Below are 55,965 nucleotides of genomic sequence, written 5' to 3'. Positions count from 1 at the left end.
GATCGCTGCCGCTGGATCTGGAATGAGTGCGTCGCGAAGTCCCAGCAGGTGCACGCGCAGAGCCGGGCGAGTGGCGAGAAGCTGACCTGCGGCCCCGGGCAGTTGGACAAGATGCTGACCGAGGCACGCGGGGTGACGCCCTGGCTGGCTGAGGGCGCGTCGGTGCCTCAGCAGCAGGTGATACGCGACTTTGCCGGGTCGAGGGCGAAAGCCCTGAAGGACATCGAGGACCGGTTGCCGCAGCAGCGCCGGGCCGGGATGCCCCGCTGGAAGAAGAAGCGGGAGGCGCGGCCCAGCCTCAACTACACCCGGCGGGGTTTCCGCCTCAGGGACGGACGGCTGCACCTGGCCGGCGGGATCGTGCTGAGGGTGGTGTGGTCGCGGGATCTTCCGGCCGACCCGTCGAGTGTGCGGGTGTACCAGGACAGCCTCGGACATTGGTATGCGTCCTTCGTCGTCCCGGCTCAGGTTGAGCCGCTCTGTGAGACCGGCCGCGTCCTGGGCGTGGACTGGGGTGTGAAGGAGACCGCCACCACCACCGACGACGCCTACGATCTCCCCCATGCCGAGCACGGCAGGCGGGCCGCGCAGCGGCTGGCGAGGTACCAGCGGATGATGGCCCGGCGCCGGCGTCCGAAGGGACAGCCCGCATCCGCCGGCTACCGCAAGGCGCAAGCCCAGGCGGCGAAGCTGCACAAGAAGGTGGCGAGGCAGCGGGAGGACACCGCCCGCAAGTGGGCCAAGTCCGTGATGCGCGGCCATGACGGGGTTGCGGTGGAGGACTTCAGGCCGAGGTTCCTGGCGAAGACCACCATGGCCCGCAAGGCGGCCGATGCCGCCATCGCCACCACGAAGCGCGCCCTGTGCGAGATGGGCCGCAAGCACGGGCGGGAGGTCCGTCTCGTGCACCCGGCGCACACCACGAGGGACTGTGCCACGTGCGGAGCGAGAACCAAGCACGCACTGCCTCTGTCGATGAGAACGTATACCTGCACCGCGTGTGGAGCCGTGTCCCCCAGGGACAAGAACTCCGCCCGCGTGATGCTGGTCCGGGCAGGTTGGAACCCGGACGGTGCCGAGGGCGTAAGACCACCGGGGCCGCCGGCTCCGGTGGCGGCCTGAGCCGTAAATCCCCGCTCAGCCCTGGAGGGCGACGCATCCCCTCCCTTCAGGGAGGGGAGCCTTCAAAACGTTGCCGATCAGCATCTCGACGTCCCGCGGGCCGCGGAAGGTGTCGCTGTAGCGGGTGACGTCCTTCTCGACGTGCCATTCGATGCCATCGGGCGAGGGCTCCGGGGTGGAGGTACGCAGGATCTCGACCCCACCGACGTGCAGATAGCCGAGACGGTCGTACTGGCGGCCCTTCACCTTGCCGTCGAGCCGCAGGACCACCTTGCTCCAGTGGTCGCCGCAGCCCTGGGGCGGGGTGTACGCGCCCCGGTACGGCGTGAAGTCGCGGAACTGGGCGTCGGCGAGCGTGACCTGGCACGACTTGGTGTGCGGCCGCTCGACGGGCGGCGCCGCGGTGACCGGGTCGTGCCAGTCGGTGCCGAACTCGGCCGGGATGTCGGCCGCTTGGGCGGCAGCGGCGCCGGTGCCGAAGAACGCGCTCGCCAGGAGGGTCGCTCCGGCAAGCATGGACATGACTATCCGTCTTCTCATGGCCGGTGTTCTACGGCCAGTCGGGGCCGGCCCGCAATGACGCCTCAGAGGACGGCGCGATCTGACGCCGGGCGCACCGGCGCCGGGCCGCACTTCTCGCATACGGCGGCCCGGATCGCGCTTGGACTCTCCTCCATGCCGGTCGGCGTCCGCGCCGGTCCGTCAGGCGCGCAGCGCCGCCCGGTCGCCCATCACCATGACCGGATGCTGTGTCGGGTCGAGCGTGCGCAGCAGGAATTCCATGGCGTCCTTGGACACACTGACGCATGCGGACGTGCCGTCGCCGTGGTCGAGATGCAGCCAGATGCCGCCGCCCTTGTCGTCGCCCTCGGGGCGCGTGCCGTCGTGCGGCGGGGTGCCCGGGAGACGGTTGTAGTCGATGGCGATGACGTAGTCGAAGTCGTGCTGGTGCGCCTCACCCCAGTCGTCCGGCGGCGCGTAGGCGACCGCGTCCTGGTCGTACGACAGGAGGGTGCCCGGGTCGTCGAGCACACCTCCCGCGTCGGAGAGACCGAACACGCCGACGGGGCTGCGCTCGTCGTCCATGTGGTGGTCCGTGGTCCAGCCGTTCCGGCCGTTGTGCGCCGGCCAGTCGGCCACCGGCCGCCACTCCGGGCCCTCCCGTGTGTAGAGCACGACCGTGGAGTCGGGGGAGTTCTCGCCCTCGCCGTACACGGCGACGACCTGGTTGGAGTCAGGGGGGATCTGCCGGCCCAGCCGGTCACCGACGCCAGGGATCCGGGTCGGGTCGGCCGTGGGGGCGGCCGACACCGCGCTCGACGCCGCGCTCGACACAGTCGGGCTCGGCCCGGCCTGACCGCGAAAGCCCGTCGCCCCGCCGGCGCGGGCCGGGCCGGAGGCGTCGGTGCCGCACGCCGACACAGTCGCCAGGAGAGTCCCAAAAGCCGTCACCGCGACCGTCATTCGCCGCACACTGTGGATCCGCACGTGACCATCGTGGCACCACGTAACGGTTCATTGTGCGCTCTTCTGGACATTCGGGTGACGGCCGAACGCACGCGTTCGACCGGCCGACCACCTGCCCGGTGAACGCCGTCGACCACGACCCCGGACGCGTCCGGTTCCGCCGTCAGTGGCCGGAAGCCGGTGGACTTCGCTGCTCCACCGGGAAAACCGTTTGAAATTCACCACCGAGCGACGCGAACCTTTCACGGCTTGTCACCGCTCTTCGCCGCCTCCCCACTTCACCCCGTCCCCTCGTCCCCCTTGTCATCCCTTCCCTCCTGACACGAGCCACTGGATCGTCATGCAGATTCAAGACCTTCCGTACTCCGATCCGGGCGTCCCGGACGCACGTTCGGGCCCCCGATTCCTGTGGTGGCTCGGGCGGAACCAGCTGGGCGGGCAGCTGAAGGCGCTCGCCTGGGGCCTGCTGCACTTCGTCTCCGTCTCTGCCCTGCCCTTCTGCGTCGGCCTGGCCGTCCAGGCGGTCGTCGACCGCTCCGGCGCCCGGCTCGCCCTGACGGGCGGTCTGATGCTGCTGTGCGGCACGGGCATCGCCCTCGGCGACACCTTCCTGCACCGGACCGCCGTCACCAACTGGATCACGGCCGCCGCCCGCGTCCAGCAACTGCTGGCGCGCAAGGCGGCCCAGCTCGGCTCCGCCCTGACCCGGCGGGTCGCCGCCGGCGAGGTGGTGGCGGTCTCCACCGGCGACGTCGAGAAGATCGGCTGGTTCGTCGAGGCGGTCTCCCGGTTCACCGCTGCCGCCCTGACGGTCGTGGTGGTCTGTGTCGGCCTCCTCGTCTACCAGCCTGCCCTGGGCGTGATCGTCGCCGTCGGACTACCGGTCGTGGCGCTCGCGGTGCTGCCGCTGCTGCCCCGGGCGACGCGCCGCGCCGACGTGCAGCGCGAGAAGGCGGGCCGGGCCACCGAGCTCGCCTCGGACACGGTCGCCGGGCTGCGGGTGCTGCGCGGCATCGGCGGTGAGGAGCTCTTCCTCGACCGCTACCGCCGGGCCTCGCAGGAGGTACGGCACGCCGCGGTGCGCAGCGCCCGGATGTGGTCGCTGATCTCCTCCGTCCAGGTGCTGCTGCCCGGCCTGCTGCTCATCGCCGTCGTCTGGCACGGCATCCACCTGGCCCGCCAGGGCAGGATCACCGTCGGCGAACTCGTCACCGTCTACAGCGCGGTGATGATCCTGAACTATCCGCTGCGCCATTTCGAAGAGATCGCGATGGCCTACTCCTTCTCCCGCCCCTCGGCCAAACGGGCGGCCCGCGTGCTGTCGCTGGAGCGGTCCACGGCCACCGAGGGCACCCGAGAGGCGGAGGTGCCGGGCGGCGACCTGTACGACCCCGGCACCGGTCTGCTCGCTCCCGCCGGTCGTCTCACCGCCGTGGTCTGCGGTGATCCGGACGCGGCGGGCAGGCTCGCGGAGCGGCTGGGCGGCCACCCGACCGAGCCGGCCCGCTCGGTGCTGCTCGGCGGGGTCGCCCTGGACGACCTCCCCCTGGACAGCGCGCGCACCGCCGTCCTCGTGCAGGACAAGGATCCGGTGCTGCTGTCCGGCACGCTGCGCGAGCTGCTCGACGTGCCCGCCTCGGGAGCCGTACGGGCCGCGGACGCGCTGGCCGCGGCGCAGTGCGACGACGTCCTGGACGCGCTCGTCCAGGGATCCCTGGACGCAGCCGACCCGATGGACGCCCGCATCACCGAGCGCGGACGGTCCCTGTCCGGCGGCCAGCGCCAGCGGCTCGCCCTGGCCCGGTCGCTGATCACCGACCCCGAGGTGCTGGTGCTCGACGAGCCGACCTCCGCGGTCGACTCACACACCGAGGCACGGATCGCGGACGGACTGCGCCGGCTGCGCTCGGGACGCACGACCGTGGTGTTCACCTCCTCGCCGCTGCTGCTGGACCGCGCGGACCGGGTCGTCCTGGTCCACGACGGCGAGGTCGCGGCGGTCGGCGTGCACCGCGAACTGGTCGAGAGCGAGCCGCGATACCGGGCCGTGGTCACCCGGGAGACGGACGACGAACTGGCCGCAACCGACGAGGCCGCCCTGGTGGGCGCCCGCCCGGAGCTGGAAGAGATCGAGGAGAGCGCATGATCGGCGTTGCGCCACCGGCGTACGACCCGGCGGCCCCGACGACCGCCACCACCCTGCCCGTCGGCGCGGCCGCGACCGTGCGCGCCTATGTCGCCGAGCTGTTCCGCCGGCACCGCCGGGCGTTCCTGCTGCTCGTCGGCGTCAACATGGTGGCCGTGATCGCCTCCATGGTGGGTCCCTACCTGCTCGGTGGCCTGGTCGAGCGGGTGTCCGACCGGTCCCGGGAGCTTCATCTGGGCCTGACCGCCGGGCTGTTCGTGCTCGCGCTGGTGGTGCAGGCCGTGTTCACCCGGCAGGTGCGGCTGCGGGGGGCGATGCTCGGCGAGCGGATGCTGGCCGACCTGCGCGAGGACTTCCTCGTCCGGTCGGTCGGGCTGCCGCCTGGCGTGCTGGAACGGGCGGGAACGGGCGATCTGCTCTCCCGCATCACCACCGACATCGACCGCCTGGCCAACGCGATGCGCGAGGCCGTGCCGCAGCTCGCGATCGGTGTCGTGTGGGCTCTGCTGCTGCTCGGCGGGCTCGTCGTGACGGCTCCGCCGCTGGCCGCCGCGGTGCTGCTCGCCGTGCCGGTGCTGGTGGCCGGGTGCCGCTGGTACTTCAGACGGGCACCCTCTGGCTACCGCTCCGAGGCCGCCGGATACGCGGCCGTCGCCGCCGCCCTCGCCGAGACGGTGGACGCGGGCCACACCATCGAGGCGCACCGGCTCGGCGCCCGCCGCGTCGCCCTGTCGGAGCGGCGGATCAAGGAGTGGACCGCCTGGGAGCGGTACACGCTGTGGCTGCGGTCCGTGCTCTTCCCGGTCATCAACGCCGTGCACGTCATCGTGCTCGGCTCGGTGCTGATGGTCGGCGGCGCCTTCGTCCTGAACGGCTGGATCGGGGTGGGACAGCTGACCACGGGCGCCCTCATCGCGCAGATGCTCGTCGACCCGGTGAACCTGATCCTGCGCTGGTACGACGAGGTGCAGGTCGCCCAGGTGTCGCTGGGCCGCCTGGTCGGTGTGCGGGACATCGAGCCGGACGCCGGGGACGCCTCGCTGGCGCCGGACGGGCGGGACGTGCGGGCCGACCGGGTGCACTTCGGCTACCGCGAGGGCGTCGACGTGCTGCGCCAGGTGTCCCTGGAGGTCGCCCCGGGCACCCGGCTGGCCCTGGTGGGCCCCTCGGGCGCGGGCAAGTCCACCCTGGGCAGGCTGCTCGCCGGGATCTACGCACCCCGCGACGGCCGGATCACCCTGGGCGACGCGGAGCTGTCCCGGATGCCCGCGGAACGCGTCCGGTCGCATGTCGCCCTGGTCAACCAGGAACACCACGTCTTCGTCGGCTCGCTGCGCGACAACCTCCTGCTGGCCCGCACCGACGCGACAGACGCCGAGCTGTGGGAGGCGCTGGGCGCGGTCGACGCGGACGGCTGGGCACGGGCACTGGACGACGGCCTGGACACCGAGGTCGGCTCCGGCGGTCTTGCGCTGACCCCGGCGCAGGCCCAGCAGATCGCGCTGGCCCGGCTGGTGCTCGCCGATCCGCACACGCTGGTCCTGGATGAGGCGACCTCGCTGCTGGACCCGCGCGCGGCCCGGCATCTGGAACGCTCCCTGGCCCGGGTGCTGGACGGCCGCACCGTGGTCGCCATCGCCCACCGCCTGCACACCGCCCATGACGCCGACGTGATCGCTGTGGTGGAGGACGGCCGCATCAGCGAGCTGGGCAGCCATTACGAGCTGGTCGAGGCGGACGGCGCGTACGCGGCGCTGTGGCGGTCCTGGCACGGCTGACGCTCCGGCGAGCACGCGGGCGACCGGTACCGAGGCGCCGCAACTGCGCTCAAGGCCGATCCCCGCGATCGCGGAGCCGCTCCCGGCGGTGACCGGTTGCGCACCGCCGGGTGCGGCGACCACGACTGCCGGATCTTGGGACGACCTGTGCGCGGCTGGCGGGCGCGCGGCGAGGGCCACCGCCGGCGCTCGGCCCCGCCGGGTCAGGCAGGACAGGTCGGCAGCCGCGCCTTCCGGCACTTCGGGCAGCCGGTCCATCGCGAGCGGGCGCCCGGTAGGACCTGCCGGCACTACACCGAGCCAGGTCACGGCGGGCAGGTGCGCAGCCGCCCCGGCCGGTACCTCGGGCAGCCGGGCCACGGCGAGCGGGCGCGCTGTGGGATGTGACCGGTGCTGGTTCCCGGGTGTGGGCACTGACCGGCGCCCGTGCCGTTGCGCGGTCCCGAGCAGGGGTGGAAGTCTGGAGAACGGCACCGGTGTGGGGAACGCCCCGGAACCATCCGGTTCGCGACGCGTGAACCTCGCGCCACGCGTGCCGGCGGCCCGCTGCCCGTAGCGGTGGCACATGGCCGTCCTCACCACCTGGAGGTACTCGTGGACAGCGTCGACGGCTGGGGGGACGACGTCTACCAGCCCGATCCCTCGGAGATCCGGGAGGACTCGGGGGTGCTCGACGTCGAGGACACACTGGATTTCGACGGCGTCTCGGACCCGCTCGACCGTGGCTGGTCCCCGCCCGAGCGACCTTGGGCGGTGGAGCACACAGGGGTGACGGCGGCCGAACGCCAGGCGGGCGAGACCCTCGACCAGCGGCTCGCCGAGGAGCAGCCCGACCTCGTCGCCCGCGACGGCGACGACATCGGTGACCGCGACACCGACGGGGAACTCCTCGACAACGAGGTCGGCAACCTCCGCTCCGGCCGGCTGGTGGCCCCGGACGAGGGGGCGCACGAGGACGAGGAGGCCGCCCTCGTCGCCAATGACGTCGGCATCGACGGCGCCGCCGCCTCCGCCGAGGAGGCCGCGATGCACATCGTCGACGAGGACTCCCTGCCCGGCTGACCCGCGGGCTCCGGTCGACCCGCCCGCGCCCTGCCCGACCGCCCCGCACGAGGAGCCGCCATGCAGCAGGACAAGCACCCCGACTACCACCCCGTGGTCTTCCGCGACCGGGCCGCCGGCTACGCGTTCCTGACCCGCTCGACCGCACAGAGCGAGCAGACCATCGAGTGGGACGACGGCCAGACCTACCCGGTGATCGACGTGGAGATCTCCTCGGAGAGCCACCCCTTCTACACGGGCAAGGCCCGCACGGTCGACACCGAGGGTCGTGTCGCCCGCTTCGAGCGCCGGTACGGCGGGGCGGAGGCCGGCGAGGCGACCTGACGCCGAGGGGTACCTCGGGCCGGGTGCCGGGCGCCTCGGACGCAAGGCGTGCCTCGCATCCGAGGGGTGCTTCAGATGACGTTGAGGGCCGCCGCGCAGCCCACGCCGCCGAGGAGCATGAACACGGGCATCAGCACCTTCAGCTCCACCCAGCTCCCGGCCCGGAACCGCATCACCTTCGGCGGCCCCACGGGGTACCAGCGCTTTCGGCCCAGGGGGATCGGCCACAGGATCGGGCAGCCGGACACCGTCAGCGCGTCCCCGATGTCGTGCACCAGCGCGCCGAGCACGATCGGCAGCCCCAGCCACAGGTACTGCTGGCCCGGTGCCGTGAACAGCCAGTCGGAGCCGTTGCCCGGCTTGTCCAAGACGCCTGCGAGAATCCACGCGGTGGTCGCCGCCAGCAGCCAGACCAGGACATCGCTGCTGGAGCCGCGTGCCGCCCGCCACAGCAGCCCCTCGATCGCCAGCACCATGTGCACGAACAGGATCGCCAGCACGGCCCAGCGGCCCCCCGCGATCGCCGCCGCCGAGCAGCCGGCGCCGATCAGGACCGCCCACAGCCAGGTGTGCGTCAGCGTACGGTGACCTCCGGAGCGGCGCGGGTCGCCCTTCATCCGGGTCGCCTTGTAGACGGCGTACGACAGCTTGTCCACGATCTCGCAGATCCAGCGTGAGATCGGCCCGAAGGCCCGGGAGATCGTGGCCGCCTTGTGGTCGAGGTCCGGGGCGAGCGCGGCGCCGGCGCAGATCAGCGCGCCGCAGAGGAGGACCGGCCAGGGCATCGGGTGACCTGCCGCGGCGGCTGCCGCTCCGACGCCGAGCCAGGCCGCGGCCCCCGACAGTGAGTGTGCTGGTCCCATCATGGCCGCTTCCCGCCCCATTCCTCGTGTGCCGCTGTCCAGTTGACCTGGTGCGCTGACCTGTCGTCGGCGCCACAGCGTAGCGGCCGTGATCTTCCCGCCCGCAGCCGATTCCCCTCTCGGGGTCGAGGCCAGGCAAGATGGGTGCGTGACCCTCATCGATCAGCTGCCGCCGACCGCCGACCCCGACGCCCTGTATGAAGCCTTCGAGTCGTGGGCGCAGGAGCGCGGCCTCACCCTCTACCCCCACCAGGAGGAGGCGCTGATCGAGGTGGTCTCCGGGGCGAACGTGATCGTCTCGACGCCCACCGGCTCGGGCAAGAGCATGATCGCCGCGGGCGCCCACTTCGCCGCGCTGGCCAGGGACGAGGTCACCTTCTACACGGCCCCGATCAAGGCCCTGGTGTCGGAGAAGTTCTTCGAACTGTGCAAGCTGTTCGGCACCGAGAACGTCGGCATGCTGACCGGCGACGCCTCCGTGAACGCCGATGCCCCCGTGATCTGCTGCACCGCCGAGGTGCTGGCGTCGATCGCGCTGCGCGACGGCAAGGACGCGGACGTCGGCCAGGTCGTCATGGACGAGTTCCACTTCTACGCCGAGGGCGACCGCGGCTGGGCCTGGCAGATTCCGCTGCTCGAGCTCCCACAGGCGCAGTTCATCCTGATGTCGGCCACTTTGGGTGATGTGTCGTTTTTCGAGAAGGACCTCACCCGCCGCACCGGCCGCCCCACCTCGGTGGTCCGCTCGGCGACCCGCCCGGTGCCGCTCTCCTACGAGTACAAGCTCACCCCGCTCACCGAGACGCTCACCGACCTGCTGGAGTCCAAGCAGGCCCCGGTTTACATCGTGCACTTCACCCAAGCGCAGGCCGTGGAGCGGGCCCAGGCGCTGATGAGCATCAACATGTGCTCGCGCGAGGAGAAGGACCAGATCGCCGAGTTGATCGGCAACTTCCGCTTCACCACCAAGTTCGGCCGCAACCTCTCCCGTTACGTACGGCACGGGATCGGCGTCCACCACGCCGGCATGCTGCCCAAGTACCGCCGCCTGGTGGAGAAGCTCGCCCAGGCGGGCCTGCTGAAGGTCATCTGCGGCACGGACACGCTCGGTGTGGGCGTCAACGTGCCCATCCGCACGGTGCTGTTCACCGCCCTCACCAAGTACGACGGCAGCCGCGTACGCACGCTGCGCGCCCGGGAGTTCCACCAGATCGCGGGCCGGGCCGGCCGGGCCGGGTTCGACACGGCGGGGCTCGTCGTGGCGCAGGCGCCGGAGCACGTCATCGAGAACGAGAAGGCACTGGCGAAGGCGGGCGACGATCCGAAGAAGCGGCGCAAGGTGGTGCGCAAGAAGGCGCCGGAGGGCTTTGTCGGCTGGACGGAGAACACCTTCCAGAAGCTGATCGAATCGGAACCGGAACCGCTGACCTCGCGTTTCCGGGTGACGCACACGATGCTGCTGTCGGTGATCGCCCGCCCGGGCAACGCGTTCGAGGCGATGCGCCACCTCCTGGAGGACAACCACGAGCCGCGCAGGCAGCAGCTCAGGCACATCCGCCGGGCCATCGCGATCTACCGGTCGCTGCTCGACGGCGGGATCGTGGAGAAGCTCGACAAGCCCGACGCCGAGGGCCGTATCGTCCGGCTCACGGTCGACCTGCAGCAGGACTTCGCGCTCAACCAGCCGCTGTCCACGTTCGCGCTCGCCGCGTTCGAACTCCTCGACCCCGAGTCGCCGTCCTACGCCCTCGACATGGTCTCCGTCGTCGAGTCCACCCTGGACGACCCGCGGCAGATCCTCGTCGCGCAGCAGAACAAGGCGCGCGGCGAGGCCGTCGCCGCGATGAAGGCGGACGGTGTCGAGTACGAGGAGCGCATGGAGCGCCTCCAGGACATCACGTACCCGAAGCCCCTGGAAGAGCTGCTCTTCCACGCGTACAACACCTACCGCAAGAGCCACCCCTGGGTCGGCGACCATCCGCTGTCACCGAAGTCGGTCATCCGGGACATGTACGAACGTGCGCTATCCTTCACGGAGTTGGTGTCCTTCTACGAGCTGGCCCGCACCGAGGGCATCGTGCTGCGCTACCTGGCCAGCGCCTACAAGACCCTCGACCACACCATCCCGGACGACCTCAAGTCCGAGGACCTGCAGGATCTGATCGAGTGGCTCGGCGAGATGGTGCGGCAGGTGGACTCCAGCCTGCTGGACGAGTGGGAGCAGCTCGCGAACCCGGAGGAGATGACCGCGGAAGAGGCCCAGGAGAAGGCCGACGAGGTCAAGCCGGTCACCACCAACGCGCGCGCCTTCCGGGTCCTGGTCCGCAACGCCATTTTCCGCCGCGTGGAACTGGCCGCCCTCGACCAGGTCGAGGAGCTCGGCGAGATGGACGCCGACTCCGGCTGGGACGCCGACGCCTGGGGCGAGGCGATGGACAAGTACTGGGACGAGTACGACGACCTCGGCACCGGCCCCGACGCCCGCGGCCCCAAGCTGCTGGTCATCAACGAGGAGCCGGAGAACGGCATCTGGCGCGTCCGCCAGATCTTCGACGACCCGAACGACGACCACGACTGGGGCATCAGCGCGGAGGTCGACCTCGCGGCCTCGGACGCCGAGGGCCGTGCGGTCGTGCGCGTCACCGATGTCGGTCAGCTGTGAACCCTTGTCGACCAGTTGTGAGCCCAGGAGAATCCCACCGATGACGACGAATCCGGCCGAGCGACTGGTCGACCTGCTCGACCTGGAGCAGATCGAGGTCAACATCTTCCGTGGCCGAAGCCCGCAGGAGTCGCTGCAGCGGGTCTTCGGCGGCCAGGTGGCGGGCCAGGCACTGGTCGCCGCCGGCCGCACCACGGACGGCGACCGCCCGGTGCACTCGCTGCACGCGTACTTCCTGCGCCCGGGTCGGCCCGGCGTGCCCATCGTGTACCAGGTGGAGCGGGTCCGCGACGGCCTGTCGTTCACCACGCGCCGGGTCACGGCCGTGCAGCAGGGCCGCACGATCTTCAATCTGACCGCCTCCTTTCACAAGCCTGAGGAAGGACCGTTCGAGCACCAGCTGCCGCCGGCCCGTGAGGTGCCGGACCCGGAGTCGCTGCCGACGGTCTCCGAGGAGATCCGCAAGCACCTGGGCGCGCTGCCGGAGCAGTTGGAGCGGATGGCGCGTCGCCAACCCTTCGACATCCGCTATGTCGACCGGCTGCGCTGGAACGCCGAGGACATCAAGGGGGCCGAGCCGCGCAGTGCCGTGTGGATGCGCGCGGTCGGACCGCTCGGTGACGACCCGCTGGTGCACACGTGCGCACTGACCTACGCCAGTGACATGACCCTCCTGGACGCGGTCCGCATTCCGGTCGAACCGCTGTGGGGGCCGCGGAACTTCGACATGGCCTCGCTGGATCACGCCATGTGGTTCCACCGGCCCTTCCGCGCGGACGAGTGGTTCCTGTACGACCAGGAGTCGCCGATCGCCACCGGTGGCCGGGGGCTGGCCCGCGGACGCATCTACGACCTGCACGGGCGTCTGCTCGTCTCGGTTGTCCAGGAGGGACTGTTCAGGTCCCTGTAGCGGGCCGAGGGCCGGCCTGCGGCCGGGTGGGTCAGACCCGCGCGGGCCGCGTGCTTCTGCGCCGCAGCCAGGCGCGCAGACCGCGGTTGGTGCGTGGCCGGGCCTGCTCGGCCCGGTGGTGTCCCGGGCGGGCCGACGACGGCGCGGCCGCCGGCAACGCCGGGGTGCCGTGCCACTCGAAGGCTCGGGCCACGGGCTCGTCCTCCGGCTCAGGCGCCCGCGGCAGCGGTCCGCCGTTCGCCCGGGACACCACCGTCACCGGCCCGCTCTCCGGCCCGGGCGGTCCGAGCAGCGGCCGCTCGGGTGCCCGGGCCACGGTCGGTTCCGCCCCGGGCTTCGACGACGTCGGCACCGTCGGCTCCATGGGTCCTGTGACCGTGCGTGCCATGGGCGGGATGGGCCGGGCGACAGCTCGCCTGGCCGGCGCGGTGCGACGGGCGGCCGGGCGCGGGGCCGGTGAGAGGGCGCGCGCCTCCGCGAGTACATGGGCCAGTTCGCTGCGGAGCCACTCGATCTCGTCCGCGTCCTGCGCGATCGTGATCCGCTCGGCGAGGTGCGCGGCAGGCGATCCCGGCGTGCCCTGACCGGGTGGCGCGGGCCGGAACCGGTTCAGACAGGCACGCTCGTACGGATCCCTGACCAGGTCGGCGATCTCGACGGGCGAGAGGAAGGCTGCCACGGCGCCGGCCCTGACCTCAGCAGAAACCCGAGGCGGCGTCCCCGCCAGTTGCGGGCGCGCAGGTCCACCCCGGTCTCCAGCTGGCCCCGCAGGTTCTCGGGCGTACGCCCTTTGAGCAGGTGGGCGTTCTCGGCGTCCGACTTGAAGGCTCCCCTCCCTGAAGGGAGGGGATGCGTCGCCCTCCAGGGCTGAGCGGGGATTTACGGCTCAGGCCGCCACCGGAGCCGGCGGCCCCGGTGGTCTTACGCCCTCGGCACCGTCCGGGTTCCAACCTGCCCGGACCAGCATCACGCGGGCGGAGTTCTTGTCCCTGGGGGACACGGCTCCGCACGCGGTGCAGGCATACGTTCTCATCGACAGAGGCAGTGCGTGCTTGGTTCTCGCTCCGCACGTGGCACAGTCCATCGTGGTGTGCGCCGGGTGCACGAGACGGACCTCCCGCCCGTGCTTGCGGCCCGTCTCGACCAGGGCACGCTTCGTCGCGGCGATGGCGGCATCGGCCGCCTTGCGGGCCATGGTGGTCTTCGCCAGGAACCTCGGCCTGAAGTCCTCCACCGCGACCCCGTCGTGGCCGCGCATCACGGACTTGGCCCACTTGCGGGCGGTGTCCTCGCGCTGCCTCGCGATCTTCTTGTGCAGCTTCGCCGCCTGCGCCTGGGCCTTGCGGTAGCCGGCGGATGCGGGCTGTCCCTTCGGAGGCCGGCGCCGGGCCATCATCCGCTGGTACCTCGCCAGCCGCTGCGCGGCCCGCTTGCCGTGCTCGGCATGGGGGAGATCGTAGGCGTCGTCGGTGGTGGTGGCGGTCTCCTTCACACCCCAGTCCACCCCGAGCACGCGCCCCGTGGCGGCGAGCGGTTCGCTCTGCGCGGCAACGACGAAGGACACGTACCAGTGCCCGAGCGTGTCCTGGTACACGCGCACACTCGACGGGTCGGCCGGAAGGTCCCGTGACCACACCACCGTCAGCACGATCTGGCCGGCGAGGTGCAGGCGGCCGTCCTTGAGGCGGAAACCGCGCTTGGTGTAGTTCAGGCTGGGCCGCGCCTCCCGCTTCTTCTTGAAGCGGGGCATCCCGGCCCGCCGGTGCATCGGCAACCGGTCCTTGATGTCCTTCAGCGCTTTCGCCCTCGACCTGGCGAAGTCCCGAATCACCTGCTGCTGCGGCACGCTCGCGCCCTCAGCCAGCCAGGGCGTCGCCCTGCGGGCCTCGGTCAGCATCTTGTCGAGCTGAGCCGGACCACACGTCAGCTTCTCGCCACCCGCTTTGCCCTGCACGTGGACCTGCCGGGACTTGGCCACGCACTCGTTCCAGATCCAGCGGCAGCGATCCCACTCGGCTTCGAGCCGGCGCCTGGCCGTGTTCGACAGGCGCACACGGAAGGTGCACCGGGCATGCCCGGCGTCCTTCGTGCCAGCCTCCGTCGTCATGCATCCGAACCTACCCGAGCGGACTGACAGTTGAGAGTTCTTGATCATGGTGGGCGACGTCACCGCCGTGCGGGGTGGACGCCGGATCGCCCTGACGGCGATCCGGCTATCCCTGCCCTGCTCCGCAGGAGTCCGATTCCTCCCCGGCCTGAAGGCCGGGGCATCCTCGGAGGAACCCGGTGAAGTTCCGCAGGTCTTCGGCCAGATACAGCCAGACCACGGCTCGGTAGCGGTTCAGGTACCACTTCACCGGCACGAGCAGGCCCAGGCGGGCGAGGCGGGTGAACCGCCCGGCCGGGATCTTCATGAGCGCGGCGCCCTCGGCGGTGCCCACCACCCGCACGCGCTCATGGAGAGCGTCCGGATAGCCCTCCTGTGCGCGAACGCGGTCGATCTCCGCGCGTTCCACCCTGCGACCTCCTCCCCCGCCCTCGTCGGGCACGGTGCGGATGTGGCCGAGGTGCACGGCGAGGTCGAACTCGCCTCGTTTGAGACTCAGTTCCCGGGCGGCGTGGCTCGGGGTGCAGGTGGTGGGCCGGGGCGGGCTGAAGGTGTTTGCCGACATGGTCGTACTCCCCGTGGAGTCGCTGGCTCACGCCCTGTGCGTTCGCCGTGCACACACCGTAGCCAAATCGGACCAGGGCTTGGCGGCCCTGTGGATAACTCCGCGACGCGAGGAGAAAGTGCAGGTCAGGCGTCTGTGACGGGGGTGCGCTCCGGTTGCCTGGCGTCGACGCCGAGGTGCTCGCCGACGCGATTGACGAGCAGGGCCATCTCGTAGGCGATCTGGCCGATGTCGGCCTCAGCGCCGCTGAGCACGCACAGGCAGCTGCCGGTGCCGGCCGCGGTCACGAACAGCACCGCGTCGTCGTACTCGATCATGGTCTGGCGTACCCTGCCGGCGCCGAAGTGGCGTCCCGATCCCTTGGCCAGGCTGTGCAGCCCGGACGCCACGGCGGCCAGATGCTCGGCGTCCTCGCGGCGTAGGCCCGTGCTCGCGCCCGTGACCAATCCGTCGTTCGACAGGACCAGCGCGTGCCGCACGTCGTCCAGTCGCTCGGTCAGATCGTCCAGGAGCCAGCCGAGTCCCTGGTTCTGCGCCATCTCCGTCTCCCCGTGTGATGTCTCCCCCTGGCTGGAGGAACTCCCCGCCAGCCTTCCCCACGTCCGGCGTCCGGGCAAGCAGGATGGGCGCATGGCACAGAAGATGACCGACGAGGAATGGCGGGCGTTCGTCTCGCACGGCACCCGGACCGGCAAGCTGTCCACCGTTCGCGCCGATGGGAGCCCTCATGTGGCCCCGATCTGGTTTCTGCTGGACGGGGACGAACTGGTCTTCAACACGGGCAAGGACACGGTGAAGGGGCGCAATCTCGCCCGGGACGGGCGGGTCGCCCTGTGTGTGGACGACGATCGGCCGCCGTTCCACTTCGTGGTGCTGAACGGCCGGGCGCGGTTGTCCGAGGACCTGGACGAGCTGCGGCATTGGGCCACCCGGATCGCCGCCCGGTACATGGGTGAGGACCGCGCCGAGGAGTACGGCGCCCGCAACGGCGTTCCGGGTGAGCTGCTGGTCCGGGTCCCGGTCGACCAGGTGGTGGCCGTGAGGGATCTGGCGGCCTGAGCGGCGGGGTCAGCCGACAGAGTCCAGGAGCCGGGCGGTGTGCATCCGCCCGGCGTACTCGACGAGCCGGATCAGGACTTCCTTGCCGGAGTCCCGGTCACGGGCGTCACACAGCACCACGGGGGTGCCGCGGTCCAGGTCGAGGGCACGTGAGACGTCGTGAGCGCCGTAGGTGCGTGCGCCTGGGAAGCAGTTGACGGCCACCACGAACGGGATGTGCCGGTGCTCGAAGTAGTCGACCGCGGGAAAGCAGTCCTCCAGGCGCCGGGTGTCCGCGAGGACGACGGCGCCGAGGGCGCCCTGCGACAACTCGTCCCAGAGGAACCAGAAGCGGTCCTGTCCCGGTGTACCGAAGAGGTAGAGGGACAGACCGGAGCGGATGGTGATGCGGCCGAAGTCCATGGCGACGGTGGTGGTGACCTTCTGGTCCACGCCGTCGGTGTCGTCCACCAACTGCCCTGCCTCGCTGAGGAGTTCCTCGGTGCGCAGCGGCCGGATCTCGCTGACGGCCCCGACCAGGGTCGTCTTGCCGACGCCGAACCCCCCGGCGACCAGTATCTTCAGCGCCAGGGCGGTGTTGTCGCCGACGGCTTCGGAGTGCTCGGTGACCATCATCACTTCTCTCGGGAGGGCCGGCTGCGGTGGGCGTCCGTCTGCTGCGGGCGCGAAGGCAGCATCATGACAACGGAGCGGCACCACCGGGTTATTGGACCAGAATGCACCTGATGTGACTGACTTGGGTCCGGTCGGGAGCGGAACGCGTACAGATCGGGACGCTGCGCGGTGTACGCCGGCTTCGGAACGTTCATCTACAGTGCTCGCAGTCCCGCGATGACCTCGCGCAGAATCCGCTCGTCGGGCAGGTGGGCCGGCGGCACGGGGCGGCTGATGACCACGCAGCCGAGTTCCAGGAGGTCGCCGAGGAGCACCCTGACGACGCCGACGGGAAGGTCGGCGTCCGCCGCGAGCTCGGCGACGGACTGTGTCTCCGTGCGGCACAGCTCGATCAGGGCCCGGTGCTCGGGGCCGAGAGCGGCGTCCTCGAGCGCCGGTGCCGCGGGGTCGAGGGTGACGAGGGCGATCAGGTCGAAGCGCACCCCGGTGGGACCCGGCTGGGTGCGCCCGCCCGTCATCGCGTACGGGCGCACGAGTGGCCCGGCCTCGCCGTCGTACCACTGGCTGCCCGGCTCCCACGGACCGGCGCTCTGGTTCTCGGTCATCTGTGCCGCCTGTTCCGGGTCATCCGGCTGCGGGCGGCTGCGCGGCGACCCGCGGTGGCGTGTACAGGTGCTCGCCGACCTGTTTGACCAGGCGCGCCATCTCGTAGGCGACCAGCCCGATGTCGGCGTTGACGGCGGTGAGCAGGGCGAGGCAGGAACCGTCACCGGCGGCGGCCACGAAGAGGAACGCGTCGTCCATCTCAACCATGGTCTGCCGCACGCCGCCCGCTCCGAAGTGCCGTCCCGCGCCCTTGGCGAGGCTGTTGAACCCGGAGGCCACGGCGGCGAGGTGCTCGGCGTCCTCCCGCGCGAGGGCGGTGGAGGCGCCGACGGCGAGTCCGTCGTTGGAGAGCACGACGGCGTGCCGTACCTCGCTCACGCGCATCACCAGGTCGTCGAGCAACCAGTCCAGTTCGCCGGAGCGCTGGCCGGCACTCGTGTTCGGGTCCTGGATCATGCCGGGTCTCCTTCGCTGCTGTCACTGCCCGTTTCGGGTTCCGGGGCGGCACCGCGCCCGGGCTGTCTGCCGCCGCCGCGAGCCCAGCCGTCGCGGTAGGCGGCCATGCGGTCCCGTACCAGTTCGGGGGTGCGCCGTTCGTCGCTGTGCCGTGCGGTCTCGGGCGCGGGCGCTTCGGGACGCTGCTGGCGGAGCTGGGGTGCGAGGCTGGCCTGGCGCACACGGCGTGGGAGGTCGTCGCTGCTCTCGGAGTCGCTCGGCGGTCGGTGCAGCCTCAAGGTGGTGACTCCGGGGGGTGGTTTTTCGTCGCCGGTTCCGTGCGGGCCCGGCTCGTCGGTGGCGCCGTGCGGGGCGGGAACGGTGGCCGCGAGGGCGGGCCGGTCCGAGCCTGCGGCCACGGCCTCCTGACGTGAGCTGTCGGGCACGCGCGCGTACTCGCGTTCCGGCTCCTGCCGGGATTGCTCACCTTGGTGGGAGGAACGTTCCACCGGGCCGCCGTGCAGCAGGGCGGTGGGCAGCAGGACGACCGCGGTGGTGCCTCCGTACGGTGAGGTGCGCAGATGTACCTTGACGTCGTGCCGGGAGGCGAGCCGGCTGACGACGAAGAGTCCGAGCCGGTCGCTGTCGAACAGGTCGAGGGCCTCGGACTGTTCGATGCGGCGATTGGCCTTCGCGAGGGTCTCGGCGCCCATGCCGAGTCCTCGGTCCTCTATCTCCAGTGCGTAGCCGTTGCCCACGGGTTCCCCGGTGACGCGTACGCGCGTGTGGGGCGGGGAGAACTGGGCGGCGTTCTCGACGAGTTCGGCGAGCAGGTGGGTGAGGTCGGCGACTGCGGTGCCGATGACGTGGGCCTCGGGGAGCTGACGCACCTCCACGCGCGCGTAGTCCTCGACTTCCGACACGGCGGCCCGTACGACGTTGGTCAGGGACACCGGCATGCGCCAGGCCCGGCCGGGTGCGGCGCCGGAGAGGATGATCAGGCTTTCGGCGTGGCGCCGCATGCGCGTGGTGAGGTGGTCCAGGCGGAAGAGGTCGCTCAGCTCGTTGGGGTCGTCCGAGCGACGCTCCATGCTGTCCAGGAGGCTGAGCTGGCGGTGGACCAGGACCTGGCTGCGGCGGGCCAGATTGACGAAGACACCGGAGATGCCGCTGGCGAGTTCGGCGCGTTCGACGGCGGCGCGCAGGGCGGCGCGGTGGACGGTGGTCAGCGCTTCCGAGACCTGCCCCGTCTCGTCCTCGGCGGGTGGTCCGGCGGGCGCCTCCGCCTGGATGTCGATCTCCTCGCCCGCGCGCAGTCGGCGCATGGCTTCGGGGAGTTTGCGGCGGGCGATCTCCAGGGCGTCGTTGCGCAGGCTCACGAGTTCGACCACGAGACCGCGTCCGATGCGGACCGAGATGACGAGCGAGGTGGCGACGGCGGCCAGGCCGAGGAGCACGGCGGCGCCCGCGGGGCTGAGCAGGCCGCGGGTGAAGGGGTCGGCCCGGCCCGCGACGGCCTGGCCCGTGTCCGCCGCGATGCCCTGCATACCGTCCTGCACGCGCGCGTGGGCTGTGTTCCAGGCGGCCGGCGGCGCCGCGTCGGCCGGCTTGCCGCCGGGCCCGGCGGAAATGATCTTGTCCTCGGCGGCTCCGAGAGCGGTGTAGGTGTCGCTGTGGGCCAGTTCCTGCCAGGCGGCGCGCTGGGCGTCGGGCAGATCGGCGACCGCGGACTCGGTGAGGGTACGGCGCGCGGCGACGGCGGCGCCGAACAGCCGTAGCCGCTCGCCCTGCAGCTGACCTGCGCTCCGCGCGCTGCCGAGCAGGGTGTCCTCCTGGGCCAGCGCCTCGGCGGCCCGGCTGAATTCGAGCAGCACGCGCGCGTCCGAGCCGACGTCGTCCCGCTGGATGCCGGTGAGGGCGCCGTCCATGGTGAAGGCCGCGCCGATCGTCTTCGTGTACTGGGCGTACACCGCGTCCCAGGCGGCCTTGTGGTCGAGTACGGCCGTGCGCAGGGTGCGCAGGTGCTCGGCACCGGTGACGAAGGTGTCGAGGCGCTCGGAGACACCGGCGGGCAGTTCCTGGCTGTCGGCGACGGTGTTGTCGCCGCCGAGCCGCAGCTTGGCCACCGCCCGGTCGGTGCGGGCGGCCAGGCTTCGCAAGTCGGTGCCGTCGCCCGTGCCCGCCGTGGCGTAGCGCACGGCTGCGGTGCGCTCGGCCTGGAGGGCGGCGACCGCCGCGGCCACCGGGGTGCGCAGTTCGGCGTCGACCCGCTGGGACTGCCGCAGCCGGGCCACGTCCTGGGCGGTGGTGACGGTGGCGTACGCCCACAGGGCGAGCAGGGAGACGACCGGCACCATCAGCAGGCTGACCACCTTGGCGCGCACGGTGCGGGGGCGCAGATACCGGCGGTTGCCACGCGCGCGTGCCTTGGCCGGCGTGCCGAGCGGGCGGTTGGCCTCCTCGGCCGCGGGTGGTCCGGCGTGTGCGCGGCGGCCGCGCGGCGGATGCGCGGGAGTGCCGGCTTTCGGGGTGGTACGGGGTGGGCGCATGGCCTCCTCGCTCGGAACGTGGGTCGGGGCGCTCGGGCCGGGCTCCCGCTAGCGGGCGATGCTCTCGACGGGCCGCTGGGCGGAGGCGGACGCCTTTCGCTCGTCGGCCGTGGGCGAGAGGGCGACGAAGGCCGAGGTGATGAACAGGTAGGACCCGAGGCCGACGGCGAGGGGGAAGATGAACTGCATCGCCGTGGCCCCGGGCAGGGCCTCGCCGGAGGGGTTCACATGCACCTTCACCGCGAATATCCCGGTGTAGTGCATGCTGCTGACGGCCGCTCCCATGACGAGGGAGGCGACGGTGACCGCGAGGGGCGACTTGATGTTGAGCCCGGCCCACAGGGCCGCGGTCGCCGCCACGACGGCGATCAGCACCGACACTCCGACGAGGACGGGGTCGTACTTGACGCCGCCGTGCAGCCGGACCGCCGCCATGCCCAGGTAGTGCATGCTCGCGACGCCCAGCCCGGTGGTGAGGCCGCCGATGAGGAGCGCCCGGGTGCGGTCGCGGCTGTAGCCGACGGCGAAGACGCCGGCACAGACGACGACCATGGCGACGAGGAGGCTGAGGATGGTCAGCGGCACGTTGTAGCGGATGTCGGTGCCGCTGACGCGGAAGCCGAGCATGGCCACGAAGTGCATGGTCCAGATGCCCGTCCCGATCGCGGAGGCCGCGGTGATGAGCCAATTGCGGCGCGAGCGGCCGGTGGTGCCGAGCGCGCGAACGGTGCAGCGCAGTCCGAGCGCGGCGCCTATGCAGGCCATGGCGTACGACAGTACGGGGGTCAGCCAGCCGAAGGCGGCGTGGTCCAGGTGTCCCATGGCCAAGGGACGCTAGGGGGGCACGGTCGCACAAAGAGGGCGCATTTCGAAACGTGTTGGAATATGACAGGCAGATGCGACGGAACGATCGGGTCCGGCCCGAACATGTGCGCCTATGTATCCCCCACGACGGTGAGGAATCATGCGGAACATGAGCGACGACCACACACACGTGCAGGAGTTCTTCACCGCCCGCGCGGCCGACTGGGACAGCCGGTTCCCGGACGACGGTCCCGCCTACGCCGCGGCGGTAGCCGATCTCGGACTGCGGCCCGGCGACCGCGTGCTCGACGCGGGCTGCGGCACGGGGCGTGCCCTGCCGCCGCTGCGGGCCGCCGTGGGCGCGTCCGGGGTGGTGCTGGGCGCCGATCTGACGTCCGCGATGCTCGAGGCCGCGGTGCGGGCGGGCCGCGACCGGTACGCGCGCCTGCTGCGGGCGGACGTCGCCGCGCTGCCGCTGCGCTCCGGCTCGCTGGACGCCGTGTTCGCGGCCGGCCTGATCGCCCATCTGCCGCATCCGGAGCAGAACTTGCGGGAGCTGGTCCGAGTGGTGCGGCCCGGCGGCATGCTCGCGCTGTTCCATCCCATCGGCCGTGCGGCTCTGGCGGCACGTCAGGGCCGGCAGATCACACCCGACGACCTACGCGCCGAGACCAACCTCGGTCCGCTGCTGCACCGCTCTGGATGGAACATGACGTCGTACGTCGACGAGGACGCCCGTTTCCTCGCGCTCGCGGTGCGCCGGCGCGAGGACTGAGCGTCGCATCGCCGAGAGCCGGACGGGTCAGTCCGTTCCGGCAAGGGCCGCCGCGAAGGCGTCGGGGTTGTCGAACATGACGTTGTGCCCGGCGCCCGGCACCGTCACCACGCGCACTCCCGCGGCTTCCAGGCTCTCCCGGCCCTCCAGTTCGCCGCTCAGCTCACCCTGGAGATAGACCCGCTCGACGGGCAGCTTTTCCAGGATCGTACGCATCACCGGCTCCGAGCCCCGGCGGAGGCCGACGGCGCTGCGGTGCAGGGCGCGCGGGTCGGCCAGCCGCATGGTGGCCGCCCACAGCGGACCGACGGTCTGCATCACGCGCGCGTGCTGCTCGTCGACGAAGTCGTCCTCTTCATGGGCGGCGATTCCGCTGCTGGCGGCCGTGAGCGGCGGGAAGGCGTCGAGGTTGGCCTCTGTGAGGATCAGCCGGGAGGCCAGGTCGGGCCGCCGGTGGGCCAGCACGATGGCCACGGCACCGCCCATACTGTGCGCGATCAATTCAGCGCCGCGGACACCGGCTTGGTCGAGCGCGACCGCCACCGCGTCGGCGTGCTCCTCCAGCGTGTAGCCGAACGTCCCGGGCCGGTCGCTGAGGCCGTGTCCCGGCAGATCCACGAACAGACTGCGCCGGCCCGCGAGTTCGGCACGGGCGGCGATGTGCGCGTGGTAGACGGCGGACATCGACCCGAGCCCGTGCAGATACACCCGCGCGGGTTCCGCCCCCGGTGCCTCGGTCCAGCGGATCCGGCTGCCCTCACTGTCGAACACGGCCTGCTTCACGTTGCCCTCCCTGGCATCCACCGACGCTGAAACTATACATCGCCATCGATGTATAGCTGCAAGGAAGTATCGGGTGGCGAGGTACAGCGCCCCGGGCGAGAATGCGACCGTGCTCGAACTCGCCATCCTCGGTTTCCTCTACGACGCCCCGCTGCACGGTTACGTCCTGCGCCGGCACATCGCGGCCCTCACCGGCCATGTGCGGCCCATCGCCGAGAGCACGCTGTACCCGGCGATCAAGCGGCTGGAGAAAGCAGGTCTGCTGGTCCGGGCCACCGAGCCGGGCGCCGTGGCCGCACCGCGCCACGTACTGAGGCTGACCGAGGAGGGCAGGCGTGAGCTCAGGCGCCGGCTCGCCGAGCCCGCGCAGCGCGAGATCACCGACGAGAACCAGTGGTTCACGCTGCTCGCGTTCCTGCGGCACCTGGAGGATCCCGCCGCCCAGGCGGCGGTGCTGCGACGCCGGCTGGCCTTTCTGGAGGAGCCGGCGAGCTTCTTCTACGACGGCGACCGGCCGCTGCGCGCCGAAGAGCTGGACGACCCGTTCCGGCGCGGTGTCCTCACCATCGCGCGTGCCACGAGCCGGGCCGAGCTGGCCTGGCTGCGCGACACCCTCGCCTCACTCGACGGCATCGGGCGCTGAGCCGTCCCGGCGCCGCACCGGGCAGCCGCGCAGCCCGGGCACCGGGCGAGTGCCCAGGTCCGCCACCCGGTAGCCGTCCGGATAGCCCTTGATCTCCCAGTTCTGCCGTGCGAAGTGCGGGGCACGGCGCGGCGGCAGCAGCCGGACGAGCCGGCCACGCGTGCGTACGGCCCGACGCACGAGAGCCGAGGTGGCCGCGCCGGGCGGGGTGTAACGGAAGGCGCGCAGCAGCGGTTCGTCGAGCAGAGCGAGCGTCGCGGTGCGCAGCAACGGCGCCAGAGGACGCGGGTACCAGGACGCCATCAGGTCGAGTGTGGCGTCCGAGACCCGCCGGGACTGCTCGTCCCAGCCGAAGTGTTCCTCCTCGTACGCGTCGAGGAGCGCCTCGAACTCCTCGTACGTCTCGGGGATACCGGGAATTCCCAGGTGCCGGCCGAGGGTGCGGTAGTACTCGGCGGTGGCGACGATCTCGTGCCGCGACAGCCGCCGCCAGCCGTAGGCGTCGATCCAGCGCCTCGGCATCACGACGAACGTGCTCAGCACATACCGCATGTCGTCGTCGCTGATGTCGTAGCTGCGGTGCATCTGGTTGATGCGGCGGATCGCGGTACGGCCCTCCTCGGAGGCGAAACCGTGCTCGACGACGGTGTCGAGGAGCAGCGCGGTGTCGTCGTACCGCTTCTGGGTGCGCTCGGTCAGCTCCGCCGTCCGCGCGAGCAGCCGCCCGATGCTGGGCACGGCGTACGTGCGGTACAGGGCCAGCTCCAGGGCGCGGGTGTAGTCCCAGGGGAACTCGAACGCCACGCTGAGCCGGTAGATCTCCAGGGCGTCCGCCACGGGGTCCAGCCGCCGGATCTGCCCGAGCCGCTCGAAACGCTTCACGACGTCGTCCCCCTTCTGCCGCGGAAAGGACAACTCTACGTTGAAAGACAGCAGATGAACGATCGACGACGACCCCGTTCGGGGGGAGGGTGGTCCGCGTGTTCGGCCAGATACGCAAGTATGCCGCCAGACTCCGCGCCTCCACGCACGCGGAGCCGGTGAGCACTCGGGAAAGGCGTGCGCACAACTTGTTCGAAGCTGCGGCCACTTATGTCGTGGCGCGCGCGGAGGACGACCAGGACCGGATCGAGGAGGCGGCGGCCTGGGTGTCGCCGGAGGCGCTGTCCTTCGGGGTGAGCGAACTCGCCTGCCGGGCCGTCGTCGCATTGGCCCGGGAGCGCGAGGAGTCGCCCGCGGCGGTGGCCCGTGATCTCCTCGGACTGCCCACGGGCTGAGCGGAAGCTCTCGGTCCGCCGTGGTCGTTTCGCCCCCGTCCAGGCGGAAACCTGCAGCTCCGCGTGGTGTGAGGAGTCGTGACAAGCGGCTTCCGCTCGCACTAGGGTGCGCGCCGATGGACGAACCACTGGGAGGCAGGGATGGCCGGGACCGCCGATGAGGCCGTCGCCGCCGCGGACGATGCGCTGTACGTACTGACGGCGCTGCTGCTGACGCCGGCGCAGTTTCCGAGCGTGCTGGGCGACGACTACCCGGAGGCGTGTGCGGCGCTGGGACTCGCGCCGCTCGCCGACGGGTACGGGCTGGTGCTGGGCCAGGACGGCGACGGTGCGCGCTGGACGGTCGTGATCGACGACGTCTCGCTGGTCGCCGTGGCGATCGCGTCCTGGGACTGCGGCATGGAGTACGAGCTGTCCCCGGACGAGCGCGCGGTCGTGGCCGCCCTTCCGGGCTGGCCGCTGGCCGTCGCCGTCGCGGCTCCCGGTGTCCCCGCCCCGCACGACCCCGATCCCGAGGTGGCGGACCGGCCCGCGCTCAGCCCGCCGGACACCAGCTCCTGGGGACCCGCCCAGCGCCGCCTGGGCGCCGACGAGATAGCCCTGCAGTGGGCGACATGGCGGGAGCAGCTCAAGGACGAGGAATTCTCCGCGCCGGCCGGGCAGGTGAAGCCGGACGCAGAGGAGCAGCCGAGCGAGCCAGAGACAGCCGAGGAGTCGTCGCCGGAGGGCGGGCAGGGCGTGCCGCGCCACCAGGGGATCAGGCGGGTGCTCGCGGAGGCACGCGCCTACGTCGAGTCGCCGCCGCCGCTCGGCCGGGTCCGCTCGTCGTTCGCCCCCGGTGACGCCCGTACGTTGCGCGCCGACGGCCCCGGCTGGTCGATCGTGGCCCGCACCGACGACATCGCCTTCGTCCTGCTCGACGAGGAGCCCGGGGAGGTCCTTCCGGTGGGCCGTGGCCCCGAGCTACCGGGCCTGCTGGAGGCACTCGACAAGATGGCCGTACGGCCCATCTGAGGCAGGGGGCGGGGCCGGCATGCGACGCGGGACGCCTCTCCGGCCCACCGCCTGACGCCGGGCCCCACCGCCCTGCCCCCTGTTGCCGGTCGCGTGTACGGTCGCCGGGGCAAGCGGCGGCAATCTCGCCATCGTGGCCGGACGACCGCAGGCCCGCCGCCACCCAAGGCCAGACGACGACCGAACCGCCTGTCCAGGAACCGTGGCCGAACTACGACCGCACCGCCCACCCGGGAACCCGAGGCCGGAACTACGACCGCAGCGCCCACGCGAGGACTCGGCGCGGCCGGAACCGCCGCCCAGCCCGGCACGCTCTGCGACGGCCCTACCGCCGGTTCTGAGCCTTGGTGACCCCGCGCGGTGCGAGTGCGAGACCTCAGGGCAAGCACCCAGCCCTGCCGCGAGGGGGCCTGATGCCACCCCCAAGGCCCAGGCGCGCCCCTGAGGCCCTTGCGGACCCCGCAGTCGCCTCCGCGCGCTTCCCGGCGGTGTCCGCCGCCGGGAAGCGCGCGGCTCTCACGTCTCAGTGGCCGGATCCATCCGCGGCGCCGGCGGTCCGGTCAGCGGCCGAGTTCTTTGCGCGTGACCCGGCGGAGCCTGCGCCGCTGTGAGGGGTCCAGCGCCAGATACGCCGCGACCGGAACCCCGACCACGATCAGGAACGCCACCCACCAGGGCAGCCAGATCAGCAGGATCAGCCCGACCGCCACACCCCCGACGGCGATCTTCGCATTGTTGGACATGAGCGTCGCCTCCTTCGCGGCCACTGCCGCTCTCTGCTCTGAGAACGGGCCCCCGCTCCCCGCGGTTCCAGAGCTCGCCCCTGAGACATCCCTGAGCCCCACCCCCTAGTGGACGAGGCTCGCCGCCCGTGCGGATCGACGCGCGGCCTCATCCGCGTCGAACGGGGCCGTGCCAGCACTCCACGTCCCATCGTGCTCCTGGGAGCGAGAGTCCCCCGGCATGCCGTGCCCGCGAGTGCCACGACCGTTGGCCACCACTCGAACAGATTGTGAAATGCCCGGGATCACGACGCCAGTATGCCGGGGCTTCCTTGGGCGTGCTGTACCCTCGGCGACTTCAACCCCAGGTAGTCAAATTTGAGGAGTGCGGCAGAGCTGTGCAGACCATTCCCACGGCACCACCCTCCGAGCTCTCCGAACTGGCCCACTGCTGCGCGGTGTTCCTGCCCTCCGATCCGGCGCGCACCGGCCGGATCGCCTTCTGGCAACCGGACGGCGAGGCCCCTCCCGCCCTAGCCGGTCCCGGCGGCGCCGACAGCTCCCCGGCGGAACTGGACATCATGCTGCCCACGGCGGACGGGGGCGTCGAACCGGTCCGTACGCCCGCGCTCCTGCTGCCCGTGCAGCGCGCCCTGCCGTTGCTCACACGCGCGCTTGAAGGCTCCCCTCCCTGGAGGGAGGGGATGCGTCGCCCTCCAGGGCTGAGCGGGGATTTACGGCTCAGGCCGCCGCCGGAGCCGGCGGCCCCGGTGGTCTTACGCCCTCGGCACCGTCCGGGTTCCAACCTGCCCGGACCAGCATCACGCGGGCGGAGTTCTTGTCCCTGGGGGACACCGCTCCACACACGGTGCAGGCATACGTTCTCATCGACAGAGGCAGTGCGTGCTTGGTTCTCGCTCCGCACTTGGCACAGTCCCTCGTGGTGTGCGCCGGGTGCACGAGACGGACGTCCCGCCCGTGCTTGCGGCCCATCTCGCACAGGGCACGCTTCGTCGCGGCGATGGCGGCATCGGCCGCCTTGCGGGCCATGGTGGTCTTCGCCAGGAACCTCGGCCTGAAGTCCTCCACCGCAACCCCGTCGTGGCCGCGCATCACGGACTTGGCCCACGTGCGGCCGGTGTCCTCCCGCCGCCGCGCCACCTTCTTGTGCAGCTTCACCGCCTGGGCCTGCGCCTTGCGGTAGCCCGCGGATGCGGGCCGTCCCTTCGGACGCCGCCGCCGGGCCATCATCCGCTGGTACCTCGCCAGCCGCTGCGCGGCCCGCCTGCCGTGCTCGGCATGCGGGAGATCGTAGGCGTCGTCGGTGGTGGTGGCGGTCTGCTTCACCCCCCAGTCCACGCCCAGGACGCGGCCGCTCTCACAGAGCGGCTCAACCTGAGCCGGGACGACGAAGGACGCATACCAGTGGCCGAGGCTGTCCTGGTACACCCGCACACTGGACGGGTCGGCCGGCAGGTCCCGCGACCACACCACCGTCAGCACGATCTGGCCCGCGAGGTGCAGACGGCCGTCCCTGAGGCGGAAACCGCGCCGGGTGTAGTTCAGGCTCGGCCGCGCCTCCCGCTTCTTCTTCCACCTGGGCATCTGGGCCCGGCGCTGCTGCGGCAACCGGTCCCCGATGTCCTTCAGCGCCTTGGCACGGGACGTGGCGAAGTCGCGTATCACCTGCTGCTGAGGCACCGACGCGCCCTCAGCCAGCCATGGCGTCGCCCCGCGTGCCTCGGTCAGCATCTTGTCCAACTGCCCCGGACCACAGGTCACCTTCTCGCCCGTCGCCCGGCTCTGCGCGTGGACCTGCTGGGACTTCGCGACGCACTCATTCCAGATCCACCGGCAGCGCGCCCACTCCGCTTTGAGTGCGCGCCGCGCGGCAGCCGACAGGCGCACACGGAAGGTGTACCGGGCATGCCCGGTGTCCTTCGTGGTCGCTTCTGTCGTCATGCATCCGAACCTACCCGAGGGCACTGACAGTTGAGAGTTCTTGATCATGGTGGGCGGCATCACCGCCGTGCGGGGTGGACACCGGATCGCCCTGACGGCGATCCGGCTATCCCTGCCCTGCTCCGCAGGAGTCCGATTCCTCCCCGGCCTGAAGGACTTTGTTGGCGGATTCGGTGACTGCCCTTGGGGATCATGTTTGGTCGGGCAGTCTGGTGGGGGTTCGGTCCCTCTCGCGGGGAGGCAAGGGAGGGCTGCGATGTCGCTGCACCCTGTGTCCGCCCCACCCGTTCCGGAGGCCACCGCGCGGGTGGCGCGGGCAGCGTTCCGCAAGGGATGCCTGGCCATGCGGATCCGGGACGAGCTCGGTCCGCTGTTCGAGGACGAGCAGTTCGCTTCGGCGTTCCCGCGCCGGGGTGGCCCGGCCTGGTCGCCGGGGCAGTTGGCGATGGTCAGCGTGCTGCAGTTCGCGGAGGGGCTGACGGACCGGCAGGCCGCGGATGCGGTGCGCGGGCGGATCGACATCAAGTACGCGCTCGGCCTGGAGCTGGACGATCCAGGGTTCGACTTCTCCGTGCTCAGCGAGTTCCGGGACCGGCTGATCACGCACGGTCTGGAGGAGCTGGTCCTTGACCGGCTGCTGGAACGGGTGGGCGAGCTGGGGCTGGTGCGGGCGGGCGGCCGCCAGCGCACCGACTCCACGCACGTGCTGGCCCAGGTGCGGACGCTGAACAGGATGGAGTTCGTCGGCGAGACTCTGCGCGCTGCGCTGGAGGCGCTGGCCGTCGCGGCGCCCGGCTGGCTGCGGCAGGTCGCCGCGCCCCAGTGGTTCGAACGCTACGGCAAGCGCATCGACTCCTTCCGCTTCCCCAAGGGCGCCGACGCCCGGCAGCGGTGGGCGCTGGCCGTGGGAGAGGACGGATTCGCGCTGCTTGAGGCCCTCTACGCGCCCGATGCACCGGTCTGGCTGCGCGATGTTGAGGCAGTACAGGTACTGCGCACCGCATGGGTCCAGCAGTACCACCGCGACGAGAAGGGGGTGCGCTGGCGGGAGGGCAAGGACCTCCCGCCGGGCAGGCTGAGGCTGTCCAGCCCCTACGACACCGACACCCGCTACAGCGTCAAGCGCGGCGCGGGCTGGGACGGCTACAAGGTCCACTTCACCGAGACCTGCGAGCCGGACGCCCCGCACCTGATCACGAACGTGGTCACCACCGACGCCACCGTCCCCGACGCGGAGATCACCGAGCCCGTCCACCACGCTCTGGCCGCACGCGGCCTGCTGCCGGGGATCCATCTGGTCGACTCCGGCTACACCTCCGCCGCCCTGCTGGTGGCTGCCACCGGGCAGGACATCGAGCTGATGGGGCCGGTCTTCGCCGACACCACCGCCCAGGGCAGGGCCGGCGACGGCCTCGGGCAGGACGCCTTCACCATCGACTGGCCGGCCCGAGCGGTCACCTGCCCCCGCGGCCAGCGCAGCATCAGCTGGTCCGCACAACGCAAACCCACCGGCACCGAGATCATCCGGGTCCACTTCGCCAAGACCGACTGCGACGCCTGCCCGGTCCGCGCCAAGTGCACCAGCGCCACCAACCCCAAGTACGGCCGCAGCCTGACCCTGCTCACCCAACCCCAGCAGCAAGCTCTTGACCAGCGCCGACGTGAACAGCAGACCGATGAGTGGAGGGCCGCCTACGGCACCCGCGCCGGAGTCGAAGGCACCATCTCCCAGGCCGTCCGGGTGACGCGGACACGCACTACGCCCTACCGCGGGCTGCACAAGACCCACCTCGGTCACGTCCTGACCGCCGCCGGACTCAACCTTCACCGCCTCGACGGCTGGTGGACCGACACCCCCATCGGCACCACCCGTATCAGCCGATTCGCCCGCCTCGGACTGGAACTGGCCGCCTGAACACCGAATCCGCCAACAAAGTCCTGAAGGCCGGGGCATCCTCGGAGGAACCCGGTGACGCGGAACTGGCCGCCCTGGTGGAACTGCGCGGGGAGGCACGATGAGTCGCTACGACGACGAGCAGGGGCAAGAGGACGAGGCGGGGCGCACGTTCGCCGCGCTGCCGCCCGCACGCGCGTGTGAGTTCGCCCAGAGCTGGTGGGGCCGCGCATGGCTGCGGGCCCTGGAGGACGCCGCCCTGGACACGTCGGCGGTCAAGGCGGGCCGCAGGCTCGCCCGGGCGGGCGCAGCGGGCGCGGTGACCGTGCGGCCGGGCCGGGTCACCGCCGTCGTACGCGACCGCGGAGGCGCGGCCCACCGGGCCGACGTCCTGGTGCCGGAGCTGTCGGAGGAGGAGTGGGGGCGGTTCCTGGACCTGGCCGTGGAGCAGGCCGGGCACATGGCCGCGCTCCTCGACGGCGAGCTGCCGCCGCACCTGATCGAGGACGCCGCGTCCGGCGGGATCGAGCTTCTGCCGGGCCTGGGCGATCTGGAGCCCGAGTGCGACTGCGGGACATGGGACCACTGCGGGCACACCGCCGCGCTGTGTCACCAGGTGGCGCGCCTGCTGGACGAGGATCCGTTTCTGCTTCTGCTGCTGCGCGGACGCGCGAAGCAGGCGTTCCTGACGGACCTGCATGTGCGCCGTACGGCGCCCCGCTCGGGACCCTCCACGTCCGCCGTCGGCGGCGTGGACGCGGCGGAGGCGTGGGCGGCCGGGGACATCCTGCCTCCACTGCCCGAGCTGCCGGGTCTTCCGCTGACGCCGGGCACGCCGCCGTCCCTCGCCGCCGGGACGGCACCGGCGCCCGGTATCGACCCGTTGGCGCTGGAGCACCTCGCGGGCCGCACCGCGGTGGAGGCGTACCGGCTCCTTACGGAGGCCCTCCACTCGGATCCTTGGGACAGCACTGCTCTGACGCCCGTCCAGGACGCGGTGCGACTCGCGTGCGGAGCGCCCTCCGGCGCCGTCACCGAGCGGCTCGCGCTGCGGTCGGGCCGTGGCCGCGAGGAGCTGGCCACGGCCGTCCGCGCCTGGCGCGCCGGGGGTGTGGCGGCGCTGACGGTGCTCGACGAGAAGTGGCAGGTGGAAGGCGTGTCGCTCGCACGCGCGCGTGCGGCGCTCGAAGCGGCCTGGGAGGAGGATGAGCGGCCGCCGTTCCACACAAGCGGCAATCGGTGGACGGTTCCAAGCGAAGGGGTTCAGCTGCGCCTCGGCCGCGACGGCCACTGGTGGCCGTATCGCGACGAAGCCGGCCGGTGGATTCCTGCGGGCGGACCGGATCGTGATCCGGCGACGGCACTCGCGACGGCACGGCTCGGCACCGACTCCGAGGGGAGCAACGGTTTCTGACGGCTGGTCATATCCGAAACCACCGCGATCCGATGAACGGCCGATGCCGGCTGTTCACGCCGTGGTCGTACGGCGTTCCTGATGGGGCCCAAATCTGGCCGCTGTCAACGAACTTGTCCTTTCAGGAGGCCCGATGTCCCCGCACGACGCAGGCCGGCGCCGCGTCCACCGTTCCGTCGCCACGGGCCTGCCCCTGGCCCTGGCGGCCGCCCTCGTGGCCGCGGGAACGGCCACGGCGGCGCCGTACCGGGACGCCCGCGTCATCCGCACGGCGACGCTCGGCGAGATCCCGCTCGGCACGTTCAGCAACGCACTGCTCCCCGGCAGCGTCGACGACGACCACGGGGTGAAGCTCGGCGGCATCGGCAGTGACATCTACCCGGCGGGCCGCAAGGGCGAGTACTGGACGGTGACCGACCGCGGCCCCAACGGACAGATCAAGGTGGACGGCAAGAAGCGCCGCACCTTCCCCGTGCCGGGATTCGACCCCGCCATCGTGAAGATCCGGGTCTGCGGAGACACGGTCCAGGTCATCGACGCGATCCCCCTCACCACCTCCTCCGGGAAGGCCGTCACCGGACTGCCCGACCAGCAGAGCCGCGACGAGGCGCCGTACACCTACGACGCGAAGACGCCGCTCTCGTACGACCCGAACGGCCTCGACACCGAGGGCATCGTGCGCGCCGCCGACGGTACGTTCTGGCTCGTCGACGAGTACGGCCCCTCGCTGGTCCACGTCTCGGCGCACGGGAAGGTGCTCACCCGGTACGTGCCCAAGGGGCTCGGCCTGACGGGCGCGGACTACCCGGTGGTCGAGGCGCTGCCGTCGATCTTCCTGCACCGCAAGATCAACCGGGGTTTCGAGGGGCTGGCGCAGCTTCCCGACGGCGACCTGGTGATGGCCCTGCAGAGCCCGCTGTCGCTGCCGGACGCGGACGCCGGGGATGCCTCCCTCACCACCCGGCTGCTGCGTTTCTCGCCGCGCGAGAAGGCCGTCACCGCCGAGTACGCCTACCGGTTCGACCCGGTGAACGTGGTCGACCCGAGCGAGGACGACACGTCCGAACTGAAGATCTCCTCGGTGGTGGCCGTGGGCGGCGACCGGCTGCTGGTCGAGGAGCACACGGACAAGGCGGCCCGGCTGCAACTGGTCCAGCTGGGGCGCAGGTCGAGCATCCTGGGCGGCCCCTGGGACGACGACACGACCTCGCCCTCCCTGGAGCAGCTGGACGATCCCGCGACCGCCGGCGTGCCGGTGCTGGCCAAGCGGCTCGTGGTCGACCTGAACAAGGTCGACGGCGTGCAGCACAAGATCGAGGGCATCGCGCGCGTGGATCACGACACGCTCGCCTTGATCAACGACAACGACTTCGGGATGACCGACGGCGCGGGCGCGTTCGACGCACAGGGCCGGCTGGTCGACAGCGGGATCAAGACGACCGTCGTGTACGTCCGGCTGCCCGAGGGACTGTGACGTTCCTGAACCGGACAGTCCGGAAAGTGGACTGACGGAGGGCCGGGATCGCGCGTGCCGCGCTCCCGGCCCTCCGTGCGTTCAGCCCCGCGCGCCCAGCAGGTGGTCCATGGCGAGCTGGTCGAGACGCTCGAACGCCATGCCACGCGCGGCCGCGGCCTCGACGTCGAACTCCTCGAAGGCCGAACCGTCCGCGAGCAGCGCCTGCAGGCCGTCCGCCGCGGTCGGCTGGGCCAGCTGGTCGAGGCGCGAGGCACGCAGCGCCTCCTGGACCTCCGGGTCGGCGCGGAAGGCCGCGGCGCGCTCCTTGAGGATGAGGTAGTTGCGCATGCAGCCGGCCGCCGAGGCCCACACGCCGTCGAGGTCCTCGGTCCGCGGCGGCTTGAAGTCGAAGTGGCGCGGGCCGTCGTAGCCGGCGGTCTCCAGCAGGTCGACCAGCCAGAACGCCGCCCGCAGGTCACCGGCGCCGAACCGCAGGTCCTGGTCGTACTTGATGCCGGACTGGCCGTTGAGGTCGATGTGGAACAGCTTGCCCGCCCACAGGGCCTGGGCGATGCCGTGCGGGAAGTTCAGGCCGGCCATCTGCTCGTGGCCCACCTCGGGGTTGACGCCGTACAGCTCGGGGCGCTCCAGGCGCTCGATGAAGGCCAGCGCGTGGCCGACGGTGGGCAGCAGGATGTCGCCGCGCGGCTCGTTCGGCTTGGGCTCGATGGCGAAGCGGAGGTCGTAGCCCTGGGTGGTGACGTACTCACCGAGCAGGTCGAAGGCCTCCTTCATGCGGTCCAGGGCGGCGCGTACGTCCTTGGCGGCGCCGGACTCCGCTCCCTCGCGGCCGCCCCAGGCGACGTACGTCTTCGCGCCCAGTTCGACGGCAAGGTCGATGTTGCGGATGGTCTTGCGCAGCGCGTAGCGGCGCACGTCGCGGTCGTTGGCGGTGAACGCGCCGTCCTTGAAGACCGGATGGGTGAACAGGTTGGTGGTGGCCATCGGCACGGTCATGCCGGTGGCGTCCAGTGCCTGGCGGAACCGCTTGATGTGCGACTCGCGCTCGGTCTCCGACGACCCGAACGGGATCAGGTCGTCGTCGTGGAAGGTCACTCCGTGGGCGCCGAGCTCGGCCAGGCGCTGCACCGTCTCGACCGGGTCGAGGGCGCGGCGGGTGGCGTCGCCGAACGGGTCCCTTCCCTGCCAGCCGACGGTCCACAGGCCGAAGGTGAACCTGTCCTCGGGGGTGGGCTGGTAGCTCATGCCGCGGCTCCTTGCTGCGTTGCGACTATTTCGTCATGGCGGTTTACAAATTAGTATGCGCTCACGTCTCTGGGAAGAGACAAGATGTCTTTGTCCCGCAGAGTCACGGAACGTCACGCAAATCGCGGAACGTCGCGGAAAGGGAGAGCCCGATGTCAGCAGCCGAGGGTCCGCTCGTCGTCGGCGTGGACACATCCACCCAGTCCACGAAGGCACTGGTCGTCGACGCGGCCACCGGCCGGGTGGTGGCGAGCGGCCAGGCGCCGCACACGGTGTCCACCGGCGCGGGCCGTGAGAGCGACCCGCGTCAGTGGTGGGACGCGCTGTGCGAGGCGCTCGGCCAGTGCGGTGACGCGGCCCACGAGGCGGCCGCGGTGTCGATCGGCGGCCAGCAGCACGGACTGGTCACCCTGGACGAGCGGGGCGAGCCGGTGCGTCCGGCGCTGCTGTGGAACGACGTCCGCTCGGCACCGCAGGCCCGCCGGCTGGTGGAGGAACTGGGCGGGCCCAAGGCCTGGGCGGAGCGCACGGGCAGCGTGCCCGGCGCATCCTTCACGGTCACGAAGTGGGCATGGCTGGCCGAGCACGAGCCGGAGTCGGTCCGTGCGACCAAGGCGGTACGGCTCCCCCACGACTACCTCACCGAGCGCCTGACCGGGCAGGGCACCACCGACCGCGGCGACGCGTCCGGCACCGGCTGGTGGGCGTCCGGCACGGAGACGTACGACGCGGAGACCCTGGCGCACGTCGGTCTCGACCCGGCGCTGCTGCCCCGGGTGGTGCGGCCGGGAGAGGTGGCCGGCACCGTGCGCGACAGCCACGACCTGCCGTTCTCCAAGGGCACGCTGGTCGCCCCCGGCACCGGCGACAACGCGGCGGCGGCGCTCGGTCTCGGCCTGCGGCCCGGCACACCGGTGCTCAGCCTCGGCACCTCCGGCACGGTGTACGCCGTCTCCAGGCACCGCCCGGCCGATCCGACCGGCACGGTGGCGGGGTTCGCCGACGCGCACGGGGACTGGCTGCCGCTGGCCTGCACCCTGAACTGCACGCTCGCCGTGGACCGCGTCGCGGCGCTGGTGGGTCTGGACCGCGAGGCGGTGGAGTCCGGCGGCGCCGTGACCCTGCTGCCGTATCTGGACGGCGAGCGCACCCCGAACCTGCCGAACGCCTCCGGGCTGCTGCACGGCCTGCGCCACGACACGACCGCGGGGCAGCTGCTGCAGGCCGCGTACGACGGCGCCGTGCATACGCTGCTGGGCGCGCTCGACCTGGTCCTGGACGAGGACGCGGACCGCAGCACCCCGCTGCTGCTGATCGGCGGCGGGGCCCGGGGGACGGCCTGGCAGCAGACGGTACGGCGGCTGTCCGGGCGGCCGGTCCAGGTCCCCAAGGCCCGGGAACTGGTCGCTCTCGGAGCCGCGGCTCAGGCCGCGGGCCTGCTCACCGGCGAGGACCCGGCCGCGGTGGCCCGCCGCTGGAACACGGCCGCGGGACCGGTGCTGGACGCCGTGGAACGGGACCAGGAGACGCTGGAGCGGATCACCGGGGTACTCTCCGACGCGGCCCCGCTGCTGGAGCGGGGCACGCAGACCACGCCGCGCGCATGAGCCGGACCGCAGACACCGAGGACTGACTTCAGGCATGACCGCACCCCTGCACGAGGCCCGTCCGCCGGGCGCCGGCCGCGTCCTGCCGGACACCCAGCAGGGCATGCGCCGGCGCAACCTGGCCCGCGTGCTGCACGCCGTCAGCGCGGAAGGGTCGCTGTCGCGGGCGGCGGTCGCCTCGCGCATCGGGCTGACGCGGGCGGCCGTGTCGACGCTGGTGGACGAGCTGATCCGGTGGGGTCTGCTGGAGGAACTGGGCCCGGAGCGGCCGGGCCGGGTGGGCCGGCCCGGGTCCGCGCTCGCGGTGAGCGGCCGCGGTCCGGCCGGGATCGGGGCGGAGATCGGCGTCGATCACCTCGCGGTGTGCGCGGTCGATCTGCGCGGCGTGGTCCGGGCGCGGGCGGTACGGCACGGAGCGAACCGGGGCCGGGCGCCCGGACCGGTGGTCGAGGAACTGACCGAGCTGGTCCGCCGGGTCGTCGCGGAGACGGAGCGGGAGGAGCTGTGGCCCGCCGGGCTCGCGGTCGCCGTGCCCGGACTCGTGGCGCGGGACGGCCGTACCGTCGTACGCGCCCCGAACCTCGACTGGCAGGACACCGACCTCGGCGCACTGCTGCCCGGCGACTGGCGGCTGACCGTGGACAACGAGGCCAACTTCGGCGCGCTCGCCGAGCTGTGGCTCGGTGACGGCACCCCGCGGGACTTCCTGCACGTGTCGGCCGAGATCGGCATCGGCGCCGCGGTCGTCGTGGACGGCGGACTGCTGCGCGGCACCCGCGGCTTCGCGGGCGAGCTCGGTCACGTACCGGTGCGGCCGGACGGACCCCCCTGCCCGTGCGGCAGCCGGGGCTGCCTGGAGCAGTACGCGGGGGAGGAAGCGGTGCTGCGCGCGGCGGGTCTGGAGCCGGGCGAGGACCTGGTGGGCCTGCTCGCGGGGCGCGCCGAGCAAGGTGACGAGGACGTACGCGCAGCCCTGCGGGACGCCGGTACGGCGCTCGGCATCGCCCTCACCGGGGCGGTGAACCTCCTCGACCCCGAGACAGTGATCCTGGGCGGCGCCCTGGCCGGCCTCTCACCCTGGCTGCTGCCGTCCCTGGAGACGGAGCTGACGAGCCGCACGGCGGGCCCGCCCTGCCCGCTCACGGTGTCCCGGCTGGGCCCGCAGGGTCCCCTGCTGGGCGCGGCGCACTCGGTCGTCCGGGCTGTGCTGGACGATCCGGCGGTGGTGGCGGAACGTTCCTGACACCCCGGATCGAGGCGTCAGGGGCTCCCGCGCCGCCCGGAACCGGGGTGTCGGGGCTGCCGGTGTTCACCTGATCGGGTGGCCGGGTTTTCCACAAGTGGAGGCTTCTCCACGGATGCGGTCTGCGGTCTTCTGCCCAACCCGCCCGCGCCGTACCGTGATTCACGCGAGGCACGGCCGACGGGTCGTCAACGTCGTCGGCGTGCCGACCGGTTCACGGTATTTCACACGCGTTCGGGTGGCAGTGGGCTGACGGCATCGAGGGGACACACATGCATGAGGAGAGAACCGGGACGCTGCGGCGCGACGCCGTCGGGCTGCGCGAGGTGCTGTTCCAGAGCGTCACGGCGATGGCGCCGGCGGCCGCCGTGGCCGCGTCGATCCCGGCCGGTGCCGCCTTCGCGGGCGGCAGCCTGCCGCTGGCGGTGCTGATCGCCCTGGTGGCCTGTCTGTTCACCGCGTCGTGCGTGGCCGAGCTGGCCCGGGAGCTGCCGGCCGCGGGCTCGGTGGCCACGTATGCGGCGCGGGGGCTGCACCCCACCGTCGGGTTCCTCGTCGGCTGGGGCTACGTCTTCGTGGAGATGCTCGTCCCACCGCTGCTGCTCCTGCAGCTGGGCTTCACGGCGGCGGGCACGCTGCACGAGGAGTGGTCCTCGTATCCGGCGGACCTGTGGTGGCCGTGGTCCCTGGCGGGCGCCGGCATCATCGCGGTCGCCGGTTACCTGGGCGTGCGCGCCTCGGCCCGCTTCGGCACCGTCCTCGGCGTCTTCGAGATCCTGATCTTCCTGGTGTTCGCGGTCCTGCTCATCGGCAAGGCGGGCGACGCCAACACCCTGTCGGTGTTCGGCACTTCGCACACCGCCGACGGATACGCCGGGATCAGTGGTGTGTTCGCCGGGTCGGTGTACACGGTGCTGGCCTTCGCGGGATTCGAGGCCGCGGCGCCGCTCGCCGAGGAGACACGCGACCCCCGGCGGACCATGCATCGCGCGGTCCTCGGAGCGGCCCTGGGCATCGGCCTGTTCTATGTGATCACGACGTATGCGATGACCGTCTACTTCGGCCCGGACCGCTTCGCGAAGTTCGGCGCCTCGGGCGCGGCCTCCTGGGACGGCGTCGCCCGGGCCTCCTTCGGCCTCTTCTGGGTGCTGGTCTTCCTCGCAGTGATCAACTCCACGATCGCCAACGCCAACGCGTGTGCCAACGTCTCGACCCGTACGGCCTTCGCCCTGGCCCGTATCCGGGTCCTGCCCCGCCTGCTCGCCACACTCCACCCGCGCCACCGCTCCCCCGTCGCCGGGATCGCACTGCAGACCCTCGTGGCGGTCGGGGCGGTCCTGGGACTCGGTTTCGGCTACGACCCCGTGACCGCGTTCCTGCTCCTCGCGACGGTGATCGTGACGGTCGTCGTCGGCGTCTACATCGTCGTGAACCTCGCCTGCACCGGGTACTTCCTGCGGGCCGGCCGGGCCGCCGTCAAGCCGGTACGGCATCTGCTGTTCCCGGTCCTCGGCATCGCGGCCTTCATCCCCGCCCTGCTGACGGCCGCCGGCCTGCCGGTCTTCGACTTCGTCACCGAACTGACGGCCCCGGTGTCCTACGCCGGTCCGATCGTCGGCGTCTGGATGGCGGCCGGTGTCGCGGTCCTGCTCCTGCTGATGCGGCGGCACCCCGAGCGCATAGCCGAGACCGCTCGGGTCCACCTCGACGCTTCCGAGCCGGCCGGTCCCCGGCAGGACGGGGCCGTGCCCCGCTGACCCGCCGACGCCGTGCGGAGAGCCACTCCGCCGACCTCGGCAAGCCCCCTTCCCACGACCGCTCCCGTCAGAAGGGACCATCGCGACGATGACCGACCCCCGGATCCTCACCGTGCGCCCGGAACCGGACGCCTACGCCTGGACGTTCGGCGGCGCACCACCCGTGGCCCGGATCGCGCCCGGCACGGTGCTCGATCTGTACACGGAGGACTGCTTCGGCGGCCGGGTGCGCTCCGAGAAGGACCTCGTCTCCGAGGTCTGCGAGTTCCCGTTCCTGAATCCGCAGACCGGCCCCTTCCACATCGAGGGCGCCGAACCGGGCGACACCGTGGCCGTGCACTTCGTGTCGATCGAACCGGCCCGCGACTGGGCGGCGTCGACGACGGTCCCGCTCTTCGGCGCACTCACCTCCACGCACACCACGGCCACCCTGCAGCCCCCGCTGCCGGAGCGCGTCTGGATCTGGCAGCTGGACCGCGCTCGGCGCACCGCCCTCTTCAAGGCGCAGGACAGCGACATCGAGGTGGAGCTGCCCATGGATCCCATGCACGGCACGGTGGGCGTGGCCCCCGCCAATCTCGAGGTGCGCTCGGCCCTGGTACCGGACGCGCACGGCGGGAACATGGACACACCCGAGATGCGGGCCGGCGTCACCTGCTACCTGGGCGTCAACGTCGAGGGCGCTCTGCTCAGCCTCGGTGACGGGCACGCCCGGCAGGGCGAGGGCGAGACCTGCGGCGTAGCCGTGGAGTGCGCGATGAACACCGTGGTGGTCGTGGACCTCCTCAAAGACATCGCCACGCCGTGGCCCCGGCTGGAGTCGGACACCCACATCATCTCGACCGGCTCGGCCCGTCCGCTGGAGGACGCGTTCCGGATATCGCAGCTGGACCTGGTGCAGTGGCTGGCGCGCGACTACGGGTTCAGTGAGCCGGACGCGTACCAATTCGCAACCCAGACCGTCGAATCGCCGTTGGCCAACGTGTGCGACACGAACTACACGTGCGTGGCCAAGCTCCGCAAGGAGTGGCTGCCGGCACGCGAGACATACCGGGGTGTGCACGCACGGCTGCGGGAAACCGCGCGGGCCCTGCGGGGCTGACAGCGGCCACATCCCCGTAGACGGGCCCCGGCCCGTGACGCCCCACCCACACCTCCACAATTCCTGACACCCGCCACGCCCTCACAACTCCTGCCCCCCACACCCTCGAAAGACACCCGCCAATGGACATGGACATCGACATGGACCCGGCCGAACCCGCACGGCGAAGAGAGCCGGTGCGGCCGCCGAGCCAGGGCAAGCCGCGCCTGAGCAGACGACGGCTGCTGAAGGGTGCGGCGCTCGCCGCCGTGCCCTACGCGCTGCTCCCCTACACGCGCCGCCGCGCAGTCCGAGAGCGTCGACTACCCGCCCGCCGAGTGGCAGCCGGCGAGTTCCTCCAACTACACCGCGTCCGACCGCCCTGGCGGCTACCTCATCGACCGCGTGATCATCCACGTCACGCAGGAGACGTACGCCAACACGCTGGCGATCTTCGCCAACCCGGAGAAGAAAGTGTCCGCGCACTATCTGGTCCGCTCGGCGGACGGGCACATCGCGCAGTGCGTGCGCGAGGCCGACATCGCCTGGCACGCGGGCAACTGGGACTACAACACCCGCAGCATCGGCATCGAGCACGAAGGATGGGTGGACCAGCCGTCCTACTTCACCGGGTTCCTCCGAGGATGCCCCGGCCGTCAGGCCGGGGAGGAATCGGGCTCCTGCGGAGCAGGGCAGGGGTAGCGGGATCGCGGTCAGGGCGATCCGGCGTCCGCCCCGCACGGCGGTGATGCCGCCCACGATGATCAAGAGCTCTCAACTGTCGGTCCTCTCGGGTAGGTTCGGATGCATGACGACGGAGGCTGGCACGAAGGACGCCGGGCATGCCCGGTACACCTTCCGTGTGCGCCTGTCGGCTGCCGCGCGGCGCGCACTTGAGGCGGAGTGGGCGCGCTGCCGGTGGATCTGGAATGAGTGCGTCGCGAAGTCCCAGCAGGTCCACGTGGAGGGCAAAGCGGGTGGCGAGAAGCTGACGTGTGGTCCGGGGCAGTTGGACAGGATGCTGACCGAGGCCCGCGGGGTGACGCCGTGGCTGGCTGAGGGCGCGAGTGTGCCTCAGCAGCAGGTGATTCGGGACTTCGCCAGGTCGAGGGCGAAAGCGCTGAAGGACATCAAGGATCGGTTGCCGATGCACCGGCGGGCCGGGATGCCCAGGTGGAAGAAGAAGCGGGAGGCGCGGCCCAGCCTCAACTACACCCGGCGCGGTTTCCGCCTCGATGACGGCCGCCTGCACCTTGCGGGCCGGATCGTGCTGAGGGTGGTGTGGTCGCGGGATCTTCCGGCCGACCCGTCGGGTGTGCGGGTGTTCCAGGACACGCTTGGGCATTGGTATGTGTCCTTCGTCGTTGCCGCGCAGAGCGAACCGCTCGCCCCGACGGGGCGCGTCCTCGGGGTGGACTGGGGTGTGAAGGAGACCGCCACCACCACCGACGACGCCTACGATCTCCCCCATGCCGAGCACGGCAGGCGGGCCGCGCAGCGGCTGGCGAGGTACCAGCGGATGATGGCCCGGCGTCGGCCTCCCAAGGGACAGCCCGCATCCGCCGGCTACCGCAAGGCCCAGGCACAGGCAGCGAAGCTGCACAAGAAGGTGGCGAGGCAGCGTGAGGACACGGCCCGCAAGTGGGCCAAGTCCGTGATGCGCGGCCACGACGGGGTTGCGGTGGAGGACTTCAGGCCGAGGTTCCTGGCGAAGACCACCATGGCCCGCAAGGCGGCCGATGCCGCCATCGCCGCGACGAAGCGTGCCCTGGTCGAGATGGGCCGCAAGCACGGGCGGGAGGTCCGTCTCGTGCACCCGGCGCACACCACGATGGACTGTGCCACGTGCGGAGCGAGAACCAAGCACGCACTGCCTCTGTCGATGAGAACGTATGCCTGCACCGCGTGCGCAGCGGTGTCCCCCAGGGACAAGAACTCCGCCCGCGTGATGCTGGTCCGGGCAGGTTGGAACCCGGACGGTGCCGAGGGCGTAAGACCACCCGAGCCGCCGGCTCCGGTGGCGGCCTGAGCCGTAAATCCCCGCTCAGCCCTGGAGGGCGACGCATCCCCTCCCTTCAGGGAGGGGAGCCTTCAACAACGCACTCTACGAGCAGTCGGCGCAGCTCACGGCGGCGCTCTGCGACAAGTACGGCATTCCGAAGGACAGGGAGCACATCATCGGCCACTACCAGGTGCCCGGCACCGACCACACCGATCCCGGCCCGAACTGGGACTGGGTCCGCTACCTGAGGCTGGTCAACTTCGCCTAGCCGGAAGACGATGGTCAGGGGACCGATGTCACTGCTTCACCGTCCGGGGAGGCCGATTTGACCGATCCGTGGGTGGCCCTGGAGCCGGGGGCCGATCCCGCCGAGCGGGTCCGTGTGCTGCGCCGGGCGCACGAGACGTTCACCACGGCGGGCACGGTGCCGCGCCCGGTGCGGTCGGTGGTGGCGGAGTCGTGGCGGCGCAGCGCGCGGGCCGGTGTCGGGCCCGACGGCACCGCCAGCGTGGAGCTCACCGACGGCGACCTCGGCGCGTACCGGGCCGAGCACCCGCTGGCGAGGGTGATGCCGCTGTTCCGGGAGCTGCTCGGCACGTTCGCCGCCGACGGCGAGCATCTGCTGGCGGTGTGCGACGCGCACGGCAGGCTGCTGTGGGTCGAGGGGCACCCGGCGACCCGGCGCCGGGCGGACGGGATGAACTTCGTGCCCGGAGCACGCTGGTCGGAGAGCGCGGTCGGCACGAACGCGCCGGGCACCGCGGTCGCCGTGGACCGGCCGGTGCAGGTGTTCGCCGCGGAGCACTTCATACGGCGGGTCCAGCCGTGGACGTGTGCGGCGGCACCGGTGCACGATCCGCGCACCGGCCGGGTCCTGGGCGCCGTGGACATCACCGGCGGGGACGGGCTGGCGCATCCGCACAGCCTCGGGTTCGTGCAGGCGGTGGCACGGGCCGCGGAGGCGCAGCTCGCGCTGCTCGATCCACCGGGGAGCGCGGTGGACACGCCGCTGCTCGGCGCGCTGGGCCGGGACGAGGCCGAGTTCGTGCTGGACGGCAGGCGGATCCGGCTCAGCCGCCGGCACAGCGAGATCCTCGTGCTGCTGGCCCGGCACCCCGAGGGGCTGAGCGGTGACGAGCTGCTGTGCGCGCTGTATGCGGACGAGTCCGTGACACCGGTGACCCTGCGCGCCGAACTTGCCCGGCTGCGCAGGCTGTTGGGCCCTGGCCTGCTCGCCTCGCGGCCGTACCGGCTGACGGCCGCGGTCGAGTCGGACGTCACCGTGGTGGAGCGGCGGCTCAGGGCGGGCGCGGTCATGGCGGCGGCGGAGGCGTACACCGGCCCGCTGCTGCCGGGTTCGCAGGCGCCGGCGATCGTACGGCTGCGGGACCGTCTCGCCGCCGAACTGCGGACGGCACTCGTCGCGCACCGCGACCCGGACCTGCTGGCGGACTGGGCGCACACGCCGTGGGGCGAGGACGACCTGGAGGTGTGGCGGGCGCTGGCCGCGGTGCGGCCCACGGCGCCGGTGCGTTCGCGGCTCGCCACACTGGAGGCCGAGCTGACGGCACCGGCCGGACGGGGACGGCCGCCGGGGCGGGCCCGTGGCGCAACGTGGTTGCAACGTCCGCCCGCCTAGCCTCGCGCCCGAGAGCTGCCCAACGGCGGGCAGCGCTGCACCGGGAGGCAGACCAGCATGACTCGTTACGCGGCGCCGGGCACCGAAGGCGCGATCGTCTCCTACCAGGCGCGCTACGACCACTTCATCGGCGGGGAACACGTGCCGCCGCTGCGCGGGCAGTACTTCGAGAATCCGTCGCCGGTCAACGGACAGCCGTTCACCGAGATCGCGCGCGGGACCGCGGAGGACGTCGAGCGGGCTCTGGACGCGGCGCACGAGGCCGCGCCGGCGTGGGGCCGTACGCCGGTGGCGGAGCGCAGCGACATCCTGCTGAAGATCGCCGACCGCATGGCGGCCAACCTCGAAGCCCTCGCGGTGGCGGAGAGCTGGGAGAACGGCAAGCCGGTCCGTGAGACGCTGGCGGCCGACATCCCGCTGGCGATCGACCACTTCCGCTACTTCGCGGGCGCGATCCGGGCGCAGGAGGGGTCGCTCGGCGAGATCGACGACGACACGGTGGCGTACCACTTCCACGAGCCGCTCGGGGTCGTCGCGCAGATCATCCCGTGGAACTTCCCGATCCTCATGGCGGCGTGGAAGCTCGCGCCGGCGCTCGCCGCGGGCAACGCGGTCGTCCTGAAGCCGGCCGAGCAGACGCCGGCCTCCATCCACTACTGGGTCAGCCTGATCGCGGACCTGCTGCCGCCCGGGGTGCTGAACATCGTCAACGGTTTCGGCGTGGAGGCGGGCAAGCCGCTGGCGTCCAGTCCGCGCGTGGCGAAGGTGGCGTTCACCGGGGAGACCACGACCGGGCGGCTGATCATGCAGTACGCCTCCGAGAACATCAAGCCCGTCACCCTGGAGCTCGGCGGCAAGTCGCCCAACATCTTCTTCGACGACGTGTGGGCGCACGACGACGACTTCCGCGACAAGGCGCTCGAGGGCTTCACCATGTTCGCGCTCAACCAGGGCGAGGTGTGCACCTGCCCGTCGCGGGCGCTGATCCAGCGCGGCCACTACGCGGAGTTCCTGCAGGCGGCCGTGGAACGCACCCGGCAGATCAAGCCGGGCCACCCGCTCGACACCGACACGATGATCGGCGCCCAGGCCTCCAACGACCAGTTGGAGAAGATCCTCTCCTACCTGGACATCGGCCGGCAGGAGGGCGCGAAGGTCCTCACCGGCGGCGAGCGCATCGAGTACGACGGCGAGCTCAAGGGCGGCTACTACGTCCAGCCGACCATCTTCGAGGGCGACAACCGCATGCGGATCTTCCAGGAGGAGATCTTTGGCCCGGTCGTCTCGGTGGCCTCCTTCGACGACTTCGACGACGCCATCAAGATCGCCAACGACACCCTGTACGGCCTCGGCGCGGGCGTGTGGACCCGGGACGCCAACACCGCCTACCGCGCGGGCCGCGCGATCCAGGCCGGCCGGGTGTGGACCAACTGCTACCACGCCTACCCCGCGCACGCGGCGTTCGGCGGCTACAAGCAGTCCGGCATCGGCCGCGAGACGCACAAGATGATGCTGGAGCACTACCAGCAGACGAAGAACCTGCTGGTGTCGTACTCGCCGAAGAAGCTGGGCTTCTTCTAGACACAGAAGAAGGGCGCCTGATCAGGGGCGTGGGCGTCAACACAGCGAGTACGCCCACCAGGACGAGGACATGTTCGGGGACAGGGAGTCGTCCTGCGAGCGGGTTCCGCTCTGAGTACATCCGCCTGAACGTCGGCCCCGGGGAACGGGGTCGGATCCCGGGCGAGGTCGGCCTCGCCTGCTCCGCCCCGTTCCCGAGGGCTACTGCGTGACAGGTAGCGGAGGCCCTGAGCAGAGTGGGCGCTTTGTATAGAACTGTCTGGCGTGGTCGGCGAAGGCGTCCACGGTCGCGGCTGGCATGCCCCCGCTGATCGTGGCGCCGACGACCGGGGCGAAGCCGGCGCCGACTTCGCCGGCGAGGTACACGCCCAGCGTGCTGAAGAAGCCCGGGATGGCCTGCTCGAGCAGCGCACGTGTGACCGCCAGCTCCTCAACGGTGCCACTCGCTTTCAGTGCCTCCAGGTCCAGGTCCTTGCATGCGGCGCCGGCCGCTTCCAGAGCGTCCGTCGAAATCGAGCCGGTCCACAGACCGGTGATCAGCAGGAGGTCGTTGACCGGCTCGACCTCGGCGTTCATGTCCTGACCGATCGCCCACGCGATGTGAGCCGTCTTCCGATAGGTGAAGATCAGGGAGGCGGGTGCCGCCACCAGCCATGTTCCCGGTATGAGGGTGCTGGCTGCGGCCGACCCGACAGCCTGGCCGCTCTGCCACCACTTCCATCGGCCCACAGACTTCCGGCGCTTCGCGTCCCGGAGGACCTCGTCCGCGTCCCCGAGAGCGGCTGCGATGGCCCTGAAGATCAGCTCTTCCGGCAGTTGCACGGTGCTGCTCCCCCCTCACGCTCGTGCAACCCGTTGACCTTGAGGTTCCGGTCGAGTCAGCCCCAGGTGACTTCGTTCGGGCTGACCGGCTGGCCGGTGTCCTTGAGGACCGGGCCGCCAGTGCCGCTTTGGATGACGATGTGGCCGTTGTGGTCGACGTCTTGCTGGTAGCGACCCTCGTACCCGAAGTGAGGGGTGGGGTCGCCATGCGCATGATCCAGTTGGAGTCGGTGGTGATCTCCCTGTTCGGCGCGGCCTCCGGGATGGGTCTGGGCACGCTTCTGGCCTGGGGCGTCAACCGCACCTTCGCCCACGCGGAGCCGGACAGCGTCCCCACGATCCTGCCGTTCGGCCGGCTGCTGCTGTTCCTGCTGCCGGCCGGGCTCGTCGGTGTCATGGCCGCGCAGTGGCCGGCGCGGCAGGCCGCCCGGCTCGACATCCTGACGAGTGTCCAGAGCGCCTGAGCTGTCCGGACCGCGTGCGACCGCCGTTCGGGGCAGGCGCCTCACGCGGGACCGGGCCCGCACGGGTACGGCGCCGGGGCGGGCGTTTTCACGGCTGCCGGGCGATGCTGGTGAGCGAGCAGCCCTGCGAGCAGGCCGGGAGGCGCGGCCAGGTGATAGCCGTCAATCCGATGAACAGCGCCTCGGTGCTGGCCGCCTTCGGCGCGATCGGCGTCCTGGTGGTGATCTTCGCGGAGTCCGGGCTCCTGGTCGTCGGCTTCTTCCTGCCCGGTGACACCCTGCTGTTCCCGGCCGGCGTGCTGTGCGCCGGCAGTGCGCATCAGCCGCCCCGGCTGGCGCTCTGGCAGGTGCTGCTGTGCGCGGCGGTCGGGGCGGTGGTGGGCGGGCAGGTCGGCTATCTGATCGGGCGGCACGGCGGACGGGCGCTGCTGGCCCGCACCTCCAGCCGGCGCGTGAAGGCGGCGGCCGCCCGGGCCGAGGACCTGCTGGCCAGGTACGGCTACGGGAAGGCGCTGGTCATCGGCCGGTTCGTGCCGTTACTGCGGACGGTGCTGCACCCTGTGGCCGGTGTGCTCGGGGTGCCCGTGCGGCCCTTCACGCTCTGGCAGACCGTGGGCGGAGTGGTGTGGTCGCAGTTGCTCGTCCTCGCCGGTTACACCCTCGGCACGTCCGTCCCTCACATCGAGGACTATCTGCTGCCGCTGGTAGCCGTCGTGGTGGTCCTGTCGATGCTGCCCCTCCTGCTCGAGGCGCGCCGCGCCCGCCGCGAAGGGCGCGCCCGCCGCTGAGGCCTCGCTGTGAGTGCCGCGGGTGCCGTCCTCCGTCCGCGGCAGCGTTGTGGCCGGCCGCACCCACCCGCGGTGGCCGAACATCGGACCCGGCGGTAGCCGCACATCGGACCCCGCCGTAGCCGCACATCGGACCCGGTCCCGCTCCATCGGGCGCTGCCCCACCACGACCGGTCCACCCGCCCTTCTCAGCCCCCAGCCCCCCGATGCGTGACCCGGCCCCCGACGACCGTGAGCACCACCGGCAGCTCCGCCAGATCGGTGTCGGGAACCTTCAGCGGATCGTCGGCCAGCACCGTCAGGTCGGCGCGGTGACCGACGGTGAGCCGCCCCGCCCGGTCCTCCTCCCCCGCAGCCCACGCAGGGTGGACGGTCATGCCCTGGAGTGCCTGCAGGGCGGTCAGGGCCTGGTCGGGGCCGTGGGGCGGCAGGGAGAGGTCGGCGGGGCGGCGGTGCCGGGCGCCGGCCATCACCTTCAGCGGCGGGTATGGCGCGATGGGCCAGTCGGAGCCGAGCACGACCCGGGCCCCGGCCTCCCACAGGTCCCGGCAGCGGAACGCACGCCCGGCCCGCTCCTCGCCGAGCCGCCGCGACCAGTTGTCGGTGTGGTCGGCGCGGGTGAACTCGCAGCAGTGCGTGGGCTGCATGGAGGCGGCCACACCGAGCGGCCCGAACCGCCGTACGGTGTCGTCCGGGACGGTCTCGATGTGTTCGACGCGATGGCGTACGAGGCCCGGGCTCTCCGCCTGCGCCTTCTCGACCGAGTCGAGCACATGGCGCACCGCCGCGTCGCCGATCGCGTGGGTGGCCGTGGGCACGCCGGCCCGGTGGAGGGCGGCGATGACGTCCGTGTAGCGCTGCGGGTCGGGCCAGTAGGCGTGCGCGGAGTCGCCGTGGCAGTCGGGGGTCTCCAGCCAGGCGGTGCCGTTGTCGATGGTGCCGTCCATGAAGAGCTTCACGCCCGCCACCCGCCACAGCGCACCGCCGGTGCCCTGGAGCCGGATGAGCTCGGCCACGGCTTCGTCGTCCGTCTCGGGCCGGCACCAGGGGGCGATCCGCAGCCGCAGCGGCAGGGCGTTCTCGGCCTCCAGCGCGGTGTAGACGGCGAGGCTGTCGCCGTTCGCGTCCATGGCGTGGCCGCCGGTGAGGCCGGAGGCGGCCATGGCGCGCAGCACCTCGGCGGTCCGGGCCCGCACCTCGGCCTCGGTGGGCCGGGGGACGACGGCCTCGACGAGTTCACAGGCGGCGTCCTCCAGCAGCAGACCGGTGGGCCGGCCGTCGGCGTCGCAGACGATCTCGGAGCCCTGCTCGAACCGGCGCGGGCCGTCGACGCCGGCGAGTCGCAGCGCGCGCTCGCTGGCGAGCGCCGAGTGGGCGTCGAACAGGTCGATGAGGGCGGGTACGCCGTCGAGGACCGGTCCGAGGGCCGCGCTGCCGACCGGGGCCGCACCGAAGGCGTTGGGGTCCAGGCCCCAGCCGCGCAGCCAGGCGCCCGGCCGCAGCTGCCGTACCGCCGTGGCCAGCGCGGTGCGTACGGCGTCCAGGTCACGGCAGCCGGACAGGTCGACGCCCATGGTGCGTTCGGCGCCGGACACCGGGTGCAGATGCCCGTCGGTGAGGCCCGCGGTCACCACCGCTCCGCGCAGGTCCACCACCGTGCTGCCGGGACCGGCGAGGCTGCGGGCGTCCCGGTCGTCGCCGAGGAAGGCGATCCGCCCGTCCCGCGCGGCGAGCGCGGTGTGCGGTAGCAGCTCGCCGGTGCCGGGGTCGAGCAGCCGGGCGGAGAGCAGGACGAGATCGGCGGGCACGGGGGCTCCTCTGCGGAAAGGCGGTGGGGCGGGAAAGACGGTGGGGCAGGACGGGTCAGTCGGTGTGGTCCAGGGCGCCGGGCGGCAGGCCCAGTTCCCGTTCAGCGGTCGTCAGGGGCATGCGCAGCACCGCGGCCGGCCGCTCGGGGGTCACGGTGTTGGCGTGGGCGCCGAGGCCGTCGAGGACGACGAGGATCTGGATGGTCGCGGCCGACGGGTCGTCCGTACGGAACTCGCCGGCGGCGACCCCGTCCCGGATCAGGTCTTCGAGCCGGCCGCGCCAGGCGGCCTCCTGTCCGGCGACCCGGTCGCGCAGGACCGGCCGGTAGCGGCTGAGGTGGCGGGCGTTGATCCACAGCCGGCTGACGGCGTCGTACGCCTCCCCCGAGGTGCGGGCGAGGAAGCGGGCGAGGTGCCGGGTGGGGCTGCCCGTGGAGCGCTCGGCGGGGAGCAGACGGTCGAGTTCGGCGGTCGCGGCGCTGCCGAACGCCTCCGCGACCAGGTCCTCGGCCGAGGGGAAGTAGTGGCTGATCAGCCCCGGGCGCACCGCGAGTTCCTCGCCGATGCGGCGCAGGGTGATGCATTCGAGGCCCTCGCCGAGGGCGATGGCGGCGGCCGCGTCGACGATCTCCGCCCGCCGGGCGGCCGGGTCCTTGCGAATCCGTTTGCGCTGAACGCTTGACGACATACCGGCGATGCTATTGAGTAACCGACCAATAAGCAACTGGTCAGGTGCCCAATAAGCGCCCGGACCGAACCCACCGCTCCCGGAGGGCCTCATGGCGTCCACGCTCCCCGACCCGATTCCCGACGCACATGCGCACCGCATGGCGGCGGACGGGAAGAACACCGACATGACCGGGGCTCCCGAGCGGGCCGGCGGCATCGAGGCGCACGGCATCGACCACATCCCCGACTCCGAGCGGCGCGGGCGTCCCCGCGAGCTGTTCTCGGTGTGGGCCGCCGCCAACGTGAACTACCTCAGCCTGGTCGTCGGCGGCGCGCTGGTGCTGATGGGCCTGAGCCTGTGGCAGGCGATGGCGGTGATCGTCGTCGGCAACCTGTTCTGGCTGCTCACCGGGCTGCTCGCGATCCCGGGACCCGCGGCGGGCGCGCCGAGCGAGGTCATCACCCGGGCCATGTACGGCGTACTCGGAAACCGGGTCAACAACGCGGTCACCGGCTGGATGATCTCCGTCTGCTACTTCGCGCTGAACCTGGCCGCGGCGGCGACCGCGGCCTTCTCGCTGGTCGCCCGGACCGGCCTGCCGGTGAACACCGGGGTGAAGGCCCTCGTCGTGGTGCTCGTCGCCGCGGTCACCCTCGCCATCAGCGTCTGGGGCCACGCCGCGATCATCCGGCTCTATGTGCCGATCACCCTCGCCCTGACCGCCGTCTTCGCCGTGGTCGGCTTCGTGGTGGTGCGGCACACCGACTTCGGTTACGTCCCGGACCGTCCGCTGACCGGCACCGCCCTGTGGGCGACCCTGCTGGCCGGTGTCGCCCTCATCGCCTCGGGGCCGCTGTCGTACACCACCAGCGCCGACTTCTCCCGCTACCTGCCGCGCAGCGCGTCCGCCACGGCGGTGGCCGGCTGGACGGCGTTCGGCGGCTTCCTGTCCAGCGTCCTGGTCTGCGGCATCGGCGCGTTCGCCGCGACCGCCGTCGACATGAACGACCCGGAGTCCTCGCTGCAGCGGCTGCTCCCCGGCTGGTTCCGCCCGCTGTTCCTGCTCGCGCTGGTCCTCGGCACCATCGCTCTCAACGCGCTGACCGCCTACAGCGCCGGTCTCGCCCTCCAGGCCGTCGGCCTGCGCATCCGGCGCTCCCGCAGCGTCCTCGTCGACGGCACCGTCTCCGTCGCCCTGACCCTGTACGCGCTGCTCGTCTCGGACTTCCTCGACACCGTCGGCAACGTGCTGCAGCTGACCGTGGTCCTGCTCGGCCCGAGCACGGCCGTCTACGCCACCGACATCCTGCTGCGCCGCAACCGCTACGACGGCCTCGCCCTGGGCGACGAGTCCCGCAACGGCCCCTTCTGGTACGCGGGCGGGTTCAACCTGGCCGGGGCGCTGGCCCTCGGGGCGGGCGTGGCCGCCTCCGCGGTGTGCGTCGACACCGCCTACACCGGACCCGTGGCCGCCGCCCTGGGCGGTGTCGACCTGGCCCTCCCGGCGGGCCTGATCGTGTCCTCGGCGGTGTACGCGCTGCTGATGCGCAGGCTCCGCGTCTCCGGGTGACACACACCGCCCGCGGGCTCACACCTCGCCGAGGAAGCCGGGGTCGGCCGCACCGAGCCGCCGGGCAAAGTCGGCGGCGACTCCCAGGACTTCCCGCATCGGCACCGCCCGCCGACTGGTCGCGGCGGGATCCCGGTGCGCCTCCTCGCTCCACAGGAACGGGAAGACGGCGATGCCCTGCCCGAGGTCGAGGGCCGCGGCCTCCTCGCGCCGGCCCGGCCGGCGCAGCCCGTCGTAGAACGTCTCCAGCCGGCCGGACAGCAGCCACCACACCCAGGCGGAGTGCCCCATGTCCAGCGCCTCCCACTCCAGGGTGTCGGGCGCGAAGTACGTCATCTGTCCGGGCGCGCCCGGGCGGCCGGCGCGGGCCGGGTCGTGGCCGTTGAGGCAGAACACCCCGCCGAGCACGTCATGGCCGACGACGAGCCCGTCCGCCGGGTACCAGCCGGGGTCGGGCTCCGCGGGGAAGGCGTTGACCCGGCCGAGGCTCGGCAGCCCGCTCGCGGCCGACCCCGCGCCGTACACCCGCACCCATCCGTCGTCCAGGACGAGCCCGCCGCAGTGCAGGGTCAGCGCCCCGAGCACCGAGCGCGCGGTGACCTGAAGCTGCAGCAGACAGCGGCGGCCCTCGTCGGGGTCGGCGGGCAGGACCCGCACGGGTACGGCGCTCGTCGCAAGGGCCTGCCGAAGTTCCGGCCACGCGGGATCGTCCACCCGGACCAGCTCGTCGATCTCTCGCACCCGAGGATGATCGCAGGCCGGCTCCGGCGGCCCGGCACCGGGCACATCAGCGCGGCTCGCGACGCTTGCGGTTCGGGCGGCGGGGGCGGTGGATCGTGTCCATTTCCCCTACACCGGCGCGTACATGGGCCGGGTCGCCCGGCCGGGCACCCCCGGCACACCACCAGGACGCGCGTCCGGCGTCCCCGGTCACGTGCATCCCGACCCCGTGCAGGGTGCACACGGGCCAGGCCTGCCACAGCCGTTCCATGACGGTGTCCTGGGCGGCCTCGGCGACCACCCGGAGGGCTCCGTCGGCGGACCCGGCCGGCCACAGGGGGTTGCCGTGCGAGTAGCCGTCCGCGAACGCGACGTAAACCCGTTCGTCCTCGTCGTCCTCCTCGAAGCCCGGGTACGCGACGAGGCACAGCGGCTGCGGCTCGGGCAGGGTCACGGCCAGGTCCCGGTTGACCGCGGCCAGCGCCTCGTTCCACAGCGGATGTTCGCCGGCCGTGACGAAGCGCAGCTCGGGCAGGCCGAAAGGCGAAGGATGCACGGGCCCATCCTCTCAGCCGGCCGCAGGGCTACTCTGGCGGCTCCCGCACCGGCCGACCGACCAGTGGAGCCGCGAGATGCATGTGCGCCGTGTCGTGCCCAACCTCCAGTCGACCGCGCTGCCGCAGAGCGCCGAGTTCTACGGAGAGCTGGGGTTCGAGGAGGTCATGAACCTCGGCTGGATCACGACGCTGGCCTCCGCCGGCAACCCCGCCGTACAGCTGAGCCTGATGACCGAGGACCGCACCGCGCCCGTCGCCCCGGACCTGAGCATCGAGGTCGAGGACGTGGACGCGGCGTACGCGGCGATGCGCGAGCGCGGCGCGGAGATCGTACATCCGCTCACCGACGAGGAGTGGGGCGTGCGGCGGTTCTTCGTACGCGATCCGGACGGCCGGGTCGTGAACGTGCTCAGCCATCGCTGAGCCGGGCCGGGTCAGGCCGACGAGGCGTTCTGGACGGGTCCCTGACGATCCGTGAGACTGGGCCGGGTCCGACGACCAACGCCCGGTTCTTCAGGAGGGTGACCCATGGATGAGGAAGTCCCGCGCGTCGAACTCACCCCCGAGGCCGCGGACCTGGTGCGGCGGCTGCACGCCGAGCACGGTCCGCTGATGCTCCACCAGTCCGGCGGCTGCTGCGACGGCAGCGCGCCCATGTGCTACCCGGACGGCGAGTTCCGCACGGGCGGCTCGGACGTGCTGCTGGCGGAGTTGACGGTGGACGGTGTGGCCGAGCCCGTCACCTTCTGGATGTCCCGGAGCCAGCACCAGGCCTGGAGCCACACCCGGCTGATCGTGGACGTGGTACCCGGACGGGGCAGCGGATTCTCGCTGGAGGCACCCGAGGGGGTGCGTTTTCTCACTCGTTCTCGCGTAGTCGACGCCTAGTCGGCCCGGCGGTCGCCGCCCTCTGGTCCACTGCCCCGTACAGCCCGTACGACGACCCGTACGGCAGGGACAGTTGACGAAGCATCAGGGAGCACGGTGATCAGACGTCACAGGCGTTCGGCAGCGGGCAGAGCGGTTCTCACGGTCGTCACGGCGTTCGGTGTGCTGGCCGGTGCGGCCCTGGCGGGGGCGGCACCAGCCGGCGCCGCACCGGCCGGCAGACACATCGCGCCGGGTGTCACCTACCGGCAGTTCGACGTCGACGCGGCCGCGGGCCCGGCACACGCCCATCTGCTCACGGTCGACCTGGCCAACCCGCACGTCCGCGTGGACCTGCTGTACCCGGGCGCGGTGGCGGCCCGGGCCACCGTCTCCCGGATGGCGGACTCGGCCCGGGCGGTCGCAGGGGTCAACGGTGACTTCTTCAACATCACCGAGACCCAGCATCCGGGCGTGGAGGCCACCGGCGCGAGCGTCGGACCGGCGATCGCGGACGGGCAGGTGCTCAAGGCGGCGGTGCCGAACGGCCAGCGGTTCGGGCCCGCCCTGCCGCCCGGTACGAGCACACGGGACGTCTTCGGGGTGGGCACCGACCGGCGGGCCCGGCTGGACCGCCTCTCCCCCACCGGCAGCGTGCACACACCGGACGGCACGTTCCCGCTCAAGGGCCTCAACCAGTACGCGCTCGCGGAGAACTCCGTCGGCGCCTTCACCGCGCGCTGGGGCAGCGCCTCCCGGATGCGTGCCGTGTGCGGCACCGACACCCAGCGGTCGGCGCCGTGCAGCACCGACACCTACGAGGTGAAGGTCCAGGGCGGCCATGTGGTCTCCGCCTCCGACACCCCGGGCAACGGCCCCATCCCGGCGGGCACCACGGTGCTGGTGGGCCGCGAGGAGGGGGCGCAGCGGCTGCGCAAGCTCTCCGTCGGGGACGCGGTGAGCGTGACGCACGGCCTGGTGGCGGCCTCGTCGGGCGTGCCGTACGCCTTCGCGATCGGCGGCTTCCCGGTCCTCAAGGACGGCGCGGCGCTGTCCGGCCTGGACAACGGCACCTCGGCGGTGCGCACGGTCGTGGGCTTCAAGGGCGGCGGACGGCAGCTGCTGATCCTGGCGCTGGACGGGGCCGCCGAGTACCGGTCCGGCCTGACGGTCGCGGAGGAGGCCGACACCATGCGCTCGCTGGGCGCGTCCGACGCGTTCAACCTCGACGGCGGCGGCTCGACGGAGCTGGTCACCCGTAACGCCGGGGCGAGCACCGTGAGGGTCCGCAACCATCCGAGCGGCGGCGCCGAGCGCCCCGTCGCGAACGGCATCGGGGTGTTCTCGGCCGGCTGACCTCAGGGCCGCAGGCCGCTCACCAGATCGGCGGTCGTCATGAGCCCGCTGTGGATGGTGGGCGCCATGCTCGTGCCGGCCAGGAAGAAGCCGAGCAGCAGGCAGACCAGGGCGTGGGAGATCTTCAGCGAGCAGTTGCGAATGAAGATCACGGCCAGGATCAGGAGCAGCAGGACCGCAGAGACGGGAATGACCACCAGGAACCTCCTCCGCCACGCCCCTTGAGTGGCGTTCCGGCCGCAAGTGTGGCGTAGCGGAGGGTTCGGCCGGGCGGCTGACGTGTCCCCCAAACGTGTGGTGTTACGCGGCGGAGTGGGCGTCGAGGAACTTCTCCAGGCCGGCCAGGTCGTCGGTGTTGAGGTAGTCGACACCGACGGCGAGCAGTTCCGTCCACAGGGCGTCGCGGGCCGGGCCCGCGGCGTCCGGGGTGGCCCAGAACCGCACCTGCTGCCCGCGCGCGTGGGCGGCGGCGGTGATGCTCCGCAGCTTCTGCCGCTCGGCGTCGGGGAACGCGCCCTCACCCGACCAGCTGAAGTTCTGCGTCCAGTTGCCGCTGATCAGCGAGATGAAGGAGGCCGGGGCGGTGCTGCCGAGGTCGGTGAGCCGGCCGTCGTAGAAGGCGCGCCGCTCGTCCTGCGCCACCATGGGGACGCGGGCGGCGCGGTCGCCGGAGATGACGGCGGTGACCGGTCCGGGGTACACGCGGCCGTGCGCGTACAGGGTGAACAGGTGCGGGTAGCGGCGCAGATGGCGGTCGAGTTCGAGGTACGTCGACGAGCCCTCGGTCTTGATGTCGATCAGGAGCTGCAGCGGCCTGCGCCAACCCCGGTACACCGAGCCGTGGCCGGCCCGGACCCGGGCGGCGAGCGGGTCGAGGTAGAGGGATTCCAGGGTGCGGGAAGGGTCCAGTTCCCTGATCGCCGGCGGTGAGAGCCGCGGCATCTTCGCCCTCGACGGCAAGACCCTGAAGAAGGGGACGCCGACCATCCTGTGGCGGGCCACGGTCGACAGCTCGGTGCACGCCCTGCGTCTGCTGCCGAACCCCGGCAGGCACGCGACCGACGACTCCGTGGTGGCCGCCACCAACCGCGGCTTCACCGTGCTGAACACGCACACCGGCAAGGTGCGCGCGAACGTGCTCACGGGCGGCTAC

At 71.9% G+C, this 55,965-nt stretch carries 51 protein-coding genes and 5 pseudogenes; 31 read left to right on the top strand and 25 right to left on the bottom strand.

Annotated features, from left to right (window positions below):
- A partial coding sequence (locus ACIBJF_RS37110; protein ID WP_399180574.1) for an RNA-guided endonuclease InsQ/TnpB family protein occupies window positions 1–1,122 on the top strand: 1,122 nt, incomplete at its 5' end.
- A gap of 63 nt (window positions 1,123–1,185) precedes the next feature.
- On the opposite strand, the pseudogene ACIBJF_RS37105 reads toward ACIBJF_RS37110, so the two are convergent.
- Window positions 1,186–1,662, bottom strand: a pseudogene (locus tag ACIBJF_RS37105) (peptide-N4-asparagine amidase); the annotation flags it as partial.
- A gap of 162 nt (window positions 1,663–1,824) precedes the next feature.
- Window positions 1,825–2,586 (bottom strand): hypothetical protein, encoded by a 762-nt coding sequence (locus ACIBJF_RS37100; protein ID WP_399180583.1) that lies wholly within the window; start codon window positions 2,584–2,586, stop codon window positions 1,825–1,827.
- A gap of 343 nt (window positions 2,587–2,929) precedes the next feature.
- Between ACIBJF_RS37100 and ACIBJF_RS37095 the strand changes: the two genes are divergently transcribed.
- The 4 genes from ACIBJF_RS37095 to ACIBJF_RS37080 all read left to right on the top strand — a co-directional run bounded on the left by ACIBJF_RS37095 (window position 2,930) and on the right by ACIBJF_RS37080 (window position 7,899).
- Window positions 2,930–4,735 (top strand): ABC transporter transmembrane domain-containing protein, encoded by a 1,806-nt coding sequence (locus ACIBJF_RS37095; protein WP_399180572.1) that lies wholly within the window; start codon window positions 2,930–2,932, stop codon window positions 4,733–4,735.
- The gene (locus ACIBJF_RS37090) at window positions 4,732–6,513 is read left to right on the top strand and encodes an ABC transporter ATP-binding protein (protein WP_399180570.1); all 1,782 of its coding nucleotides are present in this window, start codon (window positions 4,732–4,734) and stop codon (window positions 6,511–6,513) included. The genes ACIBJF_RS37095 and ACIBJF_RS37090 overlap by 4 nt, the downstream gene beginning before the upstream one ends.
- Window positions 6,514–7,107: 594 nt before the next feature.
- Window positions 7,108–7,575 carry a DUF5709 domain-containing protein gene (locus ACIBJF_RS37085; protein WP_351804538.1) on the top strand — a complete coding sequence of 156 codons (468 nt, stop codon included), beginning with the start codon at window positions 7,108–7,110 and terminating at the stop codon, window positions 7,573–7,575.
- 60 nt (window positions 7,576–7,635) lie between these two features.
- Window positions 7,636–7,899 (top strand): type B 50S ribosomal protein L31, encoded by a 264-nt coding sequence (locus tag ACIBJF_RS37080; protein WP_351804536.1) that lies wholly within the window; start codon window positions 7,636–7,638, stop codon window positions 7,897–7,899.
- 71 nt (window positions 7,900–7,970) lie between these two features.
- On the opposite strand, the gene ACIBJF_RS37075 is transcribed toward ACIBJF_RS37080, so the two are convergent.
- Window positions 7,971–8,765, bottom strand: coding sequence for a metal-dependent hydrolase (locus ACIBJF_RS37075; protein WP_351804534.1), 795 nt, complete (start codon window positions 8,763–8,765; stop codon window positions 7,971–7,973).
- Between the two features lie 145 nt (window positions 8,766–8,910).
- On the opposite strand from ACIBJF_RS37075, the gene ACIBJF_RS37070 reads away from it, so the two are divergent.
- Together ACIBJF_RS37070 and ACIBJF_RS37065 are read left to right on the top strand one after the other, a co-directional pair.
- Window positions 8,911–11,424 carry a DEAD/DEAH box helicase gene (locus ACIBJF_RS37070; protein ID WP_399180567.1) on the top strand — a complete coding sequence of 838 codons (2,514 nt, stop codon included), beginning with the start codon at window positions 8,911–8,913 and terminating at the stop codon, window positions 11,422–11,424.
- A 40-nt stretch (window positions 11,425–11,464) separates the two neighbouring features.
- Window positions 11,465–12,334: an acyl-CoA thioesterase gene (locus ACIBJF_RS37065; protein ID WP_399180565.1), complete on the top strand. Its 870-nt coding sequence runs from the start codon at window positions 11,465–11,467 to the stop codon at window positions 12,332–12,334.
- A gap of 31 nt (window positions 12,335–12,365) precedes the next feature.
- On the opposite strand, the gene ACIBJF_RS37060 is transcribed toward ACIBJF_RS37065, so the two are convergent.
- From ACIBJF_RS37060 to ACIBJF_RS37040, 5 genes and pseudogenes are all read right to left on the bottom strand, one after another.
- Entirely contained in the window at window positions 12,366–13,013 is a 648-nt protein-coding gene (locus ACIBJF_RS37060; protein ID WP_399180563.1) for a DUF6397 family protein, read from the bottom strand.
- A complete protein-coding gene (locus ACIBJF_RS37055; RefSeq protein ID WP_399180581.1) occupies window positions 12,944–13,105 on the bottom strand; it encodes a DUF6397 family protein in 162 nt (53 codons plus the stop codon). Before ACIBJF_RS37055 ends, ACIBJF_RS37060 begins: the two co-directional genes overlap by 70 nt.
- Before the next feature lie 115 nt (window positions 13,106–13,220).
- Window positions 13,221–14,441: an RNA-guided endonuclease InsQ/TnpB family protein gene (locus tag ACIBJF_RS37050; RefSeq protein ID WP_399180562.1), complete on the bottom strand. Its 1,221-nt coding sequence runs from the start codon at window positions 14,439–14,441 to the stop codon at window positions 13,221–13,223.
- Between the two features lie 181 nt (window positions 14,442–14,622).
- Window positions 14,623–15,006, bottom strand: a pseudogene (locus ACIBJF_RS37045) (DUF6397 family protein); the annotation flags it as partial.
- Window positions 15,007–15,131: 125 nt separating this feature from the next.
- Complete coding sequence (locus tag ACIBJF_RS37040) at window positions 15,132–15,545, bottom strand: roadblock/LC7 domain-containing protein (protein WP_399180560.1); 414 nt, start codon at window positions 15,543–15,545, stop codon at window positions 15,132–15,134.
- A gap of 91 nt (window positions 15,546–15,636) precedes the next feature.
- Here ACIBJF_RS37040 and ACIBJF_RS37035 point away from each other — a divergent pair, with 91 nt between their 5' ends.
- Window positions 15,637–16,065, top strand: a complete 429-nt coding sequence (locus ACIBJF_RS37035) for a PPOX class F420-dependent oxidoreductase (protein ID WP_356305721.1) — start codon at window positions 15,637–15,639, stop codon at window positions 16,063–16,065.
- Window positions 16,066–16,074: 9 nt separating this feature from the next.
- Here ACIBJF_RS37035 and ACIBJF_RS37030 read toward each other — a convergent pair whose 3' ends face one another.
- From ACIBJF_RS37030 to ACIBJF_RS37010, 5 genes are all read right to left on the bottom strand, one after another.
- Window positions 16,075–16,677 (bottom strand): GTP-binding protein, encoded by a 603-nt coding sequence (locus ACIBJF_RS37030; RefSeq protein ID WP_399180579.1) that lies wholly within the window; start codon window positions 16,675–16,677, stop codon window positions 16,075–16,077.
- 197 nt (window positions 16,678–16,874) lie between these two features.
- On the bottom strand, window positions 16,875–17,285 hold the full coding sequence (locus ACIBJF_RS37025; protein ID WP_399180558.1) for a DUF742 domain-containing protein: 411 nt from the start codon (window positions 17,283–17,285) through the stop codon (window positions 16,875–16,877).
- A 19-nt stretch (window positions 17,286–17,304) separates the two neighbouring features.
- A complete protein-coding gene (locus ACIBJF_RS37020; RefSeq protein WP_399180556.1) occupies window positions 17,305–17,742 on the bottom strand; it encodes a roadblock/LC7 domain-containing protein in 438 nt (145 codons plus the stop codon).
- On the bottom strand, window positions 17,739–20,270 hold the full coding sequence (locus tag ACIBJF_RS37015; protein WP_399180554.1) for a nitrate- and nitrite sensing domain-containing protein: 2,532 nt from the start codon (window positions 20,268–20,270) through the stop codon (window positions 17,739–17,741). The genes ACIBJF_RS37020 and ACIBJF_RS37015 overlap by 4 nt, the downstream gene beginning before the upstream one ends.
- A gap of 48 nt (window positions 20,271–20,318) precedes the next feature.
- Complete coding sequence (locus ACIBJF_RS37010; protein WP_399180552.1) at window positions 20,319–21,092, bottom strand: MHYT domain-containing protein; 774 nt, start codon at window positions 21,090–21,092, stop codon at window positions 20,319–20,321.
- Window positions 21,093–21,243: 151 nt separating this feature from the next.
- Between ACIBJF_RS37010 and ACIBJF_RS37005 the strand changes: the two genes are divergently transcribed.
- Complete coding sequence (locus tag ACIBJF_RS37005; protein WP_399180550.1) at window positions 21,244–21,849, top strand: class I SAM-dependent methyltransferase; 606 nt, start codon at window positions 21,244–21,246, stop codon at window positions 21,847–21,849.
- 27 nt (window positions 21,850–21,876) lie between these two features.
- Here ACIBJF_RS37005 and ACIBJF_RS37000 read toward each other — a convergent pair whose 3' ends face one another.
- Entirely contained in the window at window positions 21,877–22,632 is a 756-nt protein-coding gene (locus ACIBJF_RS37000; RefSeq protein ID WP_399180548.1) for an alpha/beta fold hydrolase, read from the bottom strand.
- Between the two features lie 109 nt (window positions 22,633–22,741).
- On the opposite strand from ACIBJF_RS37000, the gene ACIBJF_RS36995 reads away from it, so the two are divergent.
- Entirely contained in the window at window positions 22,742–23,275 is a 534-nt protein-coding gene (locus ACIBJF_RS36995; RefSeq protein WP_399180577.1) for a PadR family transcriptional regulator, read from the top strand.
- On the opposite strand, the gene ACIBJF_RS36990 is transcribed toward ACIBJF_RS36995, so the two are convergent.
- Window positions 23,252–24,157: an oxygenase MpaB family protein gene (locus ACIBJF_RS36990; RefSeq protein ID WP_399180546.1), complete on the bottom strand. Its 906-nt coding sequence runs from the start codon at window positions 24,155–24,157 to the stop codon at window positions 23,252–23,254. The genes ACIBJF_RS36995 and ACIBJF_RS36990 overlap by 24 nt on opposite strands.
- A gap of 98 nt (window positions 24,158–24,255) precedes the next feature.
- On the opposite strand from ACIBJF_RS36990, the gene ACIBJF_RS36985 reads away from it, so the two are divergent.
- Window positions 24,256–24,552 (top strand): hypothetical protein, encoded by a 297-nt coding sequence (locus tag ACIBJF_RS36985; RefSeq protein WP_399180544.1) that lies wholly within the window; start codon window positions 24,256–24,258, stop codon window positions 24,550–24,552.
- Window positions 24,553–24,693: 141 nt separating this feature from the next.
- Window positions 24,694–25,566 (top strand): hypothetical protein, encoded by an 873-nt coding sequence (locus ACIBJF_RS36980; protein ID WP_399180542.1) that lies wholly within the window; start codon window positions 24,694–24,696, stop codon window positions 25,564–25,566.
- 560 nt (window positions 25,567–26,126) lie between these two features.
- Here the strand turns inward: ACIBJF_RS36980 and ACIBJF_RS36975 are convergent.
- Window positions 26,127–26,309: a hypothetical protein gene (locus ACIBJF_RS36975; RefSeq protein ID WP_031226809.1), complete on the bottom strand. Its 183-nt coding sequence runs from the start codon at window positions 26,307–26,309 to the stop codon at window positions 26,127–26,129.
- A 720-nt stretch (window positions 26,310–27,029) separates the two neighbouring features.
- A complete protein-coding gene (locus ACIBJF_RS36970) occupies window positions 27,030–28,250 on the bottom strand; it encodes an RNA-guided endonuclease InsQ/TnpB family protein (RefSeq protein ID WP_399180540.1) in 1,221 nt (406 codons plus the stop codon).
- A gap of 256 nt (window positions 28,251–28,506) precedes the next feature.
- Here ACIBJF_RS36970 and ACIBJF_RS36965 point away from each other — a divergent pair, with 256 nt between their 5' ends.
- From ACIBJF_RS36965 to ACIBJF_RS36955, 3 genes are all read left to right on the top strand, one after another.
- Window positions 28,507–30,165 (top strand): IS1182 family transposase, encoded by a 1,659-nt coding sequence (locus tag ACIBJF_RS36965; RefSeq protein ID WP_399180538.1) that lies wholly within the window; start codon window positions 28,507–28,509, stop codon window positions 30,163–30,165.
- A 100-nt stretch (window positions 30,166–30,265) separates the two neighbouring features.
- Window positions 30,266–31,558 carry an SWF or SNF family helicase gene (locus tag ACIBJF_RS36960; RefSeq protein WP_399180536.1) on the top strand — a complete coding sequence of 431 codons (1,293 nt, stop codon included), beginning with the start codon at window positions 30,266–30,268 and terminating at the stop codon, window positions 31,556–31,558.
- 133 nt (window positions 31,559–31,691) lie between these two features.
- Window positions 31,692–33,032 (top strand): esterase-like activity of phytase family protein, encoded by a 1,341-nt coding sequence (locus tag ACIBJF_RS36955; RefSeq protein WP_399180534.1) that lies wholly within the window; start codon window positions 31,692–31,694, stop codon window positions 33,030–33,032.
- An 81-nt stretch (window positions 33,033–33,113) separates the two neighbouring features.
- Here ACIBJF_RS36955 and xylA read toward each other — a convergent pair whose 3' ends face one another.
- The gene (gene xylA, locus ACIBJF_RS36950) at window positions 33,114–34,280 is read right to left on the bottom strand and encodes a xylose isomerase (protein WP_356305697.1); all 1,167 of its coding nucleotides are present in this window, start codon (window positions 34,278–34,280) and stop codon (window positions 33,114–33,116) included.
- 152 nt (window positions 34,281–34,432) lie between these two features.
- Here xylA and xylB point away from each other — a divergent pair, with 152 nt between their 5' ends.
- From xylB to adh, 9 genes and pseudogenes are all read left to right on the top strand, one after another.
- A complete protein-coding gene (xylB, locus tag ACIBJF_RS36945) occupies window positions 34,433–35,887 on the top strand; it encodes a xylulokinase (protein ID WP_399180531.1) in 1,455 nt (484 codons plus the stop codon).
- A gap of 34 nt (window positions 35,888–35,921) precedes the next feature.
- Complete coding sequence (locus ACIBJF_RS36940; RefSeq protein ID WP_399180529.1) at window positions 35,922–37,130, top strand: ROK family protein; 1,209 nt, start codon at window positions 35,922–35,924, stop codon at window positions 37,128–37,130.
- Between the two features lie 272 nt (window positions 37,131–37,402).
- Window positions 37,403–38,887 (top strand): APC family permease, encoded by a 1,485-nt coding sequence (locus ACIBJF_RS36935; RefSeq protein ID WP_399180527.1) that lies wholly within the window; start codon window positions 37,403–37,405, stop codon window positions 38,885–38,887.
- 88 nt (window positions 38,888–38,975) lie between these two features.
- Window positions 38,976–39,989 carry an acetamidase/formamidase family protein gene (locus tag ACIBJF_RS36930; RefSeq protein WP_399180525.1) on the top strand — a complete coding sequence of 338 codons (1,014 nt, stop codon included), beginning with the start codon at window positions 38,976–38,978 and terminating at the stop codon, window positions 39,987–39,989.
- A gap of 140 nt (window positions 39,990–40,129) precedes the next feature.
- Window positions 40,130–40,607, top strand: a pseudogene (locus ACIBJF_RS36925) (N-acetylmuramoyl-L-alanine amidase); the annotation flags it as partial.
- A gap of 169 nt (window positions 40,608–40,776) precedes the next feature.
- Window positions 40,777–41,997 carry an RNA-guided endonuclease InsQ/TnpB family protein gene (locus ACIBJF_RS36920; RefSeq protein ID WP_399180523.1) on the top strand — a complete coding sequence of 407 codons (1,221 nt, stop codon included), beginning with the start codon at window positions 40,777–40,779 and terminating at the stop codon, window positions 41,995–41,997.
- 61 nt (window positions 41,998–42,058) lie between these two features.
- Window positions 42,059–42,238: pseudogene (locus ACIBJF_RS36915) on the top strand (N-acetylmuramoyl-L-alanine amidase); the annotation flags it as partial.
- Between the two features lie 57 nt (window positions 42,239–42,295).
- On the top strand, window positions 42,296–43,609 hold the full coding sequence (locus ACIBJF_RS36910) for a GAF domain-containing protein (RefSeq protein ID WP_399180521.1): 1,314 nt from the start codon (window positions 42,296–42,298) through the stop codon (window positions 43,607–43,609).
- A 57-nt stretch (window positions 43,610–43,666) separates the two neighbouring features.
- Complete coding sequence (gene adh, locus ACIBJF_RS36905; RefSeq protein WP_399180519.1) at window positions 43,667–45,190, top strand: aldehyde dehydrogenase; 1,524 nt, start codon at window positions 43,667–43,669, stop codon at window positions 45,188–45,190.
- 201 nt (window positions 45,191–45,391) lie between these two features.
- Here the strand turns inward: adh and ACIBJF_RS36900 are convergent, their stop codons facing one another.
- Window positions 45,392–45,838, bottom strand: a complete 447-nt coding sequence (locus ACIBJF_RS36900) for a hypothetical protein (RefSeq protein WP_399180517.1) — start codon at window positions 45,836–45,838, stop codon at window positions 45,392–45,394.
- A 380-nt stretch (window positions 45,839–46,218) separates the two neighbouring features.
- On the opposite strand from ACIBJF_RS36900, the gene ACIBJF_RS36895 reads away from it, so the two are divergent.
- Window positions 46,219–46,476 carry a hypothetical protein gene (locus tag ACIBJF_RS36895; RefSeq protein ID WP_399180515.1) on the top strand — a complete coding sequence of 86 codons (258 nt, stop codon included), beginning with the start codon at window positions 46,219–46,221 and terminating at the stop codon, window positions 46,474–46,476.
- A gap of 152 nt (window positions 46,477–46,628) precedes the next feature.
- The gene (locus ACIBJF_RS36890) at window positions 46,629–47,264 is read left to right on the top strand and encodes a DedA family protein (RefSeq protein ID WP_399180575.1); all 636 of its coding nucleotides are present in this window, start codon (window positions 46,629–46,631) and stop codon (window positions 47,262–47,264) included.
- Window positions 47,265–47,452: 188 nt separating this feature from the next.
- Here ACIBJF_RS36890 and ACIBJF_RS36885 read toward each other — a convergent pair whose 3' ends face one another.
- Window positions 47,453–49,072: an amidohydrolase gene (locus tag ACIBJF_RS36885; protein WP_399180513.1), complete on the bottom strand. Its 1,620-nt coding sequence runs from the start codon at window positions 49,070–49,072 to the stop codon at window positions 47,453–47,455.
- 55 nt (window positions 49,073–49,127) lie between these two features.
- Window positions 49,128–49,760, bottom strand: coding sequence for a TetR/AcrR family transcriptional regulator (locus ACIBJF_RS36880; RefSeq protein ID WP_399180512.1), 633 nt, complete (start codon window positions 49,758–49,760; stop codon window positions 49,128–49,130).
- 91 nt (window positions 49,761–49,851) lie between these two features.
- Between ACIBJF_RS36880 and ACIBJF_RS36875 the strand changes: the two genes are divergently transcribed.
- Complete coding sequence (locus tag ACIBJF_RS36875) at window positions 49,852–51,312, top strand: purine-cytosine permease family protein (protein WP_399180510.1); 1,461 nt, start codon at window positions 49,852–49,854, stop codon at window positions 51,310–51,312.
- 18 nt (window positions 51,313–51,330) lie between these two features.
- Here the strand turns inward: ACIBJF_RS36875 and ACIBJF_RS36870 are convergent, their stop codons facing one another.
- The gene (locus ACIBJF_RS36870) at window positions 51,331–52,053 is read right to left on the bottom strand and encodes a DUF2625 family protein (RefSeq protein ID WP_399180508.1); all 723 of its coding nucleotides are present in this window, start codon (window positions 52,051–52,053) and stop codon (window positions 51,331–51,333) included.
- Window positions 52,054–52,099: 46 nt separating this feature from the next.
- Window positions 52,100–52,588, bottom strand: a complete 489-nt coding sequence (locus ACIBJF_RS36865; protein ID WP_399180506.1) for a hypothetical protein — start codon at window positions 52,586–52,588, stop codon at window positions 52,100–52,102.
- 76 nt (window positions 52,589–52,664) lie between these two features.
- On the opposite strand from ACIBJF_RS36865, the gene ACIBJF_RS36860 reads away from it, so the two are divergent.
- The 3 genes from ACIBJF_RS36860 (at window position 52,665) to ACIBJF_RS36850 (ending at window position 54,812) form a co-directional block, all read left to right on the top strand.
- Window positions 52,665–53,012, top strand: a complete 348-nt coding sequence (locus ACIBJF_RS36860; RefSeq protein WP_399180504.1) for a VOC family protein — start codon at window positions 52,665–52,667, stop codon at window positions 53,010–53,012.
- Between the two features lie 105 nt (window positions 53,013–53,117).
- On the top strand, window positions 53,118–53,477 hold the full coding sequence (locus ACIBJF_RS36855) for a DUF779 domain-containing protein (protein WP_399180502.1): 360 nt from the start codon (window positions 53,118–53,120) through the stop codon (window positions 53,475–53,477).
- A 96-nt stretch (window positions 53,478–53,573) separates the two neighbouring features.
- On the top strand, window positions 53,574–54,812 hold the full coding sequence (locus ACIBJF_RS36850) for a phosphodiester glycosidase family protein (RefSeq protein WP_399180501.1): 1,239 nt from the start codon (window positions 53,574–53,576) through the stop codon (window positions 54,810–54,812).
- Window positions 54,813–54,814: 2 nt separating this feature from the next.
- On the opposite strand, the gene ACIBJF_RS36845 is transcribed toward ACIBJF_RS36850, so the two are convergent.
- Complete coding sequence (locus ACIBJF_RS36845) at window positions 54,815–55,009, bottom strand: hypothetical protein (protein WP_323376250.1); 195 nt, start codon at window positions 55,007–55,009, stop codon at window positions 54,815–54,817.
- Between the two features lie 103 nt (window positions 55,010–55,112).
- A pseudogene (locus ACIBJF_RS36840) lies at window positions 55,113–55,724 on the bottom strand (hypothetical protein); the annotation flags it as partial.
- On the opposite strand from ACIBJF_RS36840, the gene ACIBJF_RS36835 reads away from it, so the two are divergent.
- A partial coding sequence (locus tag ACIBJF_RS36835) for a hypothetical protein (protein WP_399180499.1) occupies window positions 55,705–55,965 on the top strand: 261 nt, incomplete at its 3' end. The pseudogene ACIBJF_RS36840 and the gene ACIBJF_RS36835 overlap by 20 nt on opposite strands.

The sequence above is a fragment of the Streptomyces sp. NPDC050743 genome, from assembly GCF_044456925.1.
Taxonomy (GTDB): Bacteria; Actinomycetota; Actinomycetes; order Streptomycetales; family Streptomycetaceae; genus Streptomyces.
This window is presented reverse-complemented; position numbering and strand designations above follow the sequence as displayed.

Excerpts from the sequence above, each read along its gene's own strand:
- ACIBJF_RS37100 (WP_399180583.1), bottom strand. The coding sequence starts at position 2,586 with ATGACGGTCGCGGTGACGGCTTTTGGGACTCTCCTGGCGACTGTGTCG.
- ACIBJF_RS37095 (WP_399180572.1), top strand. The coding sequence starts at position 2,930 with ATGCAGATTCAAGACCTTCCGTACTCCGATCCGGGCGTCCCGGACGCA.
- ACIBJF_RS37090 (WP_399180570.1), top strand. The coding sequence starts at position 4,732 with ATGATCGGCGTTGCGCCACCGGCGTACGACCCGGCGGCCCCGACGACC.
- ACIBJF_RS37080 (WP_351804536.1), top strand. The coding sequence starts at position 7,636 with ATGCAGCAGGACAAGCACCCCGACTACCACCCCGTGGTCTTCCGCGAC.
- ACIBJF_RS37075 (WP_351804534.1), bottom strand. The coding sequence starts at position 8,765 with ATGATGGGACCAGCACACTCACTGTCGGGGGCCGCGGCCTGGCTCGGC.
- ACIBJF_RS37065 (WP_399180565.1), top strand. The coding sequence starts at position 11,465 with ATGACGACGAATCCGGCCGAGCGACTGGTCGACCTGCTCGACCTGGAG.
- ACIBJF_RS37050 (WP_399180562.1), bottom strand. The coding sequence starts at position 14,441 with ATGACGACGGAGGCTGGCACGAAGGACGCCGGGCATGCCCGGTGCACC.
- ACIBJF_RS37040 (WP_399180560.1), bottom strand. The coding sequence starts at position 15,545 with ATGGCGCAGAACCAGGGACTCGGCTGGCTCCTGGACGATCTGACCGAG.
- ACIBJF_RS37035 (WP_356305721.1), top strand. The coding sequence starts at position 15,637 with ATGGCACAGAAGATGACCGACGAGGAATGGCGGGCGTTCGTCTCGCAC.
- ACIBJF_RS37030 (WP_399180579.1), bottom strand. The coding sequence starts at position 16,677 with ATGGTCACCGAGCACTCCGAAGCCGTCGGCGACAACACCGCCCTGGCG.
- ACIBJF_RS37025 (WP_399180558.1), bottom strand. The coding sequence starts at position 17,285 with ATGACCGAGAACCAGAGCGCCGGTCCGTGGGAGCCGGGCAGCCAGTGG.
- ACIBJF_RS37020 (WP_399180556.1), bottom strand. The coding sequence starts at position 17,742 with ATGATCCAGGACCCGAACACGAGTGCCGGCCAGCGCTCCGGCGAACTG.
- ACIBJF_RS37015 (WP_399180554.1), bottom strand. The coding sequence starts at position 20,270 with ATGCGCCCACCCCGTACCACCCCGAAAGCCGGCACTCCCGCGCATCCG.
- ACIBJF_RS37010 (WP_399180552.1), bottom strand. The coding sequence starts at position 21,092 with ATGGGACACCTGGACCACGCCGCCTTCGGCTGGCTGACCCCCGTACTG.
- ACIBJF_RS37005 (WP_399180550.1), top strand. The coding sequence starts at position 21,244 with ATGAGCGACGACCACACACACGTGCAGGAGTTCTTCACCGCCCGCGCG.
- ACIBJF_RS36980 (WP_399180542.1), top strand. The coding sequence starts at position 24,694 with ATGGCCGGGACCGCCGATGAGGCCGTCGCCGCCGCGGACGATGCGCTG.
- ACIBJF_RS36975 (WP_031226809.1), bottom strand. The coding sequence starts at position 26,309 with ATGTCCAACAATGCGAAGATCGCCGTCGGGGGTGTGGCGGTCGGGCTG.
- ACIBJF_RS36970 (WP_399180540.1), bottom strand. The coding sequence starts at position 28,250 with ATGACGACAGAAGCGACCACGAAGGACACCGGGCATGCCCGGTACACC.
- ACIBJF_RS36965 (WP_399180538.1), top strand. The coding sequence starts at position 28,507 with ATGTCGCTGCACCCTGTGTCCGCCCCACCCGTTCCGGAGGCCACCGCG.
- ACIBJF_RS36960 (WP_399180536.1), top strand. The coding sequence starts at position 30,266 with ATGAGTCGCTACGACGACGAGCAGGGGCAAGAGGACGAGGCGGGGCGC.
- ACIBJF_RS36955 (WP_399180534.1), top strand. The coding sequence starts at position 31,692 with ATGTCCCCGCACGACGCAGGCCGGCGCCGCGTCCACCGTTCCGTCGCC.
- xylA (WP_356305697.1), bottom strand. The coding sequence starts at position 34,280 with ATGAGCTACCAGCCCACCCCCGAGGACAGGTTCACCTTCGGCCTGTGG.
- xylB (WP_399180531.1), top strand. The coding sequence starts at position 34,433 with ATGTCAGCAGCCGAGGGTCCGCTCGTCGTCGGCGTGGACACATCCACC.
- ACIBJF_RS36940 (WP_399180529.1), top strand. The coding sequence starts at position 35,922 with ATGACCGCACCCCTGCACGAGGCCCGTCCGCCGGGCGCCGGCCGCGTC.
- ACIBJF_RS36935 (WP_399180527.1), top strand. The coding sequence starts at position 37,403 with ATGCATGAGGAGAGAACCGGGACGCTGCGGCGCGACGCCGTCGGGCTG.
- ACIBJF_RS36930 (WP_399180525.1), top strand. The coding sequence starts at position 38,976 with ATGACCGACCCCCGGATCCTCACCGTGCGCCCGGAACCGGACGCCTAC.
- ACIBJF_RS36920 (WP_399180523.1), top strand. The coding sequence starts at position 40,777 with ATGACGACGGAGGCTGGCACGAAGGACGCCGGGCATGCCCGGTACACC.
- adh (WP_399180519.1), top strand. The coding sequence starts at position 43,667 with ATGACTCGTTACGCGGCGCCGGGCACCGAAGGCGCGATCGTCTCCTAC.
- ACIBJF_RS36895 (WP_399180515.1), top strand. The coding sequence starts at position 46,219 with ATGCGCATGATCCAGTTGGAGTCGGTGGTGATCTCCCTGTTCGGCGCG.
- ACIBJF_RS36880 (WP_399180512.1), bottom strand. The coding sequence starts at position 49,760 with ATGTCGTCAAGCGTTCAGCGCAAACGGATTCGCAAGGACCCGGCCGCC.
- ACIBJF_RS36875 (WP_399180510.1), top strand. The coding sequence starts at position 49,852 with ATGGCGTCCACGCTCCCCGACCCGATTCCCGACGCACATGCGCACCGC.
- ACIBJF_RS36860 (WP_399180504.1), top strand. The coding sequence starts at position 52,665 with ATGCATGTGCGCCGTGTCGTGCCCAACCTCCAGTCGACCGCGCTGCCG.
- ACIBJF_RS36855 (WP_399180502.1), top strand. The coding sequence starts at position 53,118 with ATGGATGAGGAAGTCCCGCGCGTCGAACTCACCCCCGAGGCCGCGGAC.